Source organism: Rhizobium sp. SG741, assembly GCF_012275435.1.
GTDB classification, from domain to species: domain Bacteria; phylum Pseudomonadota; class Alphaproteobacteria; order Rhizobiales; family Rhizobiaceae; genus Rhizobium; species Rhizobium lusitanum.
The window spans coordinates 224,266-279,308 of record NZ_JAAZQP010000003.1; the positions used below are offsets into that span (position 1 = coordinate 224,266).

At 61.7% G+C, this 55,043-nt stretch carries 56 protein-coding genes and 2 pseudogenes (2 of these 58 only partly in view); 25 read left to right on the forward strand and 33 right to left on the reverse strand.

Annotation, left to right across the window (positions count from 1 at the left end; genetic code table 11):
- Together gshB and FHT29_RS09530 are read left to right on the forward strand one after the other, a co-directional pair.
- Positions 1-590, forward strand: the 3' portion of a protein-coding gene (gene gshB, locus FHT29_RS09525; RefSeq protein ID WP_047556282.1) for a glutathione synthase. 358 nt of this gene lie to the left of the window's left edge; the window shows 590 of its 948 coding nt (coding positions 359-948); its start codon lies off the left edge, out of view; the stop codon is at positions 588-590.
- Between the two features lie 186 nt (positions 591-776).
- Positions 777-2,309 (forward strand): YifB family Mg chelatase-like AAA ATPase, encoded by a 1,533-nt coding sequence (locus FHT29_RS09530; RefSeq protein WP_047556280.1) that lies wholly within the window; start codon positions 777-779, stop codon positions 2,307-2,309.
- A gap of 72 nt (positions 2,310-2,381) precedes the next feature.
- Here FHT29_RS09530 and cysK read toward each other — a convergent pair whose 3' ends face one another.
- Together cysK and FHT29_RS09540 are read right to left on the reverse strand one after the other, a co-directional pair.
- Entirely contained in the window at positions 2,382-3,350 is a 969-nt protein-coding gene (cysK, locus tag FHT29_RS09535) for a cysteine synthase A (RefSeq protein WP_047556278.1), read from the reverse strand.
- Between the two features lie 136 nt (positions 3,351-3,486).
- On the reverse strand, positions 3,487-4,104 hold the full coding sequence (locus FHT29_RS09540) for a LysE family translocator (protein WP_168599618.1): 618 nt from the start codon (positions 4,102-4,104) through the stop codon (positions 3,487-3,489).
- Between the two features lie 129 nt (positions 4,105-4,233).
- On the opposite strand from FHT29_RS09540, the gene FHT29_RS09545 reads away from it, so the two are divergent.
- From FHT29_RS09545 to FHT29_RS09555, 3 genes are read left to right on the forward strand one after another with little or no spacing between them, the layout of a single operon-like run.
- Positions 4,234-4,791 carry a cysteine hydrolase family protein gene (locus FHT29_RS09545; protein ID WP_168599619.1) on the forward strand — a complete coding sequence of 186 codons (558 nt, stop codon included), beginning with the start codon at positions 4,234-4,236 and terminating at the stop codon, positions 4,789-4,791.
- A 30-nt stretch (positions 4,792-4,821) separates the two neighbouring features.
- On the forward strand, positions 4,822-5,454 hold the full coding sequence (locus tag FHT29_RS09550; protein ID WP_037202919.1) for a LysE family translocator: 633 nt from the start codon (positions 4,822-4,824) through the stop codon (positions 5,452-5,454).
- Positions 5,454-6,086, forward strand: a complete 633-nt coding sequence (locus FHT29_RS09555; RefSeq protein WP_168599620.1) for a hypothetical protein — start codon at positions 5,454-5,456, stop codon at positions 6,084-6,086. The genes FHT29_RS09550 and FHT29_RS09555 overlap by 1 nt, the downstream gene beginning before the upstream one ends.
- 2 nt (positions 6,087-6,088) lie before the next feature.
- Here the strand turns inward: FHT29_RS09555 and FHT29_RS09560 are convergent, their stop codons facing one another.
- Complete coding sequence (locus tag FHT29_RS09560; protein WP_037202923.1) at positions 6,089-6,391, reverse strand: NIPSNAP family protein; 303 nt, start codon at positions 6,389-6,391, stop codon at positions 6,089-6,091.
- Positions 6,388-7,302: a DMT family transporter gene (locus tag FHT29_RS09565; protein WP_168599621.1), complete on the reverse strand. Its 915-nt coding sequence runs from the start codon at positions 7,300-7,302 to the stop codon at positions 6,388-6,390. Before FHT29_RS09565 ends, FHT29_RS09560 begins: the two co-directional genes overlap by 4 nt.
- A gap of 108 nt (positions 7,303-7,410) precedes the next feature.
- On the opposite strand from FHT29_RS09565, the gene FHT29_RS09570 reads away from it, so the two are divergent.
- Positions 7,411-7,875 (forward strand): Lrp/AsnC family transcriptional regulator, encoded by a 465-nt coding sequence (locus tag FHT29_RS09570; protein ID WP_168599622.1) that lies wholly within the window; start codon positions 7,411-7,413, stop codon positions 7,873-7,875.
- Here the strand turns inward: FHT29_RS09570 and FHT29_RS09575 are convergent.
- Positions 7,872-8,765, reverse strand: coding sequence for a GNAT family N-acetyltransferase (locus FHT29_RS09575; RefSeq protein WP_168599623.1), 894 nt, complete (start codon positions 8,763-8,765; stop codon positions 7,872-7,874). The genes FHT29_RS09570 and FHT29_RS09575 overlap by 4 nt on opposite strands.
- On the reverse strand, positions 8,765-9,235 hold the full coding sequence (gene dut, locus FHT29_RS09580) for a dUTP diphosphatase (protein ID WP_037202928.1): 471 nt from the start codon (positions 9,233-9,235) through the stop codon (positions 8,765-8,767). The genes FHT29_RS09575 and dut overlap by 1 nt, the downstream gene beginning before the upstream one ends.
- A gap of 90 nt (positions 9,236-9,325) precedes the next feature.
- Between dut and FHT29_RS09585 the strand changes: the two genes are divergently transcribed.
- The 3 genes from FHT29_RS09585 to tsaA all read left to right on the forward strand — a co-directional run bounded on the left by FHT29_RS09585 (position 9,326) and on the right by tsaA (position 12,644).
- Complete coding sequence (locus FHT29_RS09585; protein WP_037202929.1) at positions 9,326-10,909, forward strand: peptide chain release factor 3; 1,584 nt, start codon at positions 9,326-9,328, stop codon at positions 10,907-10,909.
- Between the two features lie 159 nt (positions 10,910-11,068).
- Entirely contained in the window at positions 11,069-12,094 is a 1,026-nt protein-coding gene (locus tag FHT29_RS09590; protein WP_168599624.1) for an iron ABC transporter substrate-binding protein, read from the forward strand.
- 25 nt (positions 12,095-12,119) lie between these two features.
- Complete coding sequence (gene tsaA, locus FHT29_RS09595; RefSeq protein WP_047556265.1) at positions 12,120-12,644, forward strand: tRNA (N6-threonylcarbamoyladenosine(37)-N6)-methyltransferase TrmO; 525 nt, start codon at positions 12,120-12,122, stop codon at positions 12,642-12,644.
- Positions 12,645-12,697: 53 nt separating this feature from the next.
- On the opposite strand, the gene FHT29_RS09600 is transcribed toward tsaA, so the two are convergent.
- Complete coding sequence (locus tag FHT29_RS09600) at positions 12,698-12,907, reverse strand: molybdopterin-binding protein (protein WP_034489026.1); 210 nt, start codon at positions 12,905-12,907, stop codon at positions 12,698-12,700.
- Positions 12,908-12,973: 66 nt separating this feature from the next.
- Positions 12,974-14,488, reverse strand: a complete 1,515-nt coding sequence (betC, locus tag FHT29_RS09605; RefSeq protein ID WP_168599625.1) for a choline-sulfatase — start codon at positions 14,486-14,488, stop codon at positions 12,974-12,976.
- Positions 14,489-14,650: 162 nt separating this feature from the next.
- Between betC and FHT29_RS09610 the strand changes: the two genes are divergently transcribed.
- Positions 14,651-15,577 (forward strand): LysR family transcriptional regulator, encoded by a 927-nt coding sequence (locus FHT29_RS09610; protein ID WP_047556262.1) that lies wholly within the window; start codon positions 14,651-14,653, stop codon positions 15,575-15,577.
- Here FHT29_RS09610 and otsA read toward each other — a convergent pair.
- Together otsA and otsB are read right to left on the reverse strand one after the other, a co-directional pair.
- Entirely contained in the window at positions 15,564-16,940 is a 1,377-nt protein-coding gene (gene otsA, locus FHT29_RS09615; RefSeq protein ID WP_037202937.1) for an alpha,alpha-trehalose-phosphate synthase (UDP-forming), read from the reverse strand. The two genes, FHT29_RS09610 and otsA, sit on opposite strands and share 14 nt — an antisense overlap.
- Positions 16,941-16,989: 49 nt before the next feature.
- Positions 16,990-17,784, reverse strand: coding sequence for a trehalose-phosphatase (gene otsB / locus FHT29_RS09620; protein ID WP_047556260.1), 795 nt, complete (start codon positions 17,782-17,784; stop codon positions 16,990-16,992).
- Between the two features lie 601 nt (positions 17,785-18,385).
- Here otsB and FHT29_RS09625 point away from each other — a divergent pair.
- On the forward strand, positions 18,386-19,201 hold the full coding sequence (locus tag FHT29_RS09625) for a class II glutamine amidotransferase (protein WP_047556258.1): 816 nt from the start codon (positions 18,386-18,388) through the stop codon (positions 19,199-19,201).
- Here FHT29_RS09625 and coaBC read toward each other — a convergent pair.
- Positions 19,188-20,399 carry a bifunctional phosphopantothenoylcysteine decarboxylase/phosphopantothenate--cysteine ligase CoaBC gene (gene coaBC, locus FHT29_RS09630; RefSeq protein ID WP_047556257.1) on the reverse strand — a complete coding sequence of 404 codons (1,212 nt, stop codon included), beginning with the start codon at positions 20,397-20,399 and terminating at the stop codon, positions 19,188-19,190. The genes FHT29_RS09625 and coaBC overlap by 14 nt on opposite strands.
- Before the next feature lie 244 nt (positions 20,400-20,643).
- On the opposite strand from coaBC, the gene FHT29_RS09635 reads away from it, so the two are divergent.
- Positions 20,644-21,090: an ester cyclase gene (locus tag FHT29_RS09635; protein WP_210166074.1), complete on the forward strand. Its 447-nt coding sequence runs from the start codon at positions 20,644-20,646 to the stop codon at positions 21,088-21,090.
- Between the two features lie 161 nt (positions 21,091-21,251).
- Here the strand turns inward: FHT29_RS09635 and FHT29_RS09640 are convergent, their stop codons facing one another.
- Entirely contained in the window at positions 21,252-22,016 is a 765-nt protein-coding gene (locus tag FHT29_RS09640) for an SDR family oxidoreductase (RefSeq protein WP_047556254.1), read from the reverse strand.
- 119 nt (positions 22,017-22,135) lie between these two features.
- Here FHT29_RS09640 and FHT29_RS09645 point away from each other — a divergent pair, with 119 nt between their 5' ends.
- Positions 22,136-23,041, forward strand: coding sequence for a LysR family transcriptional regulator (locus tag FHT29_RS09645; RefSeq protein WP_047556253.1), 906 nt, complete (start codon positions 22,136-22,138; stop codon positions 23,039-23,041).
- Here the strand turns inward: FHT29_RS09645 and FHT29_RS09650 are convergent.
- Entirely contained in the window at positions 23,038-23,916 is an 879-nt protein-coding gene (locus FHT29_RS09650) for a LysR family transcriptional regulator (RefSeq protein WP_047556250.1), read from the reverse strand. The genes FHT29_RS09645 and FHT29_RS09650 overlap by 4 nt on opposite strands.
- A 97-nt stretch (positions 23,917-24,013) precedes the next feature.
- On the opposite strand from FHT29_RS09650, the gene FHT29_RS09655 reads away from it, so the two are divergent.
- The 5 genes and pseudogenes from FHT29_RS09655 to FHT29_RS09675 all read left to right on the forward strand — a co-directional run bounded on the left by FHT29_RS09655 (position 24,014) and on the right by FHT29_RS09675 (position 27,045).
- Complete coding sequence (locus FHT29_RS09655) at positions 24,014-25,297, forward strand: MFS transporter (RefSeq protein ID WP_047556248.1); 1,284 nt, start codon at positions 24,014-24,016, stop codon at positions 25,295-25,297.
- Between the two features lie 15 nt (positions 25,298-25,312).
- On the forward strand, positions 25,313-25,699 hold the full coding sequence (locus FHT29_RS09660) for a VOC family protein (RefSeq protein WP_047556246.1): 387 nt from the start codon (positions 25,313-25,315) through the stop codon (positions 25,697-25,699).
- A 129-nt stretch (positions 25,700-25,828) separates the two neighbouring features.
- The gene (locus FHT29_RS09665) at positions 25,829-26,170 is read left to right on the forward strand and encodes a metalloregulator ArsR/SmtB family transcription factor (protein WP_047556244.1); all 342 of its coding nucleotides are present in this window, start codon (positions 25,829-25,831) and stop codon (positions 26,168-26,170) included.
- On the forward strand, positions 26,154-26,636 hold the full coding sequence (locus FHT29_RS09670) for an SRPBCC domain-containing protein (protein WP_052212121.1): 483 nt from the start codon (positions 26,154-26,156) through the stop codon (positions 26,634-26,636). The genes FHT29_RS09665 and FHT29_RS09670 overlap by 17 nt, the downstream gene beginning before the upstream one ends.
- 5 nt (positions 26,637-26,641) lie before the next feature.
- Positions 26,642-27,045 (forward strand): annotated as a pseudogene (locus FHT29_RS09675) (GFA family protein).
- Between the two features lie 114 nt (positions 27,046-27,159).
- Here the strand turns inward: FHT29_RS09675 and FHT29_RS09680 are convergent.
- The 9 genes and pseudogenes from FHT29_RS09680 to ubiE form a co-directional block, all read right to left on the reverse strand.
- Positions 27,160-27,828, reverse strand: coding sequence for a parallel beta-helix repeat-containing protein (locus tag FHT29_RS09680; protein WP_047556240.1), 669 nt, complete (start codon positions 27,826-27,828; stop codon positions 27,160-27,162).
- 126 nt (positions 27,829-27,954) lie between these two features.
- Positions 27,955-29,616, reverse strand: a complete 1,662-nt coding sequence (locus tag FHT29_RS09685) for a urocanate hydratase (RefSeq protein WP_047556238.1) — start codon at positions 29,614-29,616, stop codon at positions 27,955-27,957.
- Positions 29,617-29,815: 199 nt separating this feature from the next.
- Positions 29,816-30,145 (reverse strand): TfoX/Sxy family protein, encoded by a 330-nt coding sequence (locus FHT29_RS09690; protein ID WP_047556236.1) that lies wholly within the window; start codon positions 30,143-30,145, stop codon positions 29,816-29,818.
- A 17-nt stretch (positions 30,146-30,162) separates the two neighbouring features.
- Complete coding sequence (locus FHT29_RS09695) at positions 30,163-31,263, reverse strand: DUF917 domain-containing protein (protein WP_037202959.1); 1,101 nt, start codon at positions 31,261-31,263, stop codon at positions 30,163-30,165.
- Positions 31,247-32,541: pseudogene (locus FHT29_RS09700) on the reverse strand (Zn-dependent hydrolase); the annotation flags it as partial. The pseudogene FHT29_RS09700 and the gene FHT29_RS09695, both read right to left, overlap by 17 nt.
- Positions 32,538-33,923, reverse strand: coding sequence for an amidohydrolase family protein (locus FHT29_RS09705; RefSeq protein WP_047556232.1), 1,386 nt, complete (start codon positions 33,921-33,923; stop codon positions 32,538-32,540). The pseudogene FHT29_RS09700 and the gene FHT29_RS09705, both read right to left, overlap by 4 nt.
- Positions 33,924-33,950: 27 nt before the next feature.
- Positions 33,951-35,534: an aromatic amino acid lyase gene (locus FHT29_RS09710; protein WP_037202964.1), complete on the reverse strand. Its 1,584-nt coding sequence runs from the start codon at positions 35,532-35,534 to the stop codon at positions 33,951-33,953.
- A 241-nt stretch (positions 35,535-35,775) separates the two neighbouring features.
- Positions 35,776-37,350, reverse strand: coding sequence for a 2-polyprenylphenol 6-hydroxylase (gene ubiB, locus FHT29_RS09715; RefSeq protein WP_047556231.1), 1,575 nt, complete (start codon positions 37,348-37,350; stop codon positions 35,776-35,778).
- 62 nt (positions 37,351-37,412) lie between these two features.
- Positions 37,413-38,189, reverse strand: a complete 777-nt coding sequence (gene ubiE, locus FHT29_RS09720) for a bifunctional demethylmenaquinone methyltransferase/2-methoxy-6-polyprenyl-1,4-benzoquinol methylase UbiE (RefSeq protein ID WP_047556229.1) — start codon at positions 38,187-38,189, stop codon at positions 37,413-37,415.
- 247 nt (positions 38,190-38,436) lie between these two features.
- Here ubiE and mutM point away from each other — a divergent pair, with 247 nt between their 5' ends.
- From mutM to dnaA, 4 genes are all read left to right on the forward strand, one after another.
- Positions 38,437-39,327 (forward strand): bifunctional DNA-formamidopyrimidine glycosylase/DNA-(apurinic or apyrimidinic site) lyase, encoded by an 891-nt coding sequence (gene mutM, locus FHT29_RS09725; RefSeq protein WP_047556227.1) that lies wholly within the window; start codon positions 38,437-38,439, stop codon positions 39,325-39,327.
- A 16-nt stretch (positions 39,328-39,343) separates the two neighbouring features.
- Complete coding sequence (locus tag FHT29_RS09730; protein ID WP_047556225.1) at positions 39,344-40,117, forward strand: enoyl-CoA hydratase; 774 nt, start codon at positions 39,344-39,346, stop codon at positions 40,115-40,117.
- A gap of 192 nt (positions 40,118-40,309) precedes the next feature.
- Positions 40,310-40,585 (forward strand): 30S ribosomal protein S20, encoded by a 276-nt coding sequence (gene rpsT, locus FHT29_RS09735; protein WP_037202970.1) that lies wholly within the window; start codon positions 40,310-40,312, stop codon positions 40,583-40,585.
- Between the two features lie 873 nt (positions 40,586-41,458).
- On the forward strand, positions 41,459-43,009 hold the full coding sequence (dnaA, locus tag FHT29_RS09740; RefSeq protein ID WP_034513977.1) for a chromosomal replication initiator protein DnaA: 1,551 nt from the start codon (positions 41,459-41,461) through the stop codon (positions 43,007-43,009).
- A 116-nt stretch (positions 43,010-43,125) separates the two neighbouring features.
- On the opposite strand, the gene gcvA is transcribed toward dnaA, so the two are convergent.
- Complete coding sequence (gene gcvA / locus FHT29_RS09745; protein WP_210166071.1) at positions 43,126-44,022, reverse strand: transcriptional regulator GcvA; 897 nt, start codon at positions 44,020-44,022, stop codon at positions 43,126-43,128.
- 159 nt (positions 44,023-44,181) lie between these two features.
- On the opposite strand from gcvA, the gene FHT29_RS09750 reads away from it, so the two are divergent.
- Complete coding sequence (locus FHT29_RS09750; RefSeq protein WP_047556221.1) at positions 44,182-45,111, forward strand: DMT family transporter; 930 nt, start codon at positions 44,182-44,184, stop codon at positions 45,109-45,111.
- A 115-nt stretch (positions 45,112-45,226) separates the two neighbouring features.
- Here FHT29_RS09750 and hemW read toward each other — a convergent pair whose 3' ends face one another.
- The 4 genes from hemW to rph are packed head-to-tail and all read right to left on the reverse strand — an operon-like array spanning position 45,227 to position 48,240.
- On the reverse strand, positions 45,227-46,420 hold the full coding sequence (gene hemW / locus FHT29_RS09755; protein ID WP_037202973.1) for a radical SAM family heme chaperone HemW: 1,194 nt from the start codon (positions 46,418-46,420) through the stop codon (positions 45,227-45,229).
- A gap of 18 nt (positions 46,421-46,438) precedes the next feature.
- Complete coding sequence (rdgB, locus tag FHT29_RS09760; RefSeq protein WP_047641086.1) at positions 46,439-47,083, reverse strand: RdgB/HAM1 family non-canonical purine NTP pyrophosphatase; 645 nt, start codon at positions 47,081-47,083, stop codon at positions 46,439-46,441.
- 11 nt (positions 47,084-47,094) lie between these two features.
- Positions 47,095-47,511, reverse strand: coding sequence for a VOC family protein (locus FHT29_RS09765; protein WP_037202974.1), 417 nt, complete (start codon positions 47,509-47,511; stop codon positions 47,095-47,097).
- Positions 47,512-47,523: 12 nt separating this feature from the next.
- Positions 47,524-48,240, reverse strand: coding sequence for a ribonuclease PH (gene rph / locus FHT29_RS09770; RefSeq protein ID WP_168596549.1), 717 nt, complete (start codon positions 48,238-48,240; stop codon positions 47,524-47,526).
- A gap of 172 nt (positions 48,241-48,412) precedes the next feature.
- On the opposite strand from rph, the gene hrcA reads away from it, so the two are divergent.
- Positions 48,413-49,501: a heat-inducible transcriptional repressor HrcA gene (gene hrcA, locus FHT29_RS09775; RefSeq protein ID WP_037202978.1), complete on the forward strand. Its 1,089-nt coding sequence runs from the start codon at positions 48,413-48,415 to the stop codon at positions 49,499-49,501.
- A gap of 3 nt (positions 49,502-49,504) precedes the next feature.
- Here the strand turns inward: hrcA and FHT29_RS09780 are convergent, their stop codons facing one another.
- Positions 49,505-49,939 carry a GFA family protein gene (locus tag FHT29_RS09780; protein ID WP_037202980.1) on the reverse strand — a complete coding sequence of 145 codons (435 nt, stop codon included), beginning with the start codon at positions 49,937-49,939 and terminating at the stop codon, positions 49,505-49,507.
- A 211-nt stretch (positions 49,940-50,150) separates the two neighbouring features.
- On the opposite strand from FHT29_RS09780, the gene grpE reads away from it, so the two are divergent.
- On the forward strand, positions 50,151-50,789 hold the full coding sequence (gene grpE, locus FHT29_RS09785) for a nucleotide exchange factor GrpE (RefSeq protein WP_037202982.1): 639 nt from the start codon (positions 50,151-50,153) through the stop codon (positions 50,787-50,789).
- Positions 50,790-50,877: 88 nt separating this feature from the next.
- Here grpE and ptsN read toward each other — a convergent pair whose 3' ends face one another.
- The 5 genes from ptsN to FHT29_RS09810 form a co-directional block, all read right to left on the reverse strand.
- Entirely contained in the window at positions 50,878-51,342 is a 465-nt protein-coding gene (ptsN, locus tag FHT29_RS09790; RefSeq protein WP_037202984.1) for a PTS IIA-like nitrogen regulatory protein PtsN, read from the reverse strand.
- Between the two features lie 89 nt (positions 51,343-51,431).
- A complete protein-coding gene (gene raiA, locus FHT29_RS09795) occupies positions 51,432-52,007 on the reverse strand; it encodes a ribosome-associated translation inhibitor RaiA (RefSeq protein WP_037202985.1) in 576 nt (191 codons plus the stop codon).
- A gap of 249 nt (positions 52,008-52,256) precedes the next feature.
- The gene (gene rpoN, locus FHT29_RS09800) at positions 52,257-53,816 is read right to left on the reverse strand and encodes an RNA polymerase factor sigma-54 (protein ID WP_168596548.1); all 1,560 of its coding nucleotides are present in this window, start codon (positions 53,814-53,816) and stop codon (positions 52,257-52,259) included.
- 195 nt (positions 53,817-54,011) lie between these two features.
- Positions 54,012-54,803: an LPS export ABC transporter ATP-binding protein gene (gene lptB / locus FHT29_RS09805; RefSeq protein WP_245297501.1), complete on the reverse strand. Its 792-nt coding sequence runs from the start codon at positions 54,801-54,803 to the stop codon at positions 54,012-54,014.
- A 31-nt stretch (positions 54,804-54,834) separates the two neighbouring features.
- A protein-coding gene (locus tag FHT29_RS09810; protein ID WP_037202988.1) for an LptA/OstA family protein crosses the window boundary here: on the reverse strand, positions 54,835-55,043 show its 3' end. It continues 454 nt past the right edge of the window; the window shows 209 of its 663 coding nt (coding positions 455-663); the start codon falls outside the window, past its right edge; its stop codon occupies positions 54,835-54,837.

Genomic DNA, 55,043 nt, shown 5'->3' on the forward strand with positions numbered 1-55,043 from the left:
GGGTGCGCAACTCGCCGGAAAAGATTTTCGTCACCGAATTCGCCGATCTGATGCCGAAGACGCTGATCACCCGCGATGCCGGCGAAATCCGCCGCTTCCGCGAGGAGATGGGCGACATCATCCTGAAGCCGCTTTACGGCAATGGCGGCGCCGGCGTTTTCCACTCGACGCGCGACGACCGCAATTTGTCATCTCTGCTTGAAATGTTCGGCCAGCTCTTCCGCGAGCCCTTCATCGCCCAGCAATACCTGCCTGACGTGCGCAAGGGCGACAAGCGCATTATCCTCGTCGACGGCGAGCCTGTCGGCGCGATCAACCGCGTGCCGGCCGAACATGACAGCCGCTCCAACATGCACGTCGGCGGTCGCGCCGAGGCCACCGAGCTGACGGCGCGCGAACAGGAAATCTGCGCCCGCATCGGTCCGGCGCTGAAGGCCCGCGGCTTCCTGCTCGTCGGCATCGATGTCATCGGCGACTATATGACCGAGATCAACGTCACCTCGCCAACAGGCATCCGCGAAGTGAAGCGTTTCGGCGGCGCCGATATCGCCAGCCTGCTCTGGGACGCGATCGAATCCAAGCGGGCCTGATCGGCGGATCTGTCCACTCATTCCAGCCCATGACCTGAGAAGCCGGCGCTTGGTCGCCGGCCGATTTATGATGTCTATGTTCATTTATTGTTCTTGTTTCATTCCTTGTCTTATGCCAGATTGCAACCCATAGTTTGCTGATCAGGGCAAGTAGCGGCAAACGAGTCCGATGACAGGGGGCAGGGCATGGTGGCGCGCGTCAGTACGGTTGCGTTTCAGGGTATCGAGGGCGTGCCCGTCGAAGTTCAGGTGATGATCGCGCCGGGCAAGGTGCTGATGCACATCGTCGGCTTGCCTGACAAGGCGGTGGCCGAAAGCCGCGAACGGGTCCAGGCAGCGCTCCATGCCTCCGGCCTGGCGCTGCCGCCGAAGAAGGTGACGGTCAACCTTGCGCCGGCAGACCTGCCGAAAGAAGGCAGTCACTTCGATCTTGCCATCGCTCTCGGCCTGATGGCAGCCCTCGGCGCAATCCCGGCCGATGCACTATCCTCCTATGCCGTCATCGGCGAGCTCAACCTCGATGGCACGATTGCTCCCGTCGCGGGCGCCTTACCGGCGGCGATCGCCGCCAATGCCGTGGGCAAGGGGCTGATCTGCCCCGCCGAGAGCGGGCCGGAAGCCGCCTGGGCGGGCAAGGAGATCGATATTCTCGCGCCCCGCAGCCTGATCGCGCTCGCCAATCATTTCCGCGGCACACAGGTCCTGTCCCGCCCGGAGCCGTCGATCCGCGCCGCCGCCGCCAATCTGCCCGATCTTGCCGACATCAAGGGGCAGGAGAGCGCCAAGCGCGCGCTGGAAGTGGCGGCAGCAGGCGGTCACAATCTGCTTTTCGTTGGCCCGCCCGGTTCCGGCAAGTCGATGCTCGCCTCGCGCCTGCCGTCGATATTGCCGCCATTGTCGACGGCGGAACTGCTCGAAGTGTCGATGATCCATTCCGTCGCAGGCCAGCTTTCGGGCGGCAAGCTCTCCGACCGGCGGCCCTATCGCGCGCCGCATCATTCCGCCACCATGGCAGCGCTCGTCGGCGGCGGTCTGCGCGCCAGGCCCGGTGAGGCCTCGCTCGCTCATCACGGCATTCTCTTTCTCGATGAGCTGCCGGAGTTCTCACCGCAGGCGCTCGATGCATTGCGCCAGCCGCTGGAGACCGGCGAATGCGTCATTGCCCGCGCGAACCATCGCGTTTCCTACCCCGCCGCCATCCAGCTCGTCGCGGCGATGAACCCTTGCCGATGCGGCATGGCCGGCGAACCGGGCCACACCTGCGCCCGCGGGCCGCGCTGCGTGAGCGATTATCAGGGACGCATTTCCGGGCCCTTGCTTGATCGCATCGATATTCGCATCGACGTGCCCGCCGTTTCCGCCGCCGATCTGATCCGGCCGACGACGGCGGAAAAGAGCGCCGATGTTGCGTTGCGTGTTGCTCGCGCCCGGGAGCGGCAGCGAGAGCGTTTCGAGAGCGCCGGCATGAAGGGGATCGTCACCAATGCCCGCTGCTCGACCGCGATGATCGAAACCATTGCCGAGCCGGATGCCGCCGGCCTGCAATTGCTGCGGGATGCGGCGGAGAAGATGAAGTTTTCGGCTCGCGGCTATCACCGCATCCTCAAGGTGGCGCGCACGCTCGCCGATCTCGACGACAAGCCGACCGTCGGGCGCATTCATCTGGCCGAAGCCATCTCCTATCGCATTGCTGGCGAGCGGCTGACCGCGGCTGCGTGAAACCCGCAAGGACCAGAAATGACAAAGGGCGCTGCGGCGCCCTCTGAATGCTTGGCAAGGGGGTAGGTCTTGTCAGCCGCCCAAACCTTCGAACAGCGCCGTCGAGAGATAGCGTTCGGCGAAGGAGGGTATGATGACGACGATGGTCTTGCCTTCGTTTTCCGGGCGCTGGCCGACTTTGATGGCCGCCGTCAGCGCAGCACCCGAGGAGATACCGACCGGCACGCCTTCGAGCTTCGCCACGAGCCGGGCCAGCTGGAAAGCCTCGTCATTGGTGACGGTGACCACCTCGTCATAGACATGGGTGTCGAGGATCTTCGGCGCGAAGCCGGCGCCGATGCCCTGGATCTTGTGCGGGCCGGGATTGCCGCCCGAAAGAACCGGTGAATCCGCTGGCTCGACAGCGATGACCTTGACGTCAGGATTGCGGGCCTTCAGCACCTGGCCGACGCCGGTGATCGTGCCGCCAGTGCCGATGCCGGACACGAAGATATCCACCTTGCCCTCGGTGTCGTTCCAGATTTCCTCGGCCGTCGTCTTGCGATGGATTTCCGGATTGGCCGGGTTTTCGAACTGCTGCGGAATGATGGCGTCCGGCAGCGTTGCGGCCAGTTCCTCCGCCTTGGCGATGGCGCCCTTCATGCCTTTCGGCCCTTCGGTCAGCACCAGTTCGGCGCCGAGCAGCGCCAGCATCTTGCGGCGTTCGATCGACATGGTCTCCGGCATGGTGAGGATCAGCTTGTAGCCCTTGGCGGCGGCGGCGAAGGCGAGCGCGATGCCGGTATTGCCAGACGTCGGCTCGATCAGCACGGTCCTGCCGGGGGCGATCTTGCCCTGGCTTTCCAGGCTCTCGATCATGGCAACGCCGATGCGGTCCTTCACGGAGGCGATCGGATTGAAGAATTCGAGCTTTGCCAGGAGGTTGGCCTTGACGCCCTTCTCCTTAGCCAGCTTGTCGAGACGGACGATCGGCGTATCGCCGATGGTCTCGGTGATCGAGGCGTAGACGCGGCCGCGGCCTGGTTTGCGGGTGTCGGACATGGGTAGCTCTCCCTATATTTGAATTGTGGAGTGACAATAGGATCAAACGCCTGCGGAAACCAGAGTGCGCTCATTCTCCCGGCTTGTCGCCCGTGAGAAAAGAATCTCTCAAGAGGCCTCTTCAGAGAAGGTTTTTTCAGGCCGCGCGGGCGGCGATAAAGGCGGCCGTGCCGGCGAGAATGCTGGCGGCGACCCTGTTCAATATCTGCAGGGCTCTTGGCTTCTTCAGGAAGGTTCGAGCCCGCGAGGCAAGCAGCATGTAGGGCACGAGGACGACCAGAAGAACGACGAAGGTTGCAGCCAGCAGCATGGCATATTCACGCAGGCCGATACTGCCGATGTCGATGAGCGTCGGCACGAGCGCGACATAGAAGAGCATGGTCTTCGGATTGCCGAGCGTCACCAGCAAGCCCGAGAGAAAGGCCATGCCGGCGCCGTTCGATTTCTTCGCCACGACATCGGTCGACAGCAGACCGGCGGTCCAGAGCTTCCAGGCGATATAGCCGAGATAGAGGGCGCCGACGATCTTGATGACGAGAAAGACCTCGGTAAAGGTCTGCGCCACGAAGGCAAGGCCAAGGACGACTGCCGTCAGGTAGATGGTGTCGCCGAGCACGAGGCCAAGGCCCATGAAGAAGGTCTCGCGGAAGCCGGAGCCGAGCGCGCGGGCCACGATCGCCGTAATGCCCGGGCCGGGAATTGCCGCGGCGATGAAGAGAGCGCCGCAATAGGCGAGCAGGGATGCAAGCGTCATGGCAATTTCCTCCTCAGATGGTGCTTGCTCTATCGCACCACCTTTGCGTTTTCAAGCGATTGCGCTGATGCTGCGAACAGATTACCAAGGAGTTAACGGCGCGTCGAAACCGCTTTGCCCAAGGATATCATGTCTTCTGCATTGCTCCTGATCGATCTTCAGAATTCCATCCTGACCGGCCTCGGCAAGCCGGGCCGGCAGCCGGCGATCGATGCGGCGCTGGAGGCGGTCGTCGCAAAGCTTGCGGCGCTGAAGCACAGGGCGCGCGCCGCCGGCATTCCGGCCTTCATCGTCCAGCATGATGGCGGTCCGGGTCATCGCCTGGTCAAGCGCAGCGAAGGCTGGCAATTGCGCCGGGAAATCGCCCCCGAGGCCGGCGATGTGGTGGTGCACAAGGCGAGCTGTGATTCCTTCTTCGAAACCGATCTCGAGGCGAAGCTGCGGGCCCGAGGCGTTACCCGTCTTTTCATCGGCGGCTGCATGACGCAATTCTGCGTGGACACGACAGCGCGCCGCGCCGTTTCTCTCGGCTTCGACGTCTCGCTGATCTCCGATGGCCACACCACGGCTGACATGGGCAAGCTGACCTTCGAAGAGATTGTCTCCCATCACAATATGCTGCTTGACGGCTTCGATGCCGGGCCGCATGAAATCAACTTGATCGCGTCCAGCGAAATTCTCTTCTGAATTCCTTCATCCCGCCGCCGGAGCTCCCCGATGCCGCATCTGACCAGCATGATCGCCTTTGCCTTGATCGCTCTCGGCATGGTTTTGACCCCCGGGCCGAATATGATCTATCTGGTGTCGCGATCGATCTCGCAGGGGCCGGCGGCAGGGCTGATCTCGCTCGGCGGCGTGGCCTTGGGCTTCGTCTTCTACATGCTCTCGGCCGCGCTCGGCATCACAGCTTTCGTCCTCGCCGTGCCCTTCGCCTATGATGCATTGCGCCTGGCAGGCGCCGCCTATCTCGCTTGGCTGGCCTGGAATGCGCTGAAGCCCGGCGGTCGTTCCGCCTTTCAGGTGCGCGAGCTGCCGAAGGACAGCAAGCGCCGGCTGTTTTCGATGGGACTGGTGACCAGCCTGCTGAACCCGAAGGTCGCAGTGCTTTATCTTTCGCTGCTGCCGCAGTTCATCGATCCCGCCAACGGCAGCGTCTTCACGCAATCCGTCGTCTTCGGCTTCGTCCACATTGCCGTCAGCCTGACCTTCAATGCCATTTTCGCGCTGACCGCCGGTTCCGTCGCGCTGTTCTTCGTCCGCCGCCCGTCCTTCGCGCTGGTGCAGCGCTGGTTGATGGGCACGGTGCTGGCGGGCCTTGCTGTTCGTATGGCTTTCGAAGCGCAGCGTTGATGCGGAGGCTTCCGCTGCGGCTGGCCGCAGGCTTGCTTGCACTCGCATCATGCGGTTTTGTCTCCGCGGCTTCTGCGGCGGAGACGACGACGCGCACGATCGTTTTCCTGCGCCATGGTGAAAAGCCGGAGGCCGGTCTCGGGCAGCTGAGCTGTCAGGGGCTTAACCGCGCGCTCGCCTTGCCACCAGTGCTGACGCGGCTCTTCGGTCATCCCTCAGCGGTCTTTGCGCCCGATCCATCGAAACGGAAGGAAGACTCCGGCGCCTCCTACGATTATGTGCGCCCGCTCGCGACCATCGAGCCCACCGCCATCGCACTCGGGCTGCCGGTCGATACCAGCTTCGGCTATGAGGATATCGACGGCCTGAAGGCCGCGCTCGAAAAGCCTGATTATGCCGGCAAGCTGATCTTCGTCGCCTGGGAGCATAAGCAGATTGTCGATCTCGCCCGTCAATTGATGAGTGAGAATGGCGGTGACGCCAAGGCGGTGCCGAAATGGCATGGCAAGGATTTCGACAGTCTCTATGTCCTACATCTCGGCGGAGACGGGGCGAAGCCGAGCGCGAGTTTCGAGAAACTGACCGAGGGTCTCGACGGCCAGCCGGAAACCTGCCCGCAACCAGCCAAATAAGCCTAGAAGACCGGCCGCATGAAGCTGCGTTCATAGCTGACAATGCAGCGCGTTTCCTCGCCATAGGCAAAGGCGGCGCGGCATTCCGCATCCTCGGCCATCTCTTGCCGATAGTTCTCGTAGGCGGCAAGGCTCGGGAAGCTGAACAGCGCCAGCGCGATGTTATTGGCACCTTCATGCGGCATGAAATAGCCGTGGTGCGTGCCGCCCAGCCGATTGACGAGCGGGATCCAGAGCTTGGCGTAATGTTCGAATTGGGCGAGCTTGTAGGGATCGATCGTATAGCGCAGATAGCAGGTGATCATTCGGCTGTTCCCTTTGATAGACGCCCGCTTTTAGGACGGGGCAGGGGGATCGTCCAGCCGAGATTTATGCCCGCCGCAGCCCCCAGAATGACGATGGCACCGGTGATCTGCGTGACGCCGAGCACATGGCCGAAGGCGAAGCGATCGACGACGATGGCGGCGATCGGATAGATGAAGGACAGCGCGCCGGTGAGGTGTGTCGGCAGCCTCTGGATGGCGCCGTAGAGCAGCACGTACATCAGTCCGGTATGGACGATGCCCATGGTGACGAGGATGGACCATCCGCCGGCATCACGCGGGACGGCGGCGAAATCTGTGAAGGGAATAAGCATCAGGACGCCGGTGGAGACCTGGATAAGCGCAATCAGGTGCGGCGGCGTACCCTTCAGCCATTTCGCGGCAATTGCCGCCAGCGCGTAGAAGAAGGCAGCACTCAGCGAGAGCAGGATGCCGATCGCATAGCTTGCCGCGCCGCCCGTTTCCGTCGGCTTGCCCTCGACGATGACGACCATGCCTGCAAAGGCGAGGCCGAGCCAGAAGAGCTTTGTGAGCGTGATCTTTTCGCCGAGGAATAGCGCGCCGAGCCCGAGAAGCATGAAGGGCTGCGTGTTGTAGACGGTCGTGGCGATCGAGATCGAGGCATGCGAATAAGCAGCGAAAAGCAGCAGCCAGTTGAGGACGATGGCGACCCCGCCGGCAACGGCGATCGAAAATGTTTTCGCGTTGAGCATGCCGGGGCGCAGCAGGCCCATGGCCGCGCAGACGACGAGAAGCGTCATCGCCCCGAAGAGGCAGCGCCAGAATACCACGCCGGTCACCGCCTGCCCCGACATCAGAACGAACCAACCGATCGTCCCCGAAATCAGCATGGCCGCCGTCATTTCCATCGTACCGCGTCTTATCTCGCTCATTGCCATGGCTCCCGCTTGTGGGAGCAAATAATATTGCCAGGGAAGCCTTGATGATATAGTTTAGATAAGGAATTACGGCCATTTTTCCTAATTATATAAGGACAAAACATGGATGTGCCTAATGCGGCGATCGGTCTTGATGAAACGGACCAGCGGATGCTGGAGGCGCTGGCGCGCAACGCCCGGATCTCCTTGAAGGAGCTGGCGGAGGCGGCCGGCCTCTCGTCGCCGAGTGCTGCGGAGCGGCTGCGTCGGCTGGAAGAGCGCGGTGTCATTTCGGCTTTCACGGTGGATATCGCGCCGGAGGCGATCGGTTACCCCATGCAGGCGATCGTCCGCATCCGACCCCTGCCCGGGCAACTGCACGTCGTCGAGCGGATCATTCAGGAAACACCGGAATTCATCGAATGCGACAAGGTGACCGGCGATGATTGCTTCATCGGCCGCCTGGTGGTGCGCTCCATGGGCGAGCTCGACGGCATTCTCGACAAGATCACCGACCGGGCGGAGACGAATACGTCGATGATCAAGGCAACGCCGGTCAAGCGTCGGTTGCCGCCGCTTTCGCGCTAGAATTCCGCCATGGGCGAGAGCATGAGCGGCCCGGTAATATCGTCTGCCGCTTTGCCGCGCACCATCAGCATCGTGTAGCCCTCATAAGGCTCCAGCGACACCTCGCAATCCAGGCGATCCGGACAAAAGCAGATCTCGATGCGATCCGGTTCGATATCAAGCGCGGACAAAATGATCGACAGGGACGGAATAGCCGTTCCCGCTACATCCAGAAGCCAGAAAGTGGCGCCATCAAATGTCCATGCAATCACCGCCTCATCCCCGATTGCCGTCAGGCGGATCGCAGGATTGAAGCAGGCATTCAGCAAAAACATCTCCATCTGCCTGATGACGGCAAAACGGGCGGAAACCGGCTGCCGACCTTGTAGAAGCGTCTTGATCAGGCGCAGATCATCACGCGCTTCCAAGGAGAGCTGCCGGGCAGTCCAGTCGGATTTCTGGGGCTTCGGCGCCTGCGCAATGAAGACATGCTGCGGCAGGGTTCGAAAACCGTAATGCTCGTAAAGCGCCGGCTTGTCGGTGAGCAGGAGATCGAGTTCGTAACCCTCGGCTGAGGTTCGATCAAAGGCGCGCTGCATGAGGTTGCGATAAAGGCCGCGTTCGCGCCATTCGGGCCGAACCGCACCGGATTGATAGCCCGCCGCTTTGATGGCGCGGCCATTGATCATCATCGGCATGGAGAAGGCGCTGAAGTTGGCGACGCAGCGACCGTCGGCATCGAAATAGCCGAGCGGCATGCTGCTGGGATCAGGACCGCCGAGTTGATCTTGCACACCGACGTCGATGGAAAACGTGTCTTGCAAAAGATCAACCAGCCCCTTCCAGGCGAGGGGATCGGCAAAATAGTTCTGGCGAAGCGTCAGGCCATGCTGTCCGGCGAGATCCGTCATCACACGCCGGTGGAGCCGAAGCCGCCGGCGCCGCGCGCGGTCTCGCTGACTTCGGTGATCTCCGCAACACGCACTTGCGTGACCGGAGCGATGACCATCTGAGCGATTCGCATACCGCGCGTGATCTCGAACGGCTCTTCGCCAAGATTGACCAGTAGAGCGTTCACTTCGCCGCGATAGTCGCTGTCTATGGTGCCGGGCGAATTCAGGCAGGTGATGCCGTGCTTGAATGCAAGGCCGGAGCGCGGGCGGATCTGCGCCTCATAGCCTTCCGGAATCTCGAAGATAAAGCCTGATGGAACGAGCGCCCGTTTGCCGGGAGCGAGCGTCAGCGTTACGCCGTCCTTGAGGGCTGCGCGCAGGTCCATGCCGGCTGCGCCCTTGGTCTCATAGGCGGGCATATCAAGGCCTTCGCCATGCGGCAGGCGGATAAGGTTCAGGGTCGGACGAGTGTCTGTGTGAATGGTCATGCGGCATTAGTTTGCGCTCGAACGGCCAAGGTCAATTGCAATCCAGCCTCTGAAACGCTAGATACGCCGCAATTCACAGGATTCACACGCATGGCCGAAAGTCTCGCCGAGGCGGTCTCCCGCCGCCGCACATTCGCTATTATCGCTCACCCGGACGCGGGCAAGACGACGCTCACCGAAAAGCTGCTGCTGTTCGGCGGCGCCATTCAGCTTGCCGGCGAGGTCAAGGCGAAGAAGGATCGCATCCAGACGCGCTCCGACTGGATGAAGATCGAGCGCGAGCGTGGTATCTCGGTCGTCACCTCGGTCATGACCTTCGAATATGAAGGCAATGTCTTCAACATTCTCGATACGCCCGGCCACGAAGACTTCGCCGACGACACCTATCGCACGCTCACCGCCGTCGACGCCGCCGTCATGGTCATCGATGCCGCCAAGGGCATCGAGCCGCGGACGCTGAAGTTGTTCGAAGTCTGCCGCATGCGCGATATCCCGATCATCACCTTCATCAACAAGATGGACCGCGAAAGCCGCGATCCCTTCGAAATTCTCGATGAGGTGGAAGAAAAGCTGGCGCTGGACACGGCGCCGATCACCTGGCCGATCGGCCGGGCGAAGAGCTTTTGCGGCTCCTATCATCTGGCCGATAACACCGTGCGCGGCTCAGACAGGGAAATCGAACCGACCCACGTCAACGGCCCGCAAGCCGTTGCCGACAGGCTACCGGAAAACGAGCGGCAGGCCTTCATCGACGAAACGGAACTGGCGATCGAAGCCTGCCGTCCCTTCGATCGGCAATCGTTCCTCGAAGGTCATATGACGCCGGTCTTCTTCGGCTCGGCGCTGCGCAATTTCGGCGTTCGCGATCTCATCAATGCGCTCGGCGAATTCGCGCCGCCGCCGCGCGATCAGGTCGCCGATATCAGGACGGTTCACGCAACCGACGACAAGATGACGGCCTTCGTCTTCAAGATCCAGGCCAATATGGATCCGAACCACCGCGACCGCATCGCCTTTGCGCGCATCTGCTCGGGCAAGCTGGAGCGAGGCATGAAGGCGCGTCTGTCGCGCACCGGCAAGCAGCTCGGCCTGACCGCGCCGCAATTCTTCTTCGCCTCGCAGCGCCAGCTTGCAGATACGGCCTATGCCGGTGACGTCGTCGGTATTCCCAACCACGGCACGCTCCGCATCGGCGATACGCTGACGGAAGGCGAACCGCTGGTCTTCCAGGGCGTGCCGAATTTCTCGCCGGAGATCCTGCGCCGCGTGCGTCTCGAGGATGCCATGAAGGCGAAGAAGCTCAAGGAAGCGCTGCAGCAGATGGCCGAGGAAGGCGTCGTGCAGCTCTTCTCGCCGGAAGACGGCTCGCCCGCCATCGTCGGCGTCGTCGGTGCACTGCAGCTCGACGTGCTGAAGGAGCGGCTGATGGGGGAATACGGCCTGCCGGTTTCCTTCGAGATGTCGCGTTTCTCCGTCTGCCGCTGGGTCTCCGCCGACCAGGCGGCCGACCTCGAAAAATTCGTGACCGCCCGCCGCGGCGATATCGCCCGCGATCTCGACGGTGACCCGGTTTTCCTCGCACAGGATGGTTTTTCCCTGCGATACGAGTCCGAACGTTATCCGGCTATCAAAATGGTCGCCATCAAGGAATATCACGCCGTCAAGGCGGCGTGATATTTGCGACCATTGCTCTGCCGCTGTCCGCTCTACTGAGCGGCGTTCATCGGTTCGACGTGTTTGGCTTTGGAATAGTGTTGTCGCGATGTTCCATCCAATATAGCGCTATGCCATAGTGCCGCCCCGGGATCTCTTCGATCATAGCGGGCGACTTTCATGATGAAATTTTTTGCGGTTCTTGCTCTGGCATTTGTCGGACTATTGCCTGTTCCGGCCGAGGCACGAATCATCACCGACGCGGCGGGGCGTACGGTATCGGTGCCGGACAAGATTAACCATATCCTGGTTGCCGGGCCGCCGGCCGCCGTTTTGGTCTATGTTCTCGCACCGGAGAAGCTGGTCGGCTGGGTTCACGCCCCCGATGATGCCGCGAAAGCCTATCTGATGCCGTCGGTGCGCGCGCTTCCGACCATCGGGCGCCTGACGGGCAAGGATGGCACGATCGGCTCGCAGGCCGTGACGGACGCCAAGCCGGATATCATCCTCGATGCCGGCACGGTCGATCCCACCTACAAGGCGCTGGCCGACAAGGTGCAGGCCGAGACCCATATTCCCTATGTCCTTATCGACGGCAGCTTTGGCCGCACCGGCGACACACTTCGCGATGTCGGTGCTCTCATCGGCGTCGAGGATCGTGCCAACAAGCTTGCGGATTATGCCGATTCGGCAATCAAGGATCTGAACGACAAGCTGGCGACGTTGCCGAGCGATCCGCGGCCGCGCGTCTATTACGGCCGCGGCGCCGATGGCCTGGAGACGGGATTGTCAGGCTCGATCAATCTCGAGATCCTCGATGTCGTGGGTACGATGAACGTCGCGGCCGCCGCCGGCAAGGGTGGATTGACCAAGGTGACGCCGCAGCAGGTCGTCGGCTGGAATCCGGATATCATCATCGCCGATGACCCAAATTTCGCGGCGTCGATGAGGAGTGATCCGCAGTGGGCAGGCATCAAGGCCGTCAAGGATGGCAAGATCTTCGTGCCGCCGTCCCTGCCTTTCGGCTGGTTTGATTCGCCGCCCGGCGTCAACAGGCTCCTCGGCGTGCGCTGGCTGGAAAGGCTGCTCTATCCGAAGCTCTTCAGGAGCGATTTCGCCGGCGATGTGAAGACGTTCTACAAGCTGTTCTATCAGGTCGATTTGACGGATGCTCAGCTGGCCGCCCTGCTGAAGGGCATGAAGTAACCGGCACCGGTGAAGGAGGCAATCCATGGTCCGTGAGAACGAGATTCGCGACAACGAGGTGGCTGTCGAGCCACCTACGGCATCGGATGCCGGTCTCACCTTCATCGGCCGCATCTCCACGCCCTGGACATCCCGCATGGAGACGCCGCGCCAAGGCCGGCATGACGGGCCGCTGTGCCGGATCGAGATTTTCGACCCCTGGGTGCCGGCGCTGACGGGCGTGGAGGCTTTCGAGCGCCTGGAAATTCTCTATTGGCTGGATCGTTCGCGCCGGGATCTCGTGCTGCAGAGCCCGGCGAGCAACGGCAAGGTGCACGGCACCTTCTCACTGCGCTCCCCGGTTCGGCCCAATCCCATCGGCACATCGATCGTCAAGCTCGAAGCCGTGGAGGGTGCCGTATTGCTGGTGCGTGGGCTCGATTGCCTGGACGGGACGCCCTTGCTCGATCTGAAGCCGGATCGGACGCTGTTCAAGCCGATCGCGCCGCCGCAGCCTGGCGATTTCCAGACCGGCGACGGCGGGACGGCGCATTACTGCCAGAAGGCCTAGGCATCTTCCCAAAGCATGGAACGGCCTTCGAGGGATCATGCCCGCTTCTGATATCAGTCGACGGCGACCATGACGTCGGATGCCTTAATCACGGCATAGGCCGCTGATCCCACAGTCAAGCCCAGTTCGTCGACCGCCTCGTTGGTGATCGAGGAGGTAACGATGGAGCCGTTGCCGATATCGATGCGGACATGAGCCGTCGTCGCGCCCTTGGTGATCTCGACGATCTTGCCCTTGAGACGGTTTCTCGCGCTGATTTTCATGGATATTTTCTCCCTTGTGCCGGCGCGACGATATCGTCTCGGTTTGCGGCGGGCTACCCCGAGATCCTACTCGCCGCGCGGAAAGCGCTTGTTCTCCTCCAGGACGTTGAGATCCATGTGGTTGCGCATGTATCGCTCCGAGGCCTTCTGCAGCGGCTGATAATCCCAGGGATAGTAGGCGCCGTTGCGCAGCGCCGCGTAGACGACCCATCGCCGCGCCTGGCTTTCGCGCACCGCCGCGTCGAAGCTCGCCAGGTTCCAGCGCTCCATGGCCTGCGCGGTCAATCGGTGCAGCGTTTCGGCATGGGCGGGATCGCCGACGAGATTGGTCAGCTCCTTCGGATCGGCCTCGACATCGAAGAGCATCGGCGGGTCCTTGTCGCAAAGCGTCAGCTTGTATCGGCCATCGCGCAGGCCGACGAGCGGAGCTTCGGACCCTTCCGCGGCATATTCCATCGGCACGAGACTGCGGCTTCCGGTTCCAAGGACAAGCGGACCCAGGTCCTCGCCATCGGTCCATCGGCGCAACGATGTGATATCGAGCCCGGCCAAGCCGGCAAGCGTCGGCGTCACGTCGAGCGTCGAAACCGGCTGATCGATCCGTCTCGGCTGCCAGCCGGGTGCCATGATCATCAGTGGCACGCGCGCGGAGCCTTCGAAGAAGTTCATCTTGAACCAGAGGCCGCGTTCGCCGAGCATGTCGCCGTGGTCTGAGACGAAGAGAATGATGGTGTTGTCGGCCATGCGGCCGCGCTCCAGCACCTCCAGTATCTCGCCGATCTTTTCGTCGACATAGGAGATATTGGCGAAATAGCCGCGCCGCGCCCGGCGTATCTGCTCCGGCGTGATGTCGAAGGCGGTATGATCGCATGCCTTCATCAGCCGCTGGGAATGCGGATCCTGCTTGTCGAAGGGGATTTCGCCGACTTCGGGGTCAAGCGCCGGGCAATCCTCATAAAGATCCCAGAAGCGGCGCCGCGCAACATAGGGATCGTGCGGATGGGTGAAGCTGACCGTCAGGCACCAGGGCCGCTCGTCCTGGCCACGCGAGAGATCGTAGAGCTTGCGGGTGGCGTGATAGGCAACCTCGTCGTCATATTCCATCTGGTTGGTGATCTCGGCGACGCCGGCCCCGGTCACCGAGCCGAGATTGTGATACCACCAGTCGATGCGTTCGCCGGGCTTGGTGTAGTCAGGTGTCCAGCCGAAATCGGCGGGATAAATGTCGGTCGTCAGCCGCTCCTCGAAGCCGTGCATCTGATCGGGACCGACGAAATGCATCTTGCCTGACAGAGCCGTCTGATAGCCGGCGGCGCGTAGATGATGAGCGAAGGTGGGGATATCGGAGCAAAATTCCGCTGCATTGTCATAGACGCGCGTGCGGCTCGGCAACTGGCCGGACATGAAGGAGGCCCGCGCGGGGGCGCAGAGCGGGCTTGCCGTATAGCTGTTGGCAAAGCGCACGGAGCGTTGCGCCAAGGCTTTCAGAACCGGCGCATGCAGAAACTCGGCCGGCCCGTCGGGAAACAATGTCCCGTTGAACTGATCGACCATGAGAATGAGGATATTCGGGCGCGACATGTAAGTGTTTTCCTTGGAAATCAGAGGCCGGCTGCGAGCCAACCCATGGCGGAAATGCGCATGACGATAGCTCCCTTCTTGCTATTGGATTATTTTATTGAACATCACTAGCGTTCCTGCTGTAAAGCGGGCATTTTTTGATGGATGCCAAAAGGAAATTCTATGGCTGAACGTTCGGTCGATCTTGGCTGGCTGCGAATTTTCCTGGAGGTCGGGCGCTCCGGCAGCCTGTCTTCCGCGGCCCTGGCGCTTGGCCTGACGCAGCCGGGCGTCAGCTACCAGATCCGCCGCATCGAGGAGCAGATGGGCGTGTCCCTGTTCCACCGCCAGCATCGCGGCGTCAAGCTCTCGCCTGAGGGACAGCGTCTGTTCGAAATCGTCGAGAAGGCAGTCGGCGGCGTCGATATGCTGGTGCGCAGCTTTCGCGCAGAGGCGGAGCGCCCTTCGGTCAGGCTACGAACCGACTACGCCTTCTCAGCACTTTGGCTGATTCCCCGTATGCATGCCTTCCGGCTGCTTCACCCTGAAGTGGATATCCAGATCGTCGCGACGCAGCGGCTCGATCGCGGCGCACCGGAAAGCAGCGATATCGTCGTTGTTTTCGGCGCACGAAACGAGTTCGGTCCGGGAGCAACGCTGCTGTTGCCGGAAAAGGTCGTGCCGATCTGTACCCGTGGCTTCGCAGATCGCCACGGCCCATTCACCGATCCCTCGCAACTGGCGCGCGCCACGCTCGTGCATCTCGATTCCGATATGCCGTCGCCATGGTTCGACTGGGAAAGCTATCTTGCGGCATTCGGCATTGCCCGCGACAGCTATGCCGGCCGTGGCGACCTGCGCTTCAATACCTATTCCCTGGTCGTGCAGGCAGCACTCAGCGAGCAAGGTGTGGCGATCGGCTGGATGGGCCTCATCGATTCGCTTCTCACCGCACGTACGCTGGTGACGGCAGGTCCGATGCTGGAAGCACCGGGGCGCGGCTATTGGCTCTTGCCGCCGGCAGCGCCGAGCCTGCATGCGGAGCGGCTGGCTCAATGGCTGCTGTCGGAAGCGGCCATTGCGCAGACGCGATCGCTTACTCTGCCGTAAGATCGGTCAGAAATGTCTCGCACCAGTGCAAGACATCGTGTTCCAGCAGGTAGTCCATCATGCCGCGCCACCGTTCCTGTCGCTCCTGCAGCGGCATGTTGACGGCGCGCGCCAATGCGTTGGCGGTACCATCGACGTCATAGGGATTGACCAGCAAAGCACCGTGCAGCTTGCGCGCCGCGCCGGCAAACTGTGACAGCACCAGCACGCCGGGATCTTCCGGATCCTGCGCCGCGACATATTCCTTGGCGACGAGGTTCATGCCGTCGCGCAGCGGCGTCACCAATCCGACCTTGGCGAGCCTGTAGAGACCGGCCAGTATCGGGCGGCTGATCGAGCGGTTGATATAGCGGATCGGCACCCAGTCGACTGTGCCGATGGCGCCGTTGACCCGGCCGGCCTGTTCGGCGACGGCGTGCTGCATCGCCTCGTATTCCGGCACTTCCGAGCGCGATTTCGGGGTGATCTGCAGATAGGTGACGTTGCGCTGGTGAGCCGGATTGTTGGTGATGAAACGCTCGAAGGCGTCGATGCGCTGCGTGATGCCCTTGGAATAATCGAGCCTGTCGACGCCGAGGATCAGGTCGCGGCCTTCAATGCTCTTTCGCGCCTTTTGCACCATGCTGTGCGACGCGGCCTTGCGGGCGAAGGCGGCGAAGCCTGCCGTTTCGATGCCGATGGAATAGGCGCCGCCGCGGAAGTCGTGGCCGTGAGCGTTGAAATGGCCAGGACTTTTCTCGATGCCCATGCCCTCGCGCTTCAGGCAGCCCGCGAAGTTTTCAAGATCATGATCGGTCTGAAAGCCGAGCAGGTCGTAGGAGGTGAGGCCACGCATGATTTCTTCATGCACCGGCATGGCTTGCACAACGTCTGCCGGCGGCCAGGGAATGTGCAGGAAGAAACCGATGCGGTTTTTCAGCCCCATCTGCCGCAGCTCGGCCGCCAGTGGAATGAGGTGATAGTCGTGAACCCAGATGACGTCGTCGGGTTTGATCAACGGCGCAAGCCGGTGGGCAAAGAAGCGGTTGACCCGGAAATAGCCGGTCATTTCCTTGCGGGCATATTCCGCAAGATCGAGCCTGTAGTGGCAGATCGGCCAGAGCACACGGTTGGCAAAGCCCTGGTAATATTCCTCGACGTCGGTCTGGGTCAGATCGGTCAGGGCATAGGTGATATTGCCGTCCTGCGTCAGCTGCAGCGGCTCCGGCTCAGCCTCGCCGCTCGATTTGCCGGACCAGCCCATCCAGACGCCGCCGCGTTCGGCAAGGGCTGCCTGCAGCGCCACGGCAAGGCCGCCCGCAGCTGCGGCACCCTTGTGATCGGGCACGGAAACGCGATTGGAAACGATGATGAGACGACTCACGGATTATTCCTTTCAAGAGGGCTGGGAGGGCGCCGCAATGATTGGGAGATTATTTGACGAGCGTTCCCAGCACGTCCCTTAAACGCGCAGGCGAGCCAATGGATGCACGTGCGAGCGTTTTTCCGTTGCCGTCGCCGATGCGCACGGATTGACCGCCCAGCCGGTTGGCGGCGGCGAACATCGTCTCATCGGTCACGTCGTCGCCGATCGTGACTGGACGGCGCCCCTCGAAAGGAGCCTCACCGAGGAATGCCTCGATGGCGTGCCCTTTGCTGGCATGGGCAGGGCAGATTTCAACCACCATCTTGCCGTGCTGCAGGCTCCAGTCGGGGCCGGCATCCTCAAGGTGGCGCTGCATCGCCGCGGCGATCTCGGCTTCACTCCCAGGCGCATGCCGAAAGTGAACCGCAACGGCGGCACCCTTGTCCTCGACGATAGCGCCCGGCCAGGCATGGGCCTCGCGAGCGATGGTCTGCTTCATCTGCTGGAAGGCAGGCGGAATATGCGTGCGCCGCAGCCGTCCGGCCGCATCGCGCCGCTCCGCGCCGTGCAGGCCGGCAACCGGAAAACGGAAAGGCGCAAACAGCGGATCGACAAATTCGATCGAGCGTCCCGTCACCAGCGCCAGCGCGCCGCCGAGCTGGCGGGAAAGCGCATGGAGCGTAGCGGGAAGATGGTCCGGTATGACGATCGCCTCGGGCCTCTCGGCGAGATCGAGCAATGTTCCATCGATGTCGAGGAACAGGGCCCAGTCCCGAGGATACAGTGAGAGTGCGGTGAGTGCCGGCTCTTTGAGCGGCCTCGGTTCGGCTTCGCCCTGATCGGGCTGTTCCTGAGAAGACATGTATAGTTAGCTAAGGCGCTGTTCCCATTCGGCAAGGAAAAAAACGAACTTGTTATGGATCAAGGTCGGCAGCGATCTGCTGAAATCGTCAGGATACTGATGCCCAGGAATGCAAAAAGGGGCCGCGTTAGCGACCCCCCATGAGCTTTGGCCCGTAACTGGCCTGAAGCGCCAGGCGCTTCCGGAAGGCGTTGATCAGTGCGAGGGCTGCCTCGCAACGTTCACGACCATTTCCATGCCCGGTACGAAGACCGAAATCTCACTAGACATTGGATCACCTTCCTTTCGTTACGTTTCAGATATGACAAACGTAGCTCAAATTTCACCCAATGCAAGGGTTTCGGCGCCGGCGAACTTCACACTTCTTGTCGCAGCGAAATGCTTTTCACGAGATTCCTTCGACGAAAGCCTTGCCGGCATGGGCTCACGAAGAAAATGTTGCGATGCGAAATGTGATCGGACGAGGCGTCAAATATCTGTCATCTTGGCTGTCAGGGAATGGAAAATTAAGAGTTTGTTACCCATTCTGCATGAACAATCGTCCAAGATTTGCCATTCTCTCGCGGGACAGAAAAACAGCCGGAATCGGAGTGAAAGACGCATGTGTCGCTGGGCAGCCTATCGTGGAGACCCCCTCTATCTGGAGGAGCTGGTGTCTTCGCCCGCCCACTCCCTGATCGAACAATCCCATTGCGCCACACGCGCCAAGACGGCGACCAACGGTGACGGCTTCGGCATCGCCTGGTATGGTGATCGGCCGGAGCCGGGCCGCTATCGCGACGTCCTGCCAGCCTGGTCCGACTGCAATCTCAAGAGCCTGGCGCGGCAGATCCGTTCGCCGCTCTTCCTCGCCCATGTCCGTGCCGCCACCGGCGGCGGCACGCGGCGCGACAACTGCCATCCCTTCGTTCTCGAGAACTGGACGTTCCAGCACAACGGGCAGATTTCCAACTTCGACCGTCTGCGACGTCCGATGGAAGCCATGCTCGATGACAGGCTGTTCCACGCGCGCAGCGGCACCACCGATTCCGAGCTTCTGTTTCTGCTGGCGATGCAATTCGGCCTGGCGGCCAATCCGGTCGCGGCGATCGCGGAGACCATCGGCTTTGTGGAAGGCTTGTCGATCCATCTGACCGGCTCGGCACTCGTGCGATTCACGGCCGCCTTCTCCGACGGCAAATCGCTGCACGCAATACGCTATGCCACCGACCGCAAGGCGCCAACGCTCTATGCATCGCCCGTCGGCTCGGGATACTGCCTGGTATCGGAACCTCTGAACGACGATATCGACGCCTGGCGGGAAATTCCCGATGGCAGCGCCGTGCTGATCGACGATACCGGCGTTCATGTCACGCCCTTCCAGCCGGAAGAACGCGCTTCCGGCGAGAACCGGATGCCAGCCGCTATCCCTGCTTGAACTGCTCGGCGATCAGCGCCGCCAGCCGCACCGCCACGTCGTCCTTGTCGAGATCTGGCCATTGCTCGACACCATCGTGACGGATGATCTTCACGCGGTTGCGCGTGCCGCCCATGATGCCGGTCGCGGGCGAGACATCGTTGGCAACGATGATATCGGCGCCCTTGCGCTCCAGCTTTGCCCGCGCATTGCTCTCCACGTCCTGCGTCTCGGCGGCAAAACCGATGACGAGCTTTGGCCGCTGCGTATGATGGCCGACGGTCTTCAGGATATCGGGGTTTTCCGTCAGCGCCAGCGTCGGGAGGGATTCGCCCGGATGCTTTTTGATCTTCTGGTCTGAGGCGGAAGCTACCTTCCAGTCAGCAACGGCGGCGACCATGACGGCGATGTCGGCCGGCAGCGCCGCCAACACGGCATCGCGCATGTCGTCGGCGCGCTCGACATGGATGACGTGCATGCCCGCCGGATCGGGAATGGTGACAGGCCCCGAGACCAAGGTGACATCGGCGCCGAGCGCTGCGAGCGCTGAGGCGATGGCATGGCCCTGCCGGCCCGACGAGCGGTTGGCGATATAGCGCACGGGATCGATCGGTTCGTGCGTCGGGCCCGAGGTGATGATGGCCTTCTTTCCGGCAAGCGGCTTGGCACCATCATGGAGCCGCATCTCGACGGCAGCGACGATCTCAAGCGGTTCCGCCATCCGGCCCGTGCCTGTCTCGCCGCTTTCAGCCATTTCCCCCTTCATGGGGCCGACGAAAGCGATGCCGTCGCCACGCAACATCTCGACATTGCGCTTCGTTGCGGCATGGGCCCACATTTTCGGGTTCATGGCCGGCGCGGCAAGCACTGGCCGGTCCGTGGCGAGCAATATGGTGGAGGCGAGATCGTCCGCCAGCCCGTTTGCCATCTTGGCGAGCAGATCGGCGGTCGCGGGCGCGATCAGCACGAGGTCGCAGTCGCGTGCAAGCCTTATGTGGCCGACATCCTGCTCGTCCTGGCGGGAAAACAGATCGGTGAAAACGTGATCGGCGGCGAGGGCACCGACGGCAAGCGGCGTGATGAACTGCCGGGCGCCTGCCGTCATGACAGGGCGCACGCTCGCACCGCGTTCGCGCAGCCGGCGGATCAGATCGAGGCTCTTATAGGCCGCGATGCCGCCGGAGATGATGAGAAGGATGCGCTTTCCTGCGAGAACCATGGTTGAACCCGTCGCCTGTTCTTTTGGCAATCAGCCTAAGCCTTTGGCGGATAATAGGCAATCGCAGCGTTCGGGCATCGTCGTCAATGCTCCGGCGGTGGGCGGCAATGACGTTGAGATCGAGCAGCTCGGCCAAGGTCTCCGGGCAGATGGTTACCGGGCATCACAGCCTTGTCATTTGCGACGCTCGTCCTGCTCAACGAGACTGACCGGGTCTGATCGAAGGAGTAACGCTTTGAAATTGATGAAAGTTGTGATGATCGCCCTGCCGATCGTGGCTGCCGCCGTGCCGGCTTTGGCGGGGCGGGCCTATTCGCCGCAGGAGCAGAAGAACAAGGAGATCGTTCTGGATTTCTACCAGAAGGCGCTGAATGACAAGGACTTCGACGCCGCCTCCAAATATCTCGGCAAATATGTCCAGCACAACCCGCTGGCTGCCGATGGTCCGGAAGGCCTGCGCGGCTTCCTCGAGTACCTGAAGAAAAGCTATCCGCAGTCGAAGAGCGAGATCAAGCGGGTCATGGTCGACGGCGACTTTGTGATCCTGCGTGTCCACAATATTCGCCAGCCGGGCGATAGGGGCAGCGCCATCGTCGATATTTTCCGCGTCGAGAACAACAAGATCGAGGAGCACTGGGACTCGGTGCAGCCGATCCCGGAAAAATCGATGAACAACAATACGATGTTCTAAACGGAAAGGCTGCCGCGGGAGCAGAACCCACGGCCAGTTCCTGTCCATTCAGAGCATTCCAGCGACATGATCCCGCAGCCAATTCAGGCTTTGCGGGATCATGTCGGCGTTCTCTAGATTGCTGATGCAGCCGGCGATAATTGCGTCGTGAAAAGGGGCGGTCAAGTACGCGTGATTGATACGCCGCCATCGACGAGCGACGCCGTGCCGGTGACGAAGCTTGCGTCATCGGAGGCGAGATAGAGGACCGAGCGGGCAATTTCTTCGGGACCGGCGACGCGCTTCAGCGCATGCAGATTGGTTATGAAAGCCTGCTTGTCGGATGTGTCGTTCATCTCGCGATACATATCGGTATCGACCGCGCCTGGCAGTATGGCATTGACGCGCACATTCTGCGAGCCAAATTCCGCGGCAAGTGTTTGCGTCAAGCCGATCAGGCCGGACTTGCTGGCGGCATAGGCGGCAACGCCCGGGAAGCCAACGGTATGGCCGACGAAGGTCGAGGTGAAGATCACCGAGCCGCCGCCGTGCTTGACCATTTCGCCGATCTGGTGCTTGGCGGCCAGGAACGATGCGGTGAGGTTGATCGCCAGGGCTTCGGCAAAGCCTGCCTCTGAAACCTCGGTGCTGGGACCGGCCTCGCCGAGCGTGCCGGCATTGTTAAAGGCGATATCCAGCTTGCCGTAACGCTCGACCGCAAGGGCAACCAGCGCCTTGTGGTAGTCTTCCGAGCGGACATCGCCGGCCAACGCGGCCGCATCGCCGCCCGCGGCTTTGATGTCCGCGATAAGGCTTTCCAGTTCCGCGCCGCGGCGGGCGCCGACGATAACCTTGGCGCCTTCGGCGGCGAAAAGCTTTGCGGTGGCGCGGCCGATGCCGGAGCTGGCGCCGGTGACGATCGCGACTTTTCCATTCAAGCGGTTCATTGTTCCATCTCCTGTGTGAGGACGTGTCTTTCGGTCTGCCCGATACGCGGAAGATGGTCTTTTCCGATCGTTCGGATTAGTCTTCAAATCATGGAACTCGAATTCGGAATCGCCGAACGATGTTGAAGATTGACGGGATCACTGCCTTCGTCGCCGTTGCCGAGGCGGGGTCGATCAGCGAAGCGGCGCGACGCCTGCGCCTGTCAAAATCCGTCGTCAGCGAGCGCCTGTCGGAAATGGAGAAGGCGTTGGGGGCGACATTGCTTCATCGCACCACCCGCAAGCTGACCTTGACGGAGGATGGCGCCGCCTTTCTGGAGCGAGCGACACGTATCGCCCACGAGGTACGCGAGGCCGCTGCCGATCTTGCGGAACGGCGCGGGACATTGACAGGACCGCTGCGCATCGCAGCGCCCGTCACCTTCGGCCGCAGGCATCTCGGCCCGGCTCTCTATCCGTTTCTCGCCGATCACCCCGGGATCGAGCTGACATTGGACCTTGACGACCGCCGGGTCGATGCAGCATCGGAAGGCTATGATGCGATCATACGCCATGGGTTGATTGCCGATTCCCGCTTAGTCGCATGGACGCTCGCCCGCAGCCGCCGTCTTCTCGTTGCAGCACCGGACTATCTCAGCCGCTACGGCAGGCCTGCCTCATTGGCCGATCTCGAAAACCATCGCGGTATCTTCTACGCCAATCGTGGCGTCGCCGATTGGCGTTTCCAGGGGCCGGATGGCGCCGTCATCATCAGGGGAAAGCTGGCATTCGGCGTCAACAATGGCGACGTCATGCATGATGCGGCAATTGCGGGGCTGGGGATCGCGCTGTTGCCGACCTTCATCGCGGGTCCGGCGATAAAGGAGGGGCGGCTCGTCGAAATCGATGTGGGTTGTCGGCCGGAGGCGGAGTTCATCTTCATGGCGCATCCCGAGGGGCGCAATCCCTCGGCAAAGCTGCGCGCCATCGCCGATCACTTGAGAAAGGCGTTCGGCGATCCGCCCTATTGGGACCGGGAAGGCTAATCAGCAATCAGGCTCATGAGGTTGGCAACGACGGGCGAACGCTGCGCCTTGAGGCTGGCAAGGCCGAGACGCGCGACGAGCGCTGGCCCGTCAATGGGGCGATAGGCGACGCCGTCGAGCTTGATCTGCGCGATCGAGGCGGGAACGATGGAAACGCCGAGATTGGCGGCGACGAGATTGACGACAGACGGGATCTGCGGCGCCTCCTGCGTCACGACCAGCTCGAAGCCGGCCTCGCGGCAGGCCGCGACGATATCGTCATAGAGGCTGAGGCCGACCATGCGCGGGAATAGAATGAAAGGCTCGCCGGCAAGCGCTGCGACCGGCAGGCGATCTCTAGCGGCAAGGGGATGATGGGCCGGCAGCGCAATCAGCATCGGCTCGTCGGCAAAACGCTTCAACCGCACATCGCGCGGATCTTCCAGACCTGGCCGGATGAAGGCGGCGTCGATCTCGCCGCGTATCAGCCGCTCCATCAGCGCGTTGGTATTCATCTCGGTGAGCGACAGCCGTACCTCAGGCCAGTGATCGCGAAACTCGCGGATGGTCGCCGTGACGATGGTGTTGAAGGCGGAGGAGGCGGTAAAGCCGAGCGACAGGCGGCCGATCTCGCCGCGATTTGCGCGCTGAGCTGCAAGCTTCGCCTTTTCCGCCGCATCGACGGCGGTTTTCGCCTCGGCCAGAAAGGCTTCGCCGGCCGCCGTCAGCTCGGCACCATGCGGCACGCGGTGAAACAGCTGCGCCCCCACCTCGTTCTCCAGATCCTTGATCTGCTGGCTGAGCGGCGGCTGCCCGATGCCGAGCTTGGCGGCGGCGCGGGTGAAGTTCCCTTCTTCCGCGAGCGCCAGAAAATAGCGGATATGACGCAGCTCCATCGCTATCTCCAAAACATATTGAAATCGCCTGTTCCATATATTGGACTAATGAAGCGCTATTGACTAGATTTCTGGACAACAAAGGTTGGATCCCCCCATGTTCCGCGCTGCTGAAAAGCAAGAAATCACCGCTTCCGAAGTTCCCTCCCGTCCGGAATTGACGCTCGTCAGGAGCGCGCCAACGGTTGAGCCCCGTCAATACCTCACGCGCGGTACGCCCGCATTCCGGCGCGCGACCATTGCGCTGTTCCTCTCCGGTTTCGCCACCTTCTCGCTGCTCTATTGCGTGCAGCCACTGATGCCGATTTTCTCGCAGGATTTCGGCGTTACGCCGGCGGCCAGCTCGCTGTCGCTGTCGCTTTCGACCGGCTTCCTCGCCTTTGCGATCTTCGGCGCGGCCGCCGTTTCCGAAAGCCTCGGCCGCCGAAGCCTGATGTTCATATCGCTGCTGGGTGCTGCCCTTTGCACGCTCGTCTGCTCCGTCTCACCGAACTGGCATGTCCTGCTGGTCTTCCGCGCCCTCGAAGGCTTCCTCCTGGGCGGCGTGCCGGCAGTTGCCATGACTTATCTGGCCGAGGAAATCGAGCCGCGCGGCCTCGGCGGCGCCATGGGCCTCTATATCGCCGGCAACGCCTTCGGCGGCATGGCCGGTCGGGTCGTGACGGGCACGATCGCCGAATTCTTCAGCTGGCGGCCGGCACTGGCCGCTGTCGGCATTCTCGGGCTGATCGCCGCCACCGGCTTTCTCTATCTGCTGCCGCCGTCGCGCAATTTCACGCCGCGCAAAGGTTTCGATATTGCCTTCCACGTAAAGGCCTGGAGCGGCCATTTCGGCAACCCGGCGCTGCCTCTGCTCTTTGCCATCGGCTTCCTCGTCATGGGTTCCTTCGTCACGGTCTATAACTATGCCGGCTTCCGCCTCGTCGCCGCTCCCTATAACCTCAGCCAGACCGAACTTGGCCTGATCTTTACCGCCTATCTCTTCGGCATCGTCGCCTCCTGGGCAGCGGGCCTCCTCGGCGATCGCATCGGTCACTTCGTCGTGCTGCCGGCCGGCGTGCTGATCGCAGCACTTGGTGCGGCCGTCACGCTCGCCACGTCGCTGCCGCTGATCATCCTCGGCATCGTTCTGGTGACGATCGGTTTCTTTATGACCCATTCCGTGGCCAGCGCCCTTGTGGGACGGCTTGCCCGCGGCGCCAAGGGGCATGCCTCCTCGCTCTATCTGCTCGCCTATTATCTGGGCTCCAGCATTGCCGGTTCGCTCGGCGGTTATTTCTGGCTTGCAGACGGCTGGAATGCCGTGGTTGCCTTCATCCTCATCATGCTGGCGATCTGCCTTGTCAGTGCCTTTGCGGTCGCAAGGCTGGCTCGCCGCTAAGGCCGGAGACTGAAAATGATCCGCATCGACCATCTCGATCATCTCGTGCTGACAGTCGCGAGCATCGAGCAAAGCTGCGATTTCTACGCCCGTGTCCTCGGCATGGGCGTGGAGACTTTCGGCGAAGGCCGCAAGGCGCTGACCTTCGGCAACCAAAAGATCAATCTGCATCGCGCGGGGCATGAATTCGAACCGAAAGCCGATCGACCGACGCCGGGCTCGGCCGATCTCTGCTTCATCAGCGACACGCCGATCGACGATGTCATCGTTCATCTGCAGGCCGAAGGCGTCGCGATCGAGGAAGGCCCTGTGCGCCGGACTGGTGCGACCGGCCCGATTCTCTCGGTCTATTTCCGCGATCCGGATCACAATCTGATAGAAGTTTCCAATTCCCTTTCCTGAGATTACGCGCGCTGTCGAGCTCGCGTTTCGTTTGCATGGCAAGTCAGCCCAGCTTTGGGTTACTTGACATGTCTCGGCCGGGGATATACTAAACCAATAAGTTAATTAACTTTATGGTTTATGACCTGCATGGACACGTTGAGCATGACACTATCTGCCCTTGCCGATCCGACCCGCCGGGCCATTCTGGCGCGGCTCACGACCGGCGAGGCCTCCGTTTCCGAGCTGGCCGAACCGTTCGACATGTCGCTGGTTGCCGTTTCCAAACATCTGAAAGTGCTGGAGAAAGCCGGCCTGATCTCGAAGGGCAGGGAGGCGCAGTGGCGTCCATGTCGGCTGGAAACCAAACCGCTTATGCAGGTGGATGACTGGCTGGAAAGCTACCGCCAATTCTGGAACGAAAATCTCGATCGCCTGGAAGCCTATGCCGCAGCCTTGCAACGGGGAGGAACTGATGACCGCAGCAAATGAGATCCGGAGCCCGCGCCCACTGCGCGAGATCGTGCTGACCCGCGAAATTGCCGCGCCGCGTACCTTGCTGTTTCGCCTCTGGACGGAGCCCGAGCATCTGATGCGCTGGTGGGGTCCGCAGACCACGACCGCCTCAGCCGTCTCGGTCGATCTGCGGGAAGGGGGAGCCTGGCGGCATTGCATTCTCACGGCGGAGGGCAAGGAATATTGGAGCCATGGCCGCTATCTCGAGATCGTCCCGCCCGAGCGTCTCGTCTTTACCTTCGCCTGGGAGGACCAGGACGGCAAACCCGGGCACCAGATGAAGGTCACGGTGGAATTGCACGAGCTCGGCGACAAGACGCGCCTCGTCTTCCGCAAGGTCGAGCTGCCTGACGATACCGAACTGAAGCTGCAGACCGGCGGCTGGGAGCAAGCACTCGACAAATACGTCGCCTATGCGGAAGCCACCTCAAGGGAAGGATGAGTGTGATGAAGAAGACCTATCATGGAAGCTGCCATTGCGGCGCCGTCAGCTACGATGCCGATCTCGACCTGCAGGGCGGCACCTTCAAGTGCAATTGCTCGATCTGCAAGAAGAAGCGCAATTGGCTGGCTGTGGCAACACCCGCCGATTTCCGCTTGGTTTCGGGCGAAGACAGCATCGGTGAATATCAGTTCGGCCCGCGCATCCTGCATCATCTTTTCTGCAAGAATTGCGGCGTAGTTCTTTCAACTGGGGCGAAAACCCTGCGCTTGGCGGCAAGTTCTATGCGGTCAGTATCAGCTGCCTGGATGACGCCACCGACGAGGAGCTCGCCTCCCTTCCCGTCGGCTATTTCGATGGCCGCGACGATCGTTTTGACAAGGCGCCGGAGGAAACGCGCTATCTTTAGTGGGTGCGGAGCTAGAGCGTTTTCGCTTTTCTTCGAATCGCGAAAATGCTCTATCCTTTTGTTTCTTTACGCATTCCAGACGGAAAACCGCTACGCACTTTTCCTGGAAATGCTCTAGGCTTTCGTCGCCAGCCAAATAACGTGACGCGCGCCGCTCTTGCCATTGGCGCGGGTGTTGACCACCTCAGCGGCAAAGCCGCTATCGCGCAGGCGCCGTGTGAAGCGTTCGTCGGGTCCGGAAGACCAAACGGCGAGAATGCCGCTCGGGCGCAGCGCATTATGGGCGGCCTTGAGGCCCCGATAATCGTAGAGGCCGTCATTGGCCTCCTGCGTGATGCCGTCAGGACCATTGTCGACATCGAGGAGGATGGCGTCATAGACCGCCTTTGCGGTACCGATGAGCGGGCGCACATCGCCTTCGTGAATGGCAACGCGCGGATCGTCGAGGCAGCCGTCGAACACGGTGGCCATCGGTCCGCGCGCCCAGGCAACGACGGCCGGAACCAGTTCCGCGACCGTCACCTTGGCGTCCGCACCCAACTCGCCGAGGGCCGCACGCAAGGTAAACCCCATGCCGAGGCCGCCGATCAGCACATGCGGCGCTTTCCGGGCCTTGATCTTTTCGCAGGAGAGCGTGGCAAGCGCGCGTTCCGAGCCGCTGAGGCGGCTGTTCATCAGCTCGTTGGTGCCGAGCATGATGGAAAATTCCTGGCCGCGCTGCTTCAGCCGCAGCTCGCCGCCGCCGGGGATTTTCGCAGTGTCGAGCAGGGTCCAGGGGATCACGGGCAACTCTCCAAAGCAATTCCAGGAAAAGTGTGTGGCGGTCTTCCGCCCGGAGTTGCGTGTAAAACAGGTCATTTCGAATTGCCCGGGACCTTAGTCGGTCACTGTTCCGAAGAACAGATGTGCTCATCCAAGACGGATATAGGGCACATCCTTTTTCGCCACTTCGTCCAGGGCCTCCTCATAGCCCGCGTCGGCATAGCGCATGACGCCGAGCGCCGTGTCGTTGGTGAGCGCGTGGTCGAGCCGCTCGTCGGCGGCCGGCGTGCCATCGGCAACCACGGTAACGCCGCAGCTCGTCATGTAGCCGGCATAGCCGCCGCCGCCGGAATGGACGACCACGAGATCGGCCATGGACGAGCAGAGCATCATGGCGTCGATCAACGGCCAGTCGGCGATAGCGTCGGAGCCGTCCTTCATGCCTTCAGTCATGATGTTCGGATGTGCCATCGCGCCGGCGTCGAGATGGTCGCGCGAAAAGGCGATCGGGCCTTTCAGCTCGCCGCTTGCCACAAGCTCGTTGACGCGCCGGGCAAGTGCCGTGCGTTCGCCATGGCCGAGCCATGCAATACGCGCCGGCAACCCCTCGAAGGGCACGTGCTCGCGGGCAAGGCGGATCCAGTTGGTGACGATCTTGTTGTCCGGGAACATTTCCAGCAGCAGGTCGTCGATGCGGGCGATATCGCTTTCCTCGCCCGAAAGCGCCATCCAGCGGAAGGGGCCGATGGCGCGGCAGAAGAGCGGACGCAGATAGGCTTCGGTGAAGATCGGGATATCGAAGGCATTCGCCACGCCGCCTTCCTTCGCCTGGGTGCGGATCAGGTTGCCGTTGTCGAAGACTTCCGAGCCTTGTCTCTGGAAATCGAGCATGGCCTTCACATGCTCGACGATCGAGGCGCGGCTTGCCGCCATGAGCTGGCCCTGGCCGTCGTCGCGCAGGTCTTTGACCTGTTGCAGGCTCATGCCCTTCGGCACATAGCCATAGACGAGGTCATGGGCCGATGTCTGGTCGGTGACGATATCGGGCACGATGCCGCGCCTTGCGATCTCGGGATAGATCTCCGCGGCGTTGCCGACGAGGCCGACCGAGAGCGCCCGCTTCTCCTTGACCGCAGCATCGATCATCGCCAGCGCGGAATCGAGGTCCGGCGCGATCTCCTGCAGATAGCCGATCTCCTGGCGCTTCTTCGCCCGCTCTGCGTCGATATCGACACAGAGGATGGCAGCACCCGCCATGCGGCCCGCCAGCGGCTGCGCGCCACCCATGCCGCCAAGCCCGGCAGTCAAAACGAAGCGGCCGAAAAGATCGCCGCCGAAGCGGCGCTCGGCGATGCGCATGAAGATTTCGTAGGTGCCCTGGATGACGCCCTGGCTGCCGATATATTGCCAGGCGCCGGCCGTCAGACCGCCCCAGCAGATCAGGCCCTTGCGCTGCAGTTCATAGAAGACTTCCGCCTTCGCCCACTGCCCGACGATGTTGCAGTTCGCCATGATGACAAGCGGCGCCTTGTCATGCGTGCGCACCAACCCGATCGGCTTGCCGGATTGAATGAGCAGCGTCTGATTCTCATCCATCTCGGTCAGGGCCTTGACGATGCCTTTGTGTGCCGCCCAGTTGCGCGCCGCCTTGCCGAGCGCGGCATAGACGACGAGGTTGTCCGGATCTTCGCCGACAGAGAGCACGTTTTCGAGCAGGCGCAGCAGTGCTTCCTGCCGCCAGCCCTTGGCGCGCAGCTCCGGACCGCCCGGTATAGGGAATTTCGGATGACGTGGATTGGCTTTCGGCATGGTTGCTCTTACCTCTGGTTTGGTGGTTCTCCTTCTCCCCGCTGGGGAGAAGGTGGCCCGAAGGGTCGGATGAGGGGGAGTGCGGCATATGCCGTCTTTGCTTCTCCCTCAGACGTTCACTCCTTCGTCGCTCACCCCTCATCTGTCCTGACGAGCATCTTCTCCCCGCTGGGGAGAAGAGGGCGGCGCCGATAGTCATTCATTTCGGCGGCAGGCCTTCGACGAAGTCCAGCGCGGCAAGAAGCAGCCGCTTGCGCAGCATGTCGTTGCCATAGGCTTCCGGCCCGGCGCGCACCCAGCCCTGTATTTCACGGCTACCTGACAGCATGGGCTTGATGTCGTGCAACTCCAGCGCCCAGGCGTCGTTGCCCTTGCCGAGGCGTATCAGCAGACCGTCTTCGCGCGCGCCGCAAAGGAGGTGGCCGTTGAGCAGAAAGGCCCAGCCGCCGAACATCGCTTTCTCGCTAAGCCCGGGCCGCTGCCCGAGCTCTTCTCTCAGCAATTCTTCGAGACCGGCGTCACGGGCCATTTAAGCCTCCGCGCTCCTCAGTTCTTCTTGCCGGCCAAGGCGTATTTCGCGATCTCGATGCCCATGGCCTTCTCGACGGAGGGATAGACTGTGGGGTCGAGCACGCTGGCGGAAAGCGGAATGATGTCCATCGGCACATGCAGGATGAAGACGTTCATCCCCTCATGCAGCTGACCAACGCTCAAGGGCTCGCCTTCCGGCGAGAGCGTGGTGATGACGGAGGGGAATGTCGCGAGGCGCTTACCATTGGTATCTTCGACGGCCATATATTCGTTCATCACATGCATGACGACGGCCTTCTCGCCGGAGCCGACCGTGATGGTGCCGATATCGAAGGCTTCCTTCGTATAGACGACATCCTTCCTGGTGATCGTGCCCTCGGCAAGGATATGGCCACCGGTCGTCTTGCAGATGGCGTCGATGACGGCGCTGCCGCCCTTCTTTTCCGCCTCGATGATAGCCTCGCCGAGCGAGAGCGCCATGGAGATGCCGCCCAGCGCCGCATGCGTGCGGACATAGGAGGCGCGCAGCGGGTTGCGGCAGGAGGCGATGAAGCCGCCGGATTGGTCGGAAGCCGCGCGCAGGATCGGCGAGATCTTCGCCGTCGCACCCTTTACCACGAGTTCGATATAGCGGTTCTCGGCGCGATTGCCGCCGACAGCGGTCTGGATCATCTGCTCGGGCGAACCTGCCATGCCGATCGACCCCATGTCGCCTGTGGGATGGGCGCGGATATCGCCGACCGCATCCACCACCTTGGTGCCCAGGATGGCCGACGGCAGCCAGCCGTTCAGCGTCGACGACTTACCGTTCTGGCCGATGATCAGGCCGGAGAGCTTTTCGCCGAGTTCGTCCTGGAGTAGCTGCGCTGCCTTGACGTAGTCTATGCCCTGCATTTCCCAGGGGGTCGTGGAGGCCGGCGCGCCGATGGCGGCTGCCGTCGCGATCCAGTCATTGTCGTTGAGCTCGTCTATCGACACCAGTTCCGGCTTGCCGACATTGACGGCGGCATAGCCGAGCATGCGGCCGTGATCGGCCCAGCCGCCGCCGCCGGCGGCATAAACGGAACCACCCTTGACGGCCGCTTCCACATCCTTGGCAACGAGTACGCGTCCCATTGGCTACTCCCGGTTCTGTTTGAGGCTTTTATCCATGTCGCGCACGGCTTCGAAGAGCACGGCGGCGCCCATGGCGATATCGTCATTCTCGGCCCATTCCTCGGCGCAGTGGCTGCGGCCTTCCTTGCAGGGCACGAAGATCATGGCGGCAGGCGCGACCTTGGCGATCCAGGCGGTATCGTGACCGGCGCCGGAGGCCATACGGCGATGCTTGGCGCCGACGGTTTCGCAAGCACGCTCGAGCGTTTCGAGCAGGCCAACATCGCCTGGCGTCGGAAAATTGTCTGAGACGCGGACAGGTGGCTTGATCGTCACACCGTAAGCCGTCGCTATCTTTTGCACCGCGCCATCGATCCAGGCCAGGAACTGTTCCATGTCGCCGCGAATTTCGGCACGGCCGTCAATCAGCAGCACCACCTTGGACGGCACGACATTGGCGGCATTCGGCTCGATGCGGAATTCGCCGACCGTGGCCGCGAAATGGCCTGGCGTCTTCGCCTGCTCGGCCGCCCGCTCCCTGATATCGAGTACAAGCTGGGAGGCTGCGACAAGCGCATCGGCACGGCGATCCATCGGCGTCGTGCCGGCATGGTCGGCGCGGCCTTCGACGGTGATTTCGATGCGGGTGATGCCAGCAATCGCGGTGACGATGCCGATATCCTTGTTCTCGGCTTCCAGTACCGGTCCCTGCTCGATATGCAGCTCCAGGAAGCCGGCAAGATCGGGGCGTTTCTGCGCGAGCAGCACGGCGGGATCGCCGCCGACTTCCGCAATGCCCTGCGCAAGCGTGCGCTCGCCACTGGTGCGGGCCAGCCATGCCTCCGGCATCTGCCCGGTCATGCCGCGGCTGCCGATGCAGGAGACGCCGAAGATGCTGACTTCCTCCGCCAGGAAATCGACGATCTCCAGATCGTGGTCCAGCTGGATATCGCGATCCTTCAGGGAGCGGGCGACTTCCAGCGCCGCGATCGTGCCGGCAATGCCGTCGAACCGGCCGCCATCGGGAACGGTGTCGGAATGCGATCCCACAAGGATCGTACCGAGGCCGGGTTTTGCGCCGGCGCGCCTGCCGATCAGGTTGCCGCCGGCGTCGATGCGCGTCTCCAGCCCGGCTGCCTTCATGCGCGCCTCGATGTAAGCGCGGCCTTCCAGAAAGAGCGGTGAGAAGGCCCGGCGTGTCCAGGGGTGCCCGGGCTCGGTAATGCCGGCCAGCGCGTCGATGTCCTCGGCGATGCGGTCGGCGTTGACGGGCAGGTTGTGGCGCTTCGGTTGGTTCATCGGGCGGCTTCTCCGGCAAAGATTTGGCGAGGCAAGGGACGCACGAAGCTGCCGGAGCCGGGTTCGGCCAACACCTTCTGTCCCTCGGTAATCTTTCTGCCTCTAAGGTAAGCGGCGGATACCGTCCAGGGCAGGCGGATGCCATGATAGGGGCTCCAGCCGACGACGTTGTTACCGCTTGCCGCTGCGTCATAGATCATCTCGCGCGGCTCCAGCACGACGATATCGGCATCCTTGCCCGGTGTCAGTGCGCCCTTGATATGGTCGAGGCGGAAGTGCCTGGCCGGATTTTCCGCCATGAGCTTCGCCGCCCAGGTCAGTGGCACGCCGCGCTCCAGAGCACCCTTTACGAAGAGCGGCACCATGACCTCCAGTCCCGGCACGCCGGAAGCATTCGCCAGCATATCCGGATTGTTCTTGCGGTTTTCCGACCAGCTGACGTGGTCGGTCGAAACCAGCCAGACATTGCCTTCCGCCACCTTGCGCCACAAGGTTTCCACTTCGGCGCGCGGGCGGATCGGCGGATTTATTTTCGCCTTGCCGCCGAGGCGTAGAACATCGTTTTCCTCGTCGAGCGTCAGATAGTGGATGCAGCATTCAACCGTCGCCTCGAAGCCGTCGCGGCGATAGGCGCGCGCGATGTCGTAGCCGCGGCCGAGCGAGCAATGCACGACATGGGCCGGGCAGCCGGTGTCGGCGCCCGTCTCGAAGATCGTGTGCATGGCAAGCAGCTCGGTGATCGGCGGCCGCGAGAGCCCATGGGCGCGATAGTCTGTCACGCCGCTGGCCTTCACCTGCTCCATGTAGGTCCGAACGGCTTCGTCATCCTCATTGTGCACGCCCGCGGTCAGCCCGGTCGGCGCGATCGCCGCAAAGCAGGCGTCGAGCAGGGCAGGCGGGATGCGCGGGAAACGCTTGGGGTCCGTGCCGAAGGTGGAGAACTTGAAGGCCGCGACGCCGGCCTCGACCATTTCGGCGATGCGCGCCGGGCCTTCTTCCGGGTCGATCGTGCCATAGAGGGCGAAATCGACGCGGGCTTGCGGCGAGGCATGGTCGACCTTCTTTTTCACCGCTGCGGCGGAGCAGACCAGATTGCCTTCGTCATAGGGCATGTCGACGATGGTGGTGACGCCGCCGGCCGCTGCCGAGCGGGTTGACCAGATGAAATCCTCCTGATCCCTCTGCGAGAGCGAATGCACCTGCGCGTCGATCGCGCCGGGCAGGATCAGCGCCTTGCCGAGCAGATGCCGCTCGCGCGCCGCCGGCGGCACGCCGATGCCGATCTCGGCGATCCTGCCGTCGCGGACTGCGACATAACCCGCTTCTACGATGCGCTCGGGCAAAACCACGGTGCCCTGCAGAACAAGATCGAAATCCGCCATGTGCGTTCTCTCCGCTTATCGGTTGGTTCAGATAACGACGGTGTCGCGATAAAGCCGTTCCTCGAGCCGCTCCAGCGAGCCGAGCGCGAAGAAATCATCATAGGCAAGGATCGGCTTGTGGGCGATCATTTCTGAAACGAAGGCCTCGGACGCAAGTTCCTCTTCGATCGCCTCGACTTCGGCCGAAAGCGGCCGGTCGACCACATAGAAATCCGCATGCTTGCGCACCACCTCGTAGAGCATGCGCGCGACGCCTTCCGGCTTGTCGCCGAGAATATCCATCGCCTGGGCCGAAAGCAGCGCTTCCAGTGCCGCGAGGCGCTTCAGTGCCCGCGTCTGCCGCTCGAAACGCTCGATGACGAGTGGCAGGAAGGCCGCCTCGTCCTCCATGCCGGCCGCGACCACCAGCGATTGCGCCGAGACCGGGTTGGACATGGACAGGACGCGCGAGAAAATCTCGCCTGCGAGCTTGATGATCGGGCCGAAGCCGGTCGCGATCCTGCCTTCCGGCACGAGATTGACCGGCAGGCCGCGCCGCTGGCCGTTGCCGAGCAGGACGCAGTGGTTGAAGGCATTGCGAGCGGCATGCGCCATGCAGATGACGGCGGCCTCGAGCAGGATGGTGACGTCGAGCGGCAGTGAGCCTCCCGACGTCATGACGCGCCCGTCGACAATGACGGGATTGTCGTCGGAACGGCCGGTGGCGGCCAGGATCTTGTGGCCCGCGGTCAGCAGGTTCTCGATGACAGCGCCGTAGACCTGGGCGATCATGCGCAGGCTCAAAGGATCCTGCACATGCGTTGCGACGGGCCACGGCCATTCGTCCGAAGCGTTGCAGAGCCATGCGCCGATCAGCGCTTCGCGCGCCGTGCCGACATGGCGCACCGCATACCACGGATCACGCGAGGCGCCGAGCGCGCCGGCGGCCATCATGCTGGTCGCCAGCAGCACCCGGATCGAGGAGGCGGCGTTGCGGGTGGTCTCCGCCGCCGCCGCGAAACTCACGGCATTGACGCTGAGCGAGGCGAGGCTGTCGCGCGGCAGCATCTTCACCGGATTGATACCGGCAGCAGTAAAGGCATCGGCCGCCTGCATGCGCCGGCCGCGATAGACGGCCTCGCCGACCCCGGTCAGTACCGCGCCGATCTGGCCCATCAGGCCGATATCGGCGCAACCGATCGAGCCGGTACGGCGAACCACGGGAATGACATCCGTATGCAGAAGCTGAAGATAGGCGTCGATCAGCCCCGGCGAGCAGCCGACTTGGCCTGTTAGCGCCGTGTTGACGCGGATCGCCATGGCATTGCGCACGACCGACATGGAAAAGGGTGCGCCGGTACCGAAATGGTGGGCGCGCACCAGGCCGAGATTGAAGGCATCGAGATCTTCCGGCGACCATTCGACATCCTTCATGGCCCCGACGCCGGTCGTGGAGCCGTAGACCGGCATGCCGGACTGGATCGTGCTTTCGAGAACGCCGCGCGCCAGGCGCACCCGCGCCATGCCGCTTTCCGATGCCGAAGGCATGGCGGTGCCAGCGCCGATCCGCACCAGATCGCTGAACCCCAAGGGTTGCCCGGTGAGTTCGATGCCGGCTCTCTGACGCTCCATTGTCCTTGTTCTCCTTTTTCGCAAGGCTATGCGAGCCTTATCGCAAATGGGATATCCCAAATGACGAACACCTCATTCGGCGGCGCTTTGAATTTTGAGGCGAGTCCGGCTGCGATGCAACTCGGTGTTTGCACGGGTATGTTGTCATCGCCAAGCAAAGCGCGTGCAGGAGGAAGTGATTACCTCTCGCATCAATGGCGGCAATCTTCGCAGATGCGCGAGCGCCAGGGAGCGCTGAAGGTCAGCTCAGTTGCCAGGCGATATAGAGGAGCGTCAGCGCGATCACCCATAGCGCGAGGCGGCCGGAGCGGCTGTGCTTGGCCTCCGCCTTGCCGATCGCCTCGGCGGTCTGCGGGTCGAAGCGAAGACCATTCTCGCTCATGCGCAGCAATTCGTGATGGAATTTCTCCGTCTTGGCGGCGATTTCGGGTGCCGCCTCGGCGAGTTTCAGGGCCGCCTTCAAACCGTCCTTGAGGTCGGTTACGATGCGCTTCGGGCCGAGATTGGTGCGGATCCAGTCTCCGACGACGGGTTCCGAAGCCTTCCACATGTTGAAGCGCGGATTGAGCATGCGTGACACGCCCTCGACCACGACCATGGTCTTCTGCAGCATAACCAGCTCCGGCCGTGTCTCCATGTCGAAGAGTTGGGTTACTTCGAAGAGCAGCGTCAGCAGCTTGCCCATGGAGATCGTCTCGGCCGGCTGACCATGGATCGGCTCGCCAATGGCGCGGATCGCCTGTGCGAAACTCTCCGTATTGTGATGAGCGGGCACATAGCCTGCCTCGAAATGCACCTCGGCGACGCGGACGTAATCGCGGGTGATGAAGCCATAGAGGATCTCGGCGAGGAAACGGCGTTCCTTGTTGCCGAGGCGGCCGACAATGCCCATGTCGACGGCGACGATCGTGCCGGCGGCATCGACGAAGAGATTGCCGGGATGCATGTCGGCGTGGAAGAAGCCGTCGCGCAGCGTATGGCGAAGGAAGGACTGGATCAGCGTATCGGCGAGCGTGTTGAGATCGTGCCCAGCGGCTTTCAGCCCCTCGACATCTGACATCTTGACGCCGTCGATCCACTCCATGGTGATGACGTCACGGCCGGTGCGCTCCCAATCGACCTTGGGGACGCGGAAGCCCGGGTCTTTCTCGGTATTTTCAGCGATTTCGGAAAGGGCCGCCGCCTCCAGGCGCAGATCCATCTCGACCTTGGTGGTCTGCTCGAGCGTCCGCGTCACCTCGACGGGCCTGAGGCGCCGACTGGAGGGAAGGAAGCGCTCCTGCAGGTTGGCGACGAGATACATCGCCTTGATATCGTTTACGAAACGCTGGCGAACGCCGGGACGGATCACCTTGACGGCAACGCGCTTGGTCCCCCCCGGCGTCTCTACCTCGGCCGGATGTACCTGGGCGATGGAGGCGGCCGCGATTGGTTCGCCAAAACTGACATAAAGCTCGTCGAGTTTGCGGCCGAGCGAGCCTTCGATCGATGATTTCGCGGCGGCATGGGGAAAGAAGGCCATGCGGTCCTGCAGCTGCGACAGGTCGTTGGCCATGTCGACGCCAACGACGTCGGGCCGCGTCGCCAGGAACTGGCCGATCTTCACATAGGACGGCCCGAGCCGTTCGACAGCTTTGGAAAGCCGGTCGCTGCGGGCCTGGTTCTTGGCACTCTTGCGGGCAAAGATACCGACGAAGGATTTGGCGAGGCTGACGGAAGGCGGCAGGCCTTCCGAGGGAAGCGCAATGACCACGCCCTCGCGCACCAGCACCCAGCCGACCCTGAGAAGGCCGAAATATGCGTTGAAAGCACTCATAGCGTCTCAAGGTCTCGGGAAATGGAGGCCGTCGACCGCGTCACATGGCTCGACATCATGCTTTAGAGCTTCCAGCCGGAGTGCAGGGCGGCGATGCCGCCGGTATAGTTGGTGAAGCTCACGCGCGAGAAGCCGGCCTCGCCGATCATCGTCGCAAAATCCTGCTGGTTCGGGAATTTGCGGATCGATTCCACCAGATACTGGTAGGGCTCGGCCTCGCCGGTGATCGCCTTGCCGAAGCGCGGAATGGCGTTGAAGGACCAGGCGTCATAGACGCGGTCGAGCAGCGGCAGGTCGACCTCGGAGAATTCGAGCACCAGCAGCCGGCCGCCGCGCTTCAGCACGCGATAGGCTTCCTTCAGCGCCACGTCGATATGAGGGACGTTGCGGATACCGAAGGCGATCGTATAGGCGTCGAACGAGTTGGGCTCGAAGGGCAGTTCCTCGGCATTCGCTTCGACGAAAGTGAGATTGTCGGAGAGCTTCTTCTTTTCCGCGCGTTCCGCGCCGACGCCGAGCATCGAGCCGTTGATGTCGAGCACCGTCGCATGCGCCAGCCGGTTCGAGGCTTCGACGATGCGGAAGGCGATGTCGCCCGTGCCGCCGGCAACGTCGAGGACCTTGTAGGCCGCATCCTTACGCGGGTTGAGCGCCGCGATCATGGCGTCCTTCCAGGCCCGGTGCAGGCCCATGGACATGACGTCGTTCATGACATCGTAGCGCTTGGCAACCTTGTGGAACACCTCGTTGACGAGGCCCTGCTTTTCGCCATCGGCCACTTCGCGAAAGCCATAGGATGTTTCCATGCCGCCATCGGCGGAGGTGCGGCTGTCTGCCATCGGCTCAACTCCGTTACACTATAGCGCCGCGTGTCATATGTGACGCGCAAAGGTCGCTGTAGCCCTTTAAATTTTCTGCATAATTTTATCCTCAAATCGATTCCGATCTGAGGAATTACGCAGTATTCAGCGGCGGACCATAGCGAAATCGCGTTTGCCACGCTATCTCATCAGCCAGATCACCAGCCGCAATGCCCTTGGGCTATAGCTCAGATCATAAGCGGTTGAAACATAAAGATGGATAGCCATGCCGGAATTACCAGAGGTCGAGACCGTCAGACGAGGGCTGGCGCCTTCCATGGAGGGCGCCCTGTTGAAAGAGCTGGAACTGCGCCGCGGCGATCTGCGCTTTCCGTTCCCGGCCGGCTTCTCGCAAGCGGTCTCGGGGCGCGGCATCACGTCGCTGTCGCGCCGCGCCAAATATCTGCTGATCGACCTCGATGACGGCATGACGATCGTCGCGCATCTCGGCATGTCCGGTTCGTTCCGGGTCGAGGCCGGCCCGTCGTCGGAGACACCCGGAGCATTCCACCATCCGCGTTCCAAGGACGAGAAGCACGATCATGTCGTCTTCCATCTGGGGGGTGCAGGCGGTGACGCGCGCGTGATCTACAACGATCCGCGTCGCTTCGGCTTCATGGATGTCGTCAGGCGAGCCGATATCGCCGGCCACCCCTTCTTCCGCGATCTTGGCCCGGAACCCACCGGCAACGAGCTGGGCGCCGACTATCTGGCCGAACGCTTCGCCGGCAAGGCGCAGCCGCTGAAAAGCGCGCTGCTGGATCAGAAGAATATCGCCGGCCTCGGCAATATATATGTCTGCGAGGCGCTGTGGCGCTCTCATCTGTCGCCCCTGCGCGCCGCCGGCACGCTGGTCACCGACACCGGCGGCCCGAAGGAGGAGCTGTTGAGGCTGGTGGCCGCGATCCGAGCTGTCATCGCCGACGCGATTGCCGCAGGCGGCTCGTCGTTGCGTGATCATATCCAGACGGATGGATCGCTTGGCTATTTCCAGCATTCCTTTTCCGTCTATGACCGCGAAGCCCAGCCTTGCGGCACGCCGGGTTGCGGCGGTACGGTCAGCCGCATCGTCCAGGCAGGGCGCTCTTCTTTCTATTGTGCCGCCTGCCAAAGCTGATTGAAGGGAGAGACAAGTGGCTTACGAAACCCTGATCGTCGAAACTCATGGGGCTGTCGGCCTCATCCGGCTCAATCGGCCGCAGGCGCTGAACGCGCTGAATTCCACGGTGCTTGCCGAGCTGAAGCAGGCCTATGCCGCCTTCCATCTTGATGATGCGATCGGCGCGATCGTGCTCACCGGCTCGGAAAAGGCCTTCGCAGCCGGCGCCGATATCAAGGAAATGCAGCCGCTCGATTTCGTTGACGTCTACAAGGGCGACTTGATGAGCGGCTGGGACGAGATCGCCAGGGCGCGTAAGCCCGTGATTGCCGCCGTCAGCGGTTTCGCACTCGGTGGCGGCTGCGAGCTGGCCATGATGTGCGATTTCATCATTGCCGCCGAGACGGCGAAGTTCGGTCAGCCGGAAATCACGCTCGGCATCATCCCCGGCATGGGCGGCTCGCAGCGCCTGACGCGCGCCGTCGGCAAGGCGAAGGCGATGGATCTGGTGCTGACCGGCCGGATGATGGACGCAGCAGAGGCTGAACGCTCGGGCCTGGTGTCTCGCGTGGTGGCGGCCGACAAGCTGCTGGACGAGGCACTGGCCGCCGCCGCCAAGATCGCCTCGCTCTCTCGTCCCTCGGTGCTGATGGCCAAGGAGGCGGTGAACCGCGCCTTGGAAACCACGCTGGAAGAGGGCTTGCGCTTCGAGCGCCGCCTTTTCCATAGCCTGTTCGCCATGGAGGATCAGAAGGAGGGGATGACCGCCTTTGTCGAAAAGCGTAAGCCGGCCTTCAAGAACCGGTGAGGGGCGGAATTCGGAATTACGAGCCTTTGACGAGAATCCGCGTTGACGGCGCGGCTCATTCCAGTTATATGCCCGCCACAGTTTGGAAAGCCGCTCTGGTTTTCCGCAATTGCTCCCGCATTGCTGGATGAAGTGGCCGCAGGGCCCGCGCTGCAGTGACGGAGCTGTGTTTGAATTCTAAGAGAGGCATACATGGCCAATACCAGCTCGGCGAAAAAAGCGACCCGCAAGATCGCCCGCCGCACCGATGTCAACAAGGCTCGTCGCTCGCGCGTTCGCACTTTCGTCCGTCAGGTCGAAGAAGCCATCGCATCGGGTGATGCAGATCTCGCCAAGGCAGCTTTCATCGCCGCCCAGCCTGAACTGGCTCGCGCAGCGACCAAGGGAGTGCTTCACGCCAACACCGCTTCCCGCAAGGTTTCGCGTCTTGCCAAGCGTGTGAAGGCTCTCTCGGCCCCGACAGCGTAATTTTTCCTTAACGATTTAATCGTTAGACTTGAGCCCGGCCTTGCGCCGGGCTTTTTGGATTCGGCCAAAAAAACGCCATAATGCTAAAATGTAGCCGGCTGATCATGTCAGTGACGTGACAGAAATACACATTTGAAAACAAAGGCTTGCGGCAGGATATCTCAGCGCTGGGTGATCTGCGTGACGCGTTGCCGGCTCACAAGTGAGTCAAGGGATTTTTTTATTTTTTTGTTTTGAAACCTGTGAGAATCGCGCTGAACGGGAATCTCCTTGATTCAACAGCGATTCTTTTTTGAAGGCCATGTGACAGTCAAAAACGGCTTCACGAGTCAATGGCTGCCTCTTAATTTTGTGTAAAATTCATCGTTGATATCTGCGTTCGATCCTGCCTAAATGCATTTCAACAAGGGGCGCGGACATCATCTGAAACGGCTTCGGCGAACACTGCCACTAAAGGCGGAGTGGATGATTTTTGTCCCTTGTGACGGAGCAGTTCAGCCCCGTTTTTTCAAACAGTTGACGAGTTAAGACCGTAAGCGGCAACGCTGGCGGAACGAGGAAGCTTGTCTGTCCTTTGCAGCCTAAGTCATAAGCGTGGCTGTGGGGAGGGGAGAAAAATTGACAGCCGCTGGGGCACTGGTCGGAATACGAGGACCGACCGATGCTCCGGTTACGAACGCCAAGACGAAGGCCGCTTTAAAGAGCAGTTTTCGCCGCGGTTTTTTTGTAAAGCCTCTTGGCTGGGCTCGGCTGATGAACCGGCATGCGGCGCAGCTTGAAAAACGAGCGCGACCGTCATGTCATGGCGAAGACCTAAGGACGGCGGCTCGATGTCGTTTCGTCCTATAACGAGACTGTGGAAGGCGGCACTTTATGCAGATACATACGAGGACGACGGGTGCGTTGGAAACCGGGGACAATGCGCAGGCGTTCAGTGCGGTTTGCCTAGAAGCGGCGGGGGAAAAAGGAGACGTGGCGCAAAATGTTTTGTTCGAACGTGTCAGTGCGCGCTTGAAGGCGCAGGTTGGTCCTGACGTCTATGCCAGCTGGTTCGGCCGACTTAAACTGCATTCGGTCTCCAAGAGTGTTGTGCGCCTTACGGTTCCGACGACCTTTCTGAAGTCGTGGATCAATAATCGCTATCTCGATATGATCACCGGCCTGTTCCAGACAGAAGACGCGGAGATCCTGAAAGTTGAAATTCTGGTGCGTACGGCGACGCGGCACAGCGCGAAGCCGGGTGCTGACGAACAGGCTGTTGTATCGGATCAGGCTGCCGTGGCGCCGATCCGCCGTTCTGTAGCGCAGCCCGCCGGCCACGCGGTCGCTCAGGCCGTAAGCGCGGCAGCCGCAGCCCGCCCTGCGACGGGAGGTATGCCGCTGTTCGGCTCGCCGCTCGATTCCCGCTTTACCTTCGACACCTATGTCGAGGGCAGCTCGAACCGGGTGAGCCTTGCCGCCGCCAAGACCATCGCTGAAGCCGGCTCAGGCGCCGTGCGGTTTAATCCGCTCTTCGTTCATTCGACGGTCGGTCTCGGCAAGACGCATCTGTTGCAGGCGATCGCCAATGCCGCCGTACAGAATCCGCGCAACCTGCGCGTGGTCTATCTGACGGCGGAATACTTCATGTGGCGCTTCGCAACCGCGATCCGCGACAATGATGCGCTGACGCTGAAGGATTCCCTGCGCAACATCGACCTGCTCATCATCGACGACATGCAGTTCCTGCAGGGCAAGATGATCCAGCACGAGTTCTGCCATCTGCTCAACATGCTGCTCGACAGCGCCAAGCAGGTTGTCGTCGCCGCCGATCGCGCTCCCTGGGAGCTGGAATCGCTTGATCCACGCGTCCGCTCGCGTCTTCAGGGTGGCGTGGCGATCGAGGTCGAGGCACCGGACTATGAAATGCGTCTTGAAATCCTCAAGCGCCGTCTGGATGCGGCCCGTCAGGACGATCCGTCGCTGGAAATCCCGGCGGAGCTTCTGTCTCACGTCGCTCGCAATGTCACGGCAAGCGGTCGCGAGCTGGAAGGCGCGTTCAATCAACTCATCTTCCGCCGTTCCTTCGAGCCGAACCTGACGGTCGAGCGCGTCGATGAGCTTCTCGCGCATCTGGTCGGTTCCGGCGAGCCGCGTCGCGTCCGCATCGAGGACATCCAGCGCATTGTCGCGCGTCACTATAATGTCTCGCGCCAGGAGCTGGTCTCCAATCGTCGCACCCGCGTCATCGTCAAGCCGCGCCAGATCGCCATGTATCTGTCGAAGACACTGACACCGCGCTCCTTCCCGGAGATCGGTCGCAGGTTCGGCGGTCGCGATCATACGACCGTGCTGCATGCGGTGCGCAAGATCGAGGAACTGATCTCGGGCGACACCAAGTTGTCGCATGAGATCGAGCTGCTCAAGCGCCTCATCAACGAATAAGCGGCGGGCGCTATCCGCTCTTCGTTTCACGGCCGGCCTCAGCGCCGGCCGTTTTCTTTGGGCGACCTTGTCTGCTTGATGTTGACGGGGATGACCGATCGAGTGTTCGAGCCTGCCTATGTCGGCGGCGGCGCATGTGAGACTTCGGAGAACAGCCAGGAGCGGAGGGCCGCAACCGCCGGCCGTTCCAGCGCGCCCGGCGGATAGACGAGATGATAGGCGAGTGCGCTGGCAAACCCGATGGGGAAGGGGGCTACCAGCGTCCCGCCTGCCAATTCCTGCTCGACGAAGGAGCGGCGCATCAGTGCGATGCCGAGCCCTGCCTTCATGGCGTGATAAGCCCCGGTGCCATCCGTGAAGACCGGCCCGCGCGTGGCGTCCACACGCGTCGCGCCCGCAGCCTGCAGCCAGAGCTCCCAGTCGCGCCGATAGACGTCATGAATCAGGGTCTGATCCGCCAGATTGTCGACGACAGGCGAGGGGCCGAGTGTCGCCGCCATCTCGGGCGTGCAAATCGGCACATATTCGTCATCGAGCAGCCTTTCGCTTGCCAGCCCTTCATAGCCGCCGAGCCCGTGGCGGATGGCGATGTCGATCCCGTCCCGCTGGAAATCCATCATGCGATGCGAGGCGCTGATGCGCAGATCGATATCGGGATGAGCCTGCTCGAAGCGCCGAAGCCGCGGCACCAGCCAATGCGTGGCAAAACCGGCAGTGCAGGCGACGGTCAGCACCGTGTCCCTTGAGCGCATCGTCAGGGCCGCGGTTGCCTCGCGAATGAGGCGGAAGGCCGTGCGCATCGTCGCGAAATAGTCGGCGCCGTCTGTGGTCAACGCAAGGCTGCGCGCCCGGCGCTCGAAAAGCCGTACGCCGAGCGCGCTTTCGAGGTCCCGGATCTGCAGGCTGATCGCGCCAGGCGTGACATGCAGCTCGTTTGCCGCCAGCGTCATGCTGAGATGACGGGCTGATGCTTCGAAGGCCCTGAGGGCCGAAAGAGGCGGCAACTGATCCATAATGATTGAGTTCAGCTAAATCATGGAATGAGAAAGACTCGCTTGCCAGAGGCCCGCTATCGCGAGATTATTTCAGCAATTCCGATGGTTGGCAACAGTATGAGATTCCGGCCGTCCATAAGTAAAACTCAATCGAATGAAATACTGGAGACTATCGTGATGCCGCAGAAGTCCATGGGCGCAGTCGAGTGGGGCATGCTTGTGGGATTATCCCTCCTCTGGGGCGGCTCCTTCCTGTTCAACGGCATTCTGGTCCATGAACTGCCGCCCTTTACCATCGTGACAGCGCGTGTCGCACTTGCCGCTATCGCTCTGCATGTCATCGTGCGCGTGACCGGGCATACCATGCCGCGCGATCGCCAGGCCTGGCTCGCCTTCTTCGGCATGGGCTTCCTCAACAATGTTATTCCCTTCCTGCTGATCGTCTGGGGCCAGACGCATATTGCCAGCGGCCTTGCCTCGATCCTCAACGCGACGACACCGCTTTTCGGCGTCGTGGTCGCGCATCTTCTGACGTCGGATGAGAAGATGACCGGCAATCGCCTGGTCGGCGTCATCGTCGGCTTTGCCGGCGTGGCCCTGATGATCGGCCCGTCGGTGCTCGCAAGCCTCGGTTCGAATGTGCTGGCGCAGCTCGCCGTATTGGGAGCCGCCTTCACCTATTCCCTCGCCGGCATATTCGGACGCCGCTTCCGCCGCATGGGGTTGGCGCCCATCATTCCCGCCGCCGGTCAGGTGACGGCCTCGACCGTCCTGCTGCTGCCGATCGCTCTTTTCGTTGACCGCCCCTGGACGCTCGCGATGCCATCGGCCGAAACCTGGCTGGCGCTCGCGGGCCTCGCCATCCTGTCGACGGCCGTCGCCTATGTGCTGTTCTTCCGCATTCTCGCGACCGCAGGCGCTACCAACTTGATGCTGGTGACCTTCCTCATCCCTGTCAGCGCCATCCTGCTCGGTGCACTGATTCTCGGCGAGGACTTGCAGCCGAAGCACTTCATCGGCATGGCGATGATCGCGCTCGGCCTTGCGGCGATCGACGGACGGCTGTTTACCCTCCTCTTGAGGGCAGGGGAATCGCATATGAGATGAGATCGTTGCCGCGCCCCCTCATCCGACCCTTCGGGCCAACTTCTCCCCGAGGGGAGAAGGAGCTTGCGGCACCGGCATGCCCCATATGCAATTGCCCCGCCCTCGAGGGAGGTGACTAACAGGCCAGATCGGCAACGACGGAATCGAGGAGCAGCATTCCCGTCGGCGTGCAGCGCAGGCGGGAATTGCCCAGCCGCTCGATGAACCCGTGCTCCAGCAGGAAAGCCTCGCGCTGCGGATCTGGATCCCGGCCGGAGAGTTCCTGCCAGCGGGCGAGGTCGACACCCTCCTTCAGGCGCAGGCCCATCAGCAGCAATTCGTCGGCCTGCTCGTCGAAGCCGAGCATTTCCTGATCGACCATGCCATGGCCGTCGCGCTCGACCATCTCAAGCCAGCTCTCCGGCTTCCGCTCGGTGGCCGTTGCAAGCTTTTGCGAGCCGCGGGTCAGCCGGCCATGGGCGCCGGGACCGATCCCGGCATAGTCGCCATAGCGCCAGTAGGTGAGATTATGCCGGCTTTCGGCGCCGGGACGCGCGTGGTTGGAGACCTCGTAGGCCGGCATGCCCTCGCGCTCGGTGATCTCCTGCGTTGCCTCGTAGAGCAGCGCCGACTGGTCGCCGTCGGGCACGATCAATTTACCGGCCTTGTGAAGGCCGTAGAAGGGCGTGCCTTCCTCGATGGTCAATTGATAGAGCGAGAGGTGGTCGACGGCGTAGGAGATTGCCTCCTTCAGCTCGCGTTCCCATTCCTCGACTGTCTGGTTCGGGCGGGCATAGATGAGGTCGAAGGACATGCGCGGGAAGATCTCGCGCGCCAGCTTGATCGCCTTCAGCGCGTCGGCGACATCGTGCAGGCGGCCCAGGAATTTCAGGTCGCGGTCGTTCAGTGCCTGCACGCCCATCGACACGCGATTGACACCGGTGGCGCGATAGCCGCGGAAGCGCTCGGCCTCGACGCTCGATGGATTGGCCTCCATGGTGATCTCAATGCCGTCAGGCACATGCCAGGTCCTGGCGATGCCATCGAGGATCGCACCGACCGTCTCCGGCTTCATCAGCGAAGGTGTGCCGCCGCCGAGGAAGATGCTGGTCACTGTTTTCGGGCCGCTGATCATCCGCATCGATGCCATCTCCTTCAGAAAGGCGGCAGCGAAACGCTCCTGATCAACAGGCTGGTGACGGACATGGCTGTTGAAATCGCAATAGGGACATTTGGCCGCGCAGAAGGGCCAATGCACATAGACGCCGAAACCAGGCTCGCCGGTATCCGGTAGCAATTGCGCCCCGCGCATCAGGTCTTGCGAATCCATGATCTCCACGAAGTAAGCCTACGCCTCCAGACAGGTTTCGACAAAGACCTTGAAGGCGCGGGCGCGATGCGACAGCGCCTGCGGATTGCCGGGCTTCCAGCCATGCTTCTCGTCGGCGCTCATCTCGCCGAAGGTCGTCTCATATCCCTCCGGCTGGAATATCGGATCATAGCCGAAGCCCTGGGTGCCGCGCGGCGGCCAGACGACGGCGCCTTCGACTTCGCCGCGGAAAAGTTCGGTATGTCCGTCCGGCCAGGCAAGGCAAAGCACGCTGACGAAACGAGCCGTACGGCGTTCAGGCGAGGTGGCGCCGGCTTTTTCCAGCGCGGTTTCGACCTTCTGCATCGCCATGGCGAAGTCGCGAGTGCCGTCAGCTGTTTCAGCCCAGTTGGCGGTATAGACCCCCGGATCGCCGCCGAGCGCATCGATCACCAGGCCGGAATCGTCGGACAGTGCCGGCAGGCCGGAAGCATGCGCCGAGGCCAGGGCCTTGATCGCGGCATTTTCCTCGAAGGTCGTGCCTGTTTCGTCCGGTTCGATGAAATTGAGGTCGGCGGCCGACTTGGCGGCAAAGCCGAAGGGGCCGATCAGATCCTCGATTTCGCGGATCTTGCCGGCATTGTGGCTGGCGACGACGATGGTCTTGGTATCGAGTTTGCGCATGTCTTGTCCCGTCATAAGCCCCAGATGCGGGGTTCGGCGCATTCCAGGCTGTTGCCGGCCGGATCGCGGAAATAGATCGAGCGGCCGCCGTTCGGCCAGTGAAAATCGGCTTCGATGGCAATGCCCGCAGCCTTCAGCTTCCGGGCCATTGCCTCGATGTCGTCGCCGCTGAGCCGAAAGCAGACATGACCATCGCCCGTCGTGCCATGCGGCGGCACGGGAAGGGAGCCCGGTTCCGGCGGCTTCATCGTCTCGGCCGGATTGAAGATCAACAGCACGCCCGGCCCGCAACGATAAAAGACATGGCGGTTACCACCACGTGCGATCTTCTCGAGCCCGAGAATGCCGCTATAAAAGGCCTCGATCGCATCGAGATCGTCCGCATAGAGAGCGGTTTCCAAGATGCCTTCGAGAGCCGCGTCCGCCATTGCAGGATATCCTCAGACGATCGCCTGCTTCTGCAGATCCACCAGTTCGGCAATGCCGTTCTTGGCAAGGCCCAGGAGCGTGGCGAATTCTTCTTCGCTGAAGGGCGTGCCCTCGGCCGTTCCCTGGATCTCGACGATCCCGCCTTTGCCGGTCATGACGAAGTTGGCGTCGGTTTCTGCCGAGGAATCCTCGAGATAATCGAGGTCGATCACCGGCTGGCTGGCGAAGATGCCGCAGGAGATCGCCGCGATGTGATCTTTCAGTACGCGGTCGACTTTGATCATGTTGCGGCTTTCCATCCACTTCATGCAATCGTAGAGCGCGATCCACCCACCGGTGATCGCCGCGGTCCGCGTGCCGCCATCGGCCTGGATGACGTCGCAGTCGACGGTGATCTGACGTTCGCCGAGCTCCTTCAGGTCGACGACGGCGCGCAGCGAGCGGCCGATGAGGCGCTGGATTTCCTGCGTGCGGCCGCCCTGCTTGCCGGCGGCAGCTTCGCGCTTCATGCGCTCGCCGGTCGCGCGCGGCAGCATGCCGTATTCAGCCGTGACCCAACCCTTGCCGCTGTTGCGCAGCCATGGCGGCGTCTTTTCTTCCAGGCTTGCCGTGCAGAGCACATGCGTATCGCCGAACTTGACCAGGCACGAGCCTTCCGCATGCTTGGAAAAATTGCGCTCGAACGACACCTTGCGCATCTGATCGGTTTTTCTGCCTGAAGGCCGCATTCCACTCTCCTGAAACTTCGATGACCGCTTCTACGACCCAGAGGAGGCTTTTGCAAAGGAAAAGCAGGCTTTAATGCCCCACTGCGGCGGTAACCGCATTTTTCCCTTTTGCGATTGCTAACTGAATGATTATATTTTCACTAAGGCTCAATGGAACGGATTTGGCAGCAAAATGGTATTTACGACATCGACGGTTTCGGATGTCATTGCTGCGCTTGACGAACGCTCCAAGGAAATCTTTCGCCGCATCGTCGAAGGCTATCTCGAAAACGGCGAGCCGCTCGGTTCGCGCAATCTTTCGCGCCTGCTGCCCATGTCCTTGTCGCCAGCTTCGGTGCGCAATGTCATGAGCGACTTGGAAGAGCTTGGTCTCATCTATTCGCCGCATATCAGCGCCGGCCGGCTGCCGACCCAGATCGGCCTGCGCTTCTTCGTCGACGCCTTCATGCAGGTCGGTGACCTCTCCGCCGAGGACCGCGCCAACATCGATCGGCAGGTGCGCGGGAGCAATCGCGACCAGCCGATGGAATCGGTCATGTCCGAGGCGAGCCGCATGCTGTCCGGCATTTCGCGCGGCGCCGGCCTGGTCATTACCGCGAAAAGCGATCCCGTGCTGAAGCATGTGGAATTCATCCGCCTGGAGCCGACCAAGGCGCTTGCGGTGCTTGTCGGCGATCATGACCAGGTCGAAAACCGCATCATCGAACTGCCGGCCGGCATCACCTCGTCGCAGCTGACGGAGGCCGCCAATTTCCTCAATGCTCATATGGCCGGCCAGACCCTTCCGGAATTCCGCCGGCGTGTGCAAAGTCTGAAGGATAGCGTCCGCCAGGAGTTGGACAGCCTGTCGCATGAGCTGGTCGAGCGCGGAATTGCGGTGCTGTCGGGTGACGACGCCGAAGGCAAGCCGACGCAACTCATCGTGCGTGGCCACGCCAATCTGCTGGCCGACGTCGGCGGCGCCGAGGATCTGGACCGGCTGCGTCTGCTATTCGATGACCTTGAAAAGAAGGACAGTCTCATCGAGATCCTCAACCTTGCGGAAAGCGGACCGGGGGTGCGTATCTTCATCGGTTCGGAAAACAAGCTCTTTTCGCTGTCCGGCTCATCGCTCATCGTCGCTCCCTACCGCGACGATGACGATCGCATCGTCGGAGCAGTCGGCGTCATCGGTCCGACGCGGCTGAACTACGCACGCATCGTACCCATGGTGGATTATACGGCACAGCTGATTTCGAGGCTGTCGCGGCCAGGGATCTGACGCCTAGTCGGGAAGCAGCGTTCCCGATCCGCCCATTTCCGCCGGAAAATCCTTCTGCTTCGGCAGTCCATCTTTCATGTGCAGCACCGTCGTCTCGTAATTGGCGTGAAATGCCGGTTGAAAGTCGAGACCGGGAAGGACAGCGGCGTAAACATCGGTTACGCCCCATGGGGGATGCTCCGTCAGCAGATGGCCCCCGCAGACCGTGCACCACTTGCGCACGCTCGTTTCGGTCTTCTGGTAGCTGCCGATGCGATCTGCACCCTTGGTAATGTGGACGGCTTCGGGCGGCCAGAGCGAGAAGGCATTGACCGGTCCCGCCGACCATTCCCGGCAGGAATCGCAGTGGCAATAGCCCATCGCGATAGGCTCGCCGTCGACGGTGACCTCGACTGCACCGCAGAAACATTTGCCGGAAAGGGATTTGCCGCTGGACATTGATCTCACCCGCCGTGTTGAGATACGCTTAACTATATCACCGGAGAGAAGGCCTGGATAGCCGAGTCGCAACCAGCGTCTCTGATCCGCCGGTATCTTGCCACCGTCGTAATGCCACGAATTGGCTGATCTTCTCGACAAAGCCTTGATTTTTTCCGGCTAAACCTCGATATCGGGCACATCCAAAAGACAAAGCAATTCGGAGACCGTCATGACCGACGAAACAACGAAAACCGGACCTGACGCCGCGGCGGCCGACACATCAGCGGATTTCGCTCAAGACGCAGCGGAAACCATTGATGCGACCGAGCCGTCTCAGCCGGACCCGGTCGAGCTGCTGAAGGCCGAAAACGGCGAACTGCGTGACCGCTACCTTCGCCTCGCCGCCGAGATGGACAATCTTCGCCGCCGCACCGAGCGTGATGTGAAGGATGCGAAGTCCTATTCCGTGGCGAGCTTCGCCCGCGACATGCTTGCAGTGGCGGACAATCTGCGCCGCACGCTGGACGCCATTCCGGCCGAAGCGCGCGCCGGCGCCGATGCCGGCCTGCAGACGCTGATCGACGGCGTCGAGATGACCGAGCGTTCCATGCTCTCGGCACTGGAGCGCCATGGCGTGCGCCAGATCGAACCGATCGGGCAGAAGTTCGACCCCAATTTCCATCAGGCGATGTTCGAGGTGCCGAATTCAGAGGTGCCGAACAATACGGTCGTGCAGGTCGTGCAGGCCGGCTTCGTCATCGGCGAGCGCGTTCTGCGCCCGGCCATGGTCGGCGTCGCCAAGGGCGGCCCCAAGATCGTCGAGAACGCAGAGGGCGCCAACAGCCCGCTGGACGAAAAAGACGCCTGATCTTCACGCGATAAAAAAATAAGAGCCGGATGATCCACAATCATCCGGCTCTTATTTTTGCCTTGATCCGATGTGATCCAAGTCACCGTTAAGCGGCGTTGGATGCCTGTTCCTCGTTGAGGAATGCATAGATCGCCGAAGCGGATTCGGTGGCGCGCAGCTTGGCGACCAGGTCCTGGTCTCGCAAAACGCGGGCGATGCGTGAGAGTGCCTTGAGATGATCGGCGCCTGCGCCTTCCGGCGCGAGCAGCAGGAAGACGAGGTCGACGGGCTGGTCGTCCAGCGCCTCAAAATCGACCGGTGCTTCGAGGCGCGCGAAAATGCCTGCGATGGATTTGATGCTGGCAAGCTTGCCATGCGGGATGGCGATGCCGTTGCCGACGCCGGTGGAGCCCAGGCGCTCGCGCTGCAGCACCACGTCGAAAATCTCTCGTTCGGGAAGTCCGGTCAGTTTGGAGGCTTTGGCTGCCAGCTCCTGAAGCAGTTGTTTTTTGGAATTTGCCCTCAAGGCGGGGATGATCGCATCTTGGTGTAGCAAATCTGCCAATGCCATTCTCTTTATCCTTCGTGTCGCCGAGAACCGATAACGGGGGAGCGGCGGTCGGCCTACTTAGGCACGGAGCCGCCGCTCATCTTCTATTCTCAGCCTTTGATATTGGCCGCGTCGATCCAGCCAATGTTACCGTCCTGACGACGGTAGACGATGTTCAGATGTTCCTTGCCGGGACTGCGGAAGAGCAGCAACGGTTCGTCGGTCATGTCGAGCGCCATCACAGCCGTCGCCACCGACATGGTCTTCAATTGCTTCGTGCTTTCGGCAACGATCACCGGCGCGAAATCGGAGGCAATCTCTTCGTCGTCGTCCGGAACGCCGTCCATGACGGTGTAGGCGACTTCAGCCTGACCGTTCGCATGATTGCCGGCCTGATGGTCCTTAAGCTTGCGTTTGTAACGGCGCAGACGTTTCTCGATACGCTCGGACGCCGCGTCGAAAGCAAGCTGCGGGTCCATCGCCTCTCCGGCGGCATGCAACACCACACCGCTGTCGAGATGAAGCTTGCAATCGGCCGCGAAGCGAGAACTGGACTTGTGAACAGTTACCTGACCCGAATACCCCCCGTCGAAGTATTTCGTCACGGCCATACCGATCTGGTCTTCAATCCGCTGGCGGAATGAGTCACCAATTTCCATATGTTTACCGGAGACACGCACACTCATGGAGTTTCCCTTCTTGTAGTGGTTATTGCGCGTACCAGTTTACGCCAAGCCTCAAGCTCATCCAAGCACTTCACGCGGTCAAAGACAAATTGCGTATATCGGCCGCCTTCGGGATGATGGGGATAAGTTCATGGTCGTGCTGTCCTGCAGCGATTGCGGCGGGCTTCTAGCCCCGCCGCATCTGAAAGTCAACTGCATCTTAACGGACTGTTAGGAGATCCGCAGTCTGTGGTTGAATGCCGACAACGGTCAGAAGTTCGCGACTTTTGCGATGGCCCGCTTCTCTCGCCGCCGCTGCACGGATGAAGGAATGTTCATTGCCTCGCGGTATTTTGCAACCGTACGGCGAGCCAGCTCGATGCCGCCCTTCTTCAGCGTATCCACGATATCATCGTCGGACAGAACCGCATCGGAACTCTCGCTCGAGATCAGCAGGCGGATCTTGTGACGCACCGCTTCGGCGGAATGGCTGTCGCCGCCTTCGACGGCGCTGATCGAAACCGTGAAGAAATATTTGAGCTCGAACAGTCCGCGTGGCGTTAGAATATATTTATTCGAGGTCACGCGACTGACGGTCGATTCATGCATCTTGATGGCGTCCGCCACGGTTTTCAGATTGAGTGGCCGCAGATGGTCGACCCCATGCACCAGGAAAGCGTCCTGCTGCCGCACGATTTCGCTCGCCACCTTCATGATCGTCTTGGCTCGCTGGTCAAGGCTGCGGGTCAGCCAATTGGCATTCTGCAGGCATTCCGACAGAAAGGCGTGGTCCTGGCTGGTTTTGGAGACGCAGGCGAAATAGGACTGGCTCACCAGCACGCGCGGCAACGTATCGGGGTTGAGCTCCACTAGCCAGCTGCCGTCTGCGGCGGGGCGCACCACGATATCGGGCATGATCGCCTCGGATATGCCGGTCTCGAAGCAGCTGCCGGGCTTCGGGTTGAGCTGGCGGATCTCCGTCATCATGTCGAGCAGGTCTTCCTCGTCGACACCACAGAGCCGCTTCAGCGTTGCAAAATCACGCCGGGCGAGAAGCTCGAGATTCTGGATCAACCGCTCCATAGCCGGATCGAAACGATCCCTCTGCCGAAGCTGGATTGCCAGACATTCGCTGAGAGAGCGTGCGAAGACCCCGGGGGGATCCAACTGCTGCAAGATATTCAGCACGCGTTCCACTTCCCGAGGGGCGGCACCGAGACGCTCCGCCGTTTCCTTCGGGTCGGCATGCAGATAACCGGCATCATCGAGCTGGTCGATGAGGTACTGCGCGATCAGCCGGTCGGCCGCGGCCGGAAGCGAAAAGGGGATTTGTTCGTTCAGATGATCGCGAAGCGACACCTGGCCGGCGACAAAATCGTCAAGATCGTAGCTCTCGCCGGCTTCGCCGCCAGGCATGGATTTCCATTGGCTCAGCAGTTCCGGCGCATCGGCACGCTGCGGACTTCCATCGTCGGGAAAGACGTTGCTGAAATTGGTATCGAGCTCGTTGTTCAGCCGGTCCGCATTGCCGGTATTGTCGCTCTCGTACCAGTCGCTCGCCAGATCACCGGGATTGCGGTCGAAATCATCGTCGCCGTGGGTTTCGTCCACGGTTTCGAAGCGCTCGTCCTTCGTCTCGCGATCGCCACTACTGCCTATATCCTCGTCATTTGACGCAAATTCAAGCAGCGGATTCTTCTCGACTTCCTGCGCGATAAACTGAGTCAGTTCAAAATGGGTCATCTGCAGCAACTGGATGGATTGCATCAGTTGCGGTGTCATCACCAGGCTTTGGCTTTGGCGCAGGAAAAGATTGGCCGATAGTGCCATGGCGGACGCGGGACTCCCCTTGATCTCCTCGGGAATTCGCGTTTTCCGTTAATAAAAACTTCGCGAAATCCCAACTGGCCCAAAAATTGCTTTTTTATTGGATTTGGTCAAGTGGAACTGTGAAGCGAAGGTAAATTTCCGAAGCGCGACAGCGTCCAATAATATTGACGTGCGCTCCGGTTGAATTTCAGCCTGTCAAAGGCTGAAATTGTCGCCGAGATACAGCTTTCGTACTTCCGGATTGCTGACGATGTCGTTCGCCCTGCCATGGGTCAGGACTTCACCTGCATGGATGATGTAGGCGCGATCGATCAGGCCGAGCGTCTCACGAACATTGTGGTCGGTGATCAACACGCCGATACCGCGCGCCGTCAGGTGATGGACGAGGTTCTGGATGTCGGCGACCGAGATCGGGTCGACGCCGGCGAAGGGCTCGTCGAGAAGCATGAAGGTCGGGTCGGTTGCCAGTGCGCGCGCTATTTCCAGGCGCCGCCGCTCGCCGCCCGAAAGCGCTATCGCCGGCACTGTGCGCAGATTGCGAATGTGGAATTCCTCCAGCAGTTCGTCAATCTTGTGTTCCCGCTTCGCCTTGTCCTTTTCGTGGACCTCGAGCACGGCGCGGATGTTCTCCTCCACCGTCAGGCCACGGAAGATCGAGGCTTCCTGCGGCAGATAGCCGACCCCGAGCCGAGCGCGGCGATACATCGGCATCGAGGTGACATTGTTGCCGTCGATCTCGATCGTACCTTCGTCGACAGGCACGAGGCCGGTGATCATGTAGAAGCAGGTGGTCTTGCCCGCGCCGTTAGGCCCGAGCAGGCCGACCGCCTCACCACGCCGCACCACCAGCGAGACGCCGTTGACGACGCGCCGGGTGCGGTAGGTCTTGGTGAGGCCGCGCGCAATCAGGGTACCCTGATAACGCGCTTTATCCGCGGCCGGTGCGCCCGCTGCCGTGGAGGAAGGCCCGGTCGTGCCGGGCAAGATGGAAGTGGTCGATGTCGTCACGGGGCCGGTATCAGTTCTTCTTTTGCTGTTGTTGCTGCACTTGCTGCGACTTGGGATCGAGCTGGATCTGGACACGGCCCCCGCATGCATCCAGCTGCGCTTCGCCCGTCGCCATGTGCACGGTGAGCTGACAACCGGTGAAAACGTTCGGTCCGTCGGTCAGCACCACTTTCTTGCCCTTGAGGATGGCAAGCTGGTTGGCCATGTCGAACGAGCCGT

Bases quoted from the DNA above. Each gene is read 5' to 3' on its own strand.
- FHT29_RS09530 (WP_047556280.1), top strand. From the start codon at position 777: ATGGTGGCGCGCGTCAGTACGGTTGCGTTTCAGGGTATCGAGGGCGTG.
- cysK (WP_047556278.1), bottom strand. From the start codon at position 3,350: ATGTCCGACACCCGCAAACCAGGCCGCGGCCGCGTCTACGCCTCGATC.
- FHT29_RS09540 (WP_168599618.1), bottom strand. From the start codon at position 4,104: ATGACGCTTGCATCCCTGCTCGCCTATTGCGGCGCTCTCTTCATCGCC.
- FHT29_RS09545 (WP_168599619.1), top strand. From the start codon at position 4,234: ATGTCTTCTGCATTGCTCCTGATCGATCTTCAGAATTCCATCCTGACC.
- FHT29_RS09550 (WP_037202919.1), top strand. From the start codon at position 4,822: ATGCCGCATCTGACCAGCATGATCGCCTTTGCCTTGATCGCTCTCGGC.
- FHT29_RS09555 (WP_168599620.1), top strand. From the start codon at position 5,454: ATGCGGAGGCTTCCGCTGCGGCTGGCCGCAGGCTTGCTTGCACTCGCA.
- FHT29_RS09560 (WP_037202923.1), bottom strand. From the start codon at position 6,391: ATGATCACCTGCTATCTGCGCTATACGATCGATCCCTACAAGCTCGCC.
- FHT29_RS09565 (WP_168599621.1), bottom strand. From the start codon at position 7,302: ATGAGCGAGATAAGACGCGGTACGATGGAAATGACGGCGGCCATGCTG.
- FHT29_RS09570 (WP_168599622.1), top strand. From the start codon at position 7,411: ATGGATGTGCCTAATGCGGCGATCGGTCTTGATGAAACGGACCAGCGG.
- FHT29_RS09575 (WP_168599623.1), bottom strand. From the start codon at position 8,765: ATGACGGATCTCGCCGGACAGCATGGCCTGACGCTTCGCCAGAACTAT.
- dut (WP_037202928.1), bottom strand. From the start codon at position 9,235: ATGACCATTCACACAGACACTCGTCCGACCCTGAACCTTATCCGCCTG.
- FHT29_RS09585 (WP_037202929.1), top strand. From the start codon at position 9,326: ATGGCCGAAAGTCTCGCCGAGGCGGTCTCCCGCCGCCGCACATTCGCT.
- FHT29_RS09590 (WP_168599624.1), top strand. From the start codon at position 11,069: ATGATGAAATTTTTTGCGGTTCTTGCTCTGGCATTTGTCGGACTATTG.
- tsaA (WP_047556265.1), top strand. From the start codon at position 12,120: ATGGTCCGTGAGAACGAGATTCGCGACAACGAGGTGGCTGTCGAGCCA.
- FHT29_RS09600 (WP_034489026.1), bottom strand. From the start codon at position 12,907: ATGAAAATCAGCGCGAGAAACCGTCTCAAGGGCAAGATCGTCGAGATC.
- betC (WP_168599625.1), bottom strand. From the start codon at position 14,488: ATGTCGCGCCCGAATATCCTCATTCTCATGGTCGATCAGTTCAACGGG.
- FHT29_RS09610 (WP_047556262.1), top strand. From the start codon at position 14,651: ATGGCTGAACGTTCGGTCGATCTTGGCTGGCTGCGAATTTTCCTGGAG.
- otsB (WP_047556260.1), bottom strand. From the start codon at position 17,784: ATGTCTTCTCAGGAACAGCCCGATCAGGGCGAAGCCGAACCGAGGCCG.
- FHT29_RS09625 (WP_047556258.1), top strand. From the start codon at position 18,386: ATGTGTCGCTGGGCAGCCTATCGTGGAGACCCCCTCTATCTGGAGGAG.
- coaBC (WP_047556257.1), bottom strand. From the start codon at position 20,399: ATGGTTCTCGCAGGAAAGCGCATCCTTCTCATCATCTCCGGCGGCATC.
- FHT29_RS09635 (WP_210166074.1), top strand. From the start codon at position 20,644: ATGAAAGTTGTGATGATCGCCCTGCCGATCGTGGCTGCCGCCGTGCCG.
- FHT29_RS09640 (WP_047556254.1), bottom strand. From the start codon at position 22,016: ATGAACCGCTTGAATGGAAAAGTCGCGATCGTCACCGGCGCCAGCTCC.
- FHT29_RS09645 (WP_047556253.1), top strand. From the start codon at position 22,136: ATGTTGAAGATTGACGGGATCACTGCCTTCGTCGCCGTTGCCGAGGCG.
- FHT29_RS09650 (WP_047556250.1), bottom strand. From the start codon at position 23,916: ATGGAGCTGCGTCATATCCGCTATTTTCTGGCGCTCGCGGAAGAAGGG.
- FHT29_RS09655 (WP_047556248.1), top strand. From the start codon at position 24,014: ATGTTCCGCGCTGCTGAAAAGCAAGAAATCACCGCTTCCGAAGTTCCC.
- FHT29_RS09660 (WP_047556246.1), top strand. From the start codon at position 25,313: ATGATCCGCATCGACCATCTCGATCATCTCGTGCTGACAGTCGCGAGC.
- FHT29_RS09665 (WP_047556244.1), top strand. From the start codon at position 25,829: ATGGACACGTTGAGCATGACACTATCTGCCCTTGCCGATCCGACCCGC.
- FHT29_RS09670 (WP_052212121.1), top strand. From the start codon at position 26,154: ATGACCGCAGCAAATGAGATCCGGAGCCCGCGCCCACTGCGCGAGATC.
- FHT29_RS09685 (WP_047556238.1), bottom strand. From the start codon at position 29,616: ATGCCGAAAGCCAATCCACGTCATCCGAAATTCCCTATACCGGGCGGT.
- FHT29_RS09690 (WP_047556236.1), bottom strand. From the start codon at position 30,145: ATGGCCCGTGACGCCGGTCTCGAAGAATTGCTGAGAGAAGAGCTCGGG.
- FHT29_RS09695 (WP_037202959.1), bottom strand. From the start codon at position 31,263: ATGGGACGCGTACTCGTTGCCAAGGATGTGGAAGCGGCCGTCAAGGGT.
- FHT29_RS09705 (WP_047556232.1), bottom strand. From the start codon at position 33,923: ATGGCGGATTTCGATCTTGTTCTGCAGGGCACCGTGGTTTTGCCCGAG.
- FHT29_RS09710 (WP_037202964.1), bottom strand. From the start codon at position 35,534: ATGGAGCGTCAGAGAGCCGGCATCGAACTCACCGGGCAACCCTTGGGG.
- ubiB (WP_047556231.1), bottom strand. From the start codon at position 37,350: ATGAGTGCTTTCAACGCATATTTCGGCCTTCTCAGGGTCGGCTGGGTG.
- ubiE (WP_047556229.1), bottom strand. From the start codon at position 38,189: ATGGCAGACAGCCGCACCTCCGCCGATGGCGGCATGGAAACATCCTAT.
- mutM (WP_047556227.1), top strand. From the start codon at position 38,437: ATGCCGGAATTACCAGAGGTCGAGACCGTCAGACGAGGGCTGGCGCCT.
- rpsT (WP_037202970.1), top strand. From the start codon at position 40,310: ATGGCCAATACCAGCTCGGCGAAAAAAGCGACCCGCAAGATCGCCCGC.
- dnaA (WP_034513977.1), top strand. From the start codon at position 41,459: ATGCAGATACATACGAGGACGACGGGTGCGTTGGAAACCGGGGACAAT.
- gcvA (WP_210166071.1), bottom strand. From the start codon at position 44,022: ATGGATCAGTTGCCGCCTCTTTCGGCCCTCAGGGCCTTCGAAGCATCA.
- FHT29_RS09750 (WP_047556221.1), top strand. From the start codon at position 44,182: ATGCCGCAGAAGTCCATGGGCGCAGTCGAGTGGGGCATGCTTGTGGGA.
- hemW (WP_037202973.1), bottom strand. From the start codon at position 46,420: ATGGATTCGCAAGACCTGATGCGCGGGGCGCAATTGCTACCGGATACC.
- rdgB (WP_047641086.1), bottom strand. From the start codon at position 47,083: ATGCGCAAACTCGATACCAAGACCATCGTCGTCGCCAGCCACAATGCC.
- FHT29_RS09765 (WP_037202974.1), bottom strand. From the start codon at position 47,511: ATGGCGGACGCGGCTCTCGAAGGCATCTTGGAAACCGCTCTCTATGCG.
- rph (WP_168596549.1), bottom strand. From the start codon at position 48,240: ATGCGGCCTTCAGGCAGAAAAACCGATCAGATGCGCAAGGTGTCGTTC.
- hrcA (WP_037202978.1), top strand. From the start codon at position 48,413: ATGGTATTTACGACATCGACGGTTTCGGATGTCATTGCTGCGCTTGAC.
- FHT29_RS09780 (WP_037202980.1), bottom strand. From the start codon at position 49,939: ATGTCCAGCGGCAAATCCCTTTCCGGCAAATGTTTCTGCGGTGCAGTC.
- grpE (WP_037202982.1), top strand. From the start codon at position 50,151: ATGACCGACGAAACAACGAAAACCGGACCTGACGCCGCGGCGGCCGAC.
- ptsN (WP_037202984.1), bottom strand. From the start codon at position 51,342: ATGGCATTGGCAGATTTGCTACACCAAGATGCGATCATCCCCGCCTTG.
- raiA (WP_037202985.1), bottom strand. From the start codon at position 52,007: ATGAGTGTGCGTGTCTCCGGTAAACATATGGAAATTGGTGACTCATTC.
- rpoN (WP_168596548.1), bottom strand. From the start codon at position 53,816: ATGGCACTATCGGCCAATCTTTTCCTGCGCCAAAGCCAAAGCCTGGTG.